The organism is Streptomyces sp. NPDC052043 (assembly GCF_044548235.1).
Classification (GTDB): Bacteria; Actinomycetota; Actinomycetes; order Streptomycetales; family Streptomycetaceae; genus Streptomyces.
The window spans coordinates 109,446-164,061 of the sequence record NZ_JBIUBT010000015.1; the positions used below are offsets into that span (position 1 = coordinate 109,446).

Consider the following 54,616-nt stretch of genomic DNA (forward strand, 5'->3'; position numbering starts at 1 on the left):
GCCCGCAGCAGCCGGCGCAGCGGCTTCGGTTCGGTCTTCACCGCGGCCGCGAGGTCCTCCACGGCCATGGGCGCTTCCCCGAGCGCGTCGGCCACACCGAGCCGGGCGGCCGCGCGGAGGGCGGCGGCGCACGCCGCCCCGAACGCGAGCTCCCTGAGCCGCATGGACGGCGGTGGGGCGGACTGAGCGGTCGTCATGTGCCGCCTTCCTTCCTTCTGGGTCCGGTGGGTTCCACGAGTGGCTACGGCCTCAGCACAGTCCCGCGGGCCTGGAGGCCTCACAGGAGTTCTCTGCGAAGGTGTTGTGGTGCGCGGCGCTCTCCTGGTTGACCAGGTCCGCCGGGGAGTTGCCGTCGAGTACGTTCCGGGTCACCCGGTTCCTCTCGCCGACCGCGCCGACGAAGCTCCTGAACAGGACGATGCCGCCGGAGTAGGGGGACGTGCCCGAGTTGCCGACGACGAGGTTGCGGGACACGTAGGTCCGCTCGGCGCCGGTCAGGACGATGCCCGAGCCCTGGAGGAAGGGCATCCGGGCGGTCGCCGGGCAGAATTTGTTGTTCTCCACGACCCGGTTGTCGCGCACGGTCAGGGCGCCGGCCCGCGGCTCGTTCTCGTCGCCGACGACGAACATCCCCGCGCAGTTGCCGGTGACGTAGTTGTCCGTGACGGTGAGGTCGCGCAGCCGGCGGACGGTGACGCCGATCCGGTTGCCCTCCAGCCGGTTGTGGGCGATCAGCGTTCCGCGGGTGTCGGCGGCGCCCTGCTCGGCGGTGACCGTGTTGGCCAGGAAGAGTCCCGCGTCGCCGTTGTTCCGGGCGATGTTGTTCTGGTACTCGCTGCGTACGGACCGCTCCTCGGCGATGCCCCACATCCCGTTCTTCTCGGCGGTCACCTGCCGTACGGTCAGCCGGTCGGTGCCCACGGCCATCAGGCCGGTGTGCGAGAAGCCGGTCACGGTCAGACGGGACACGGTGACACCTTCGAGGCGCTTGCCCTTGGCCCCCACCACACAGATGCCGTTCCCCCACTTGGCGCAGCCGCCCGAGAGCTTCTTGCCGCCCGGTTCCAGGACGGTGCGGCGGCCCGCGCCGCGCAGCGTCAGACCGGGCGTCGTCACCTTGACGCTCTCGTGGTAGACGCCGGGCAGCACCAGCACGGTGTCCCCCTGGCGCGCGGCGTTCACCGCCCGCTGGATCGACTGGCCCGGGTGCACCAGGTGCGTCCTGGGCATCGGGAGCGGCCGGGCGGCGGCTACGCCCGAGCCGGCCAGCGCGGCGGCGCTCAGGAGCAGAGCGATATACCGTTTCGTCATATTCCGTACGGTATGGCCGGATAGTCGGCTGGAACGCCGGATGAGCCGTCCGGCGGCGTGTCACCGGCGCAGGGCGCGGCCGATCCACAGCTGTGCGCGGGACGGAGGACGGCCGTCCTCCAGATCCCACACGGCGTTCTGCAGCACCCGGCCGAGCGTCCAGGCACGGGCCCGGTCCCGGTCGAGGCCCAGCACCCCGGTCATGGCCTCGAAACGCGGGACGACCTCGCCGGGCTCGAAGCGGTTGAACAGTGCCGGGAGCAGTTCGAAGCCGGGGTCCCCGGCGAGCGGCTTGGGGTCGATGGCCAGCCAGGGCTCGCGGCCGGCACCGAGGACGTTGCCGTAGTGCAGGTCCCAGTGCAGCAGCCGGTCGCCGCTCTCGCCGGCGACCTCGCGCACGGCGGCGGCGCAGTCCGCGAGCAGCCGGCGGTCCTCCCCGTCGGGCAGCCGCCGCAACGCGCCCGGAGTCCGCTCCAGCAGGGCACCCGCGATGTCACCCAGTCGCCGTATCCCCGCCGGGGCCGCCACGGACGTCAGGCGGGCCAGCAGGTCGGCGATCACCAGGACGGCCGCGCGGGCGTCCGGCAGGCCCGTCAGCGGGCGGGCGGAGTCGAGCCGCTCCAGCAGCAGCGTGCCGGTGGGCTCGTCGTGCTCCAGGAGCCGCACGGCCCCCGCACCGGCCCACACGCGCAGCGCCGGCGCCTCTCCCGCGCTCTCCTCGTCGGGCAGTTGGAGCTTCAGGGCGGCGGGCAGGCCGTCGGCGCGGACGACCGGAAGGACCAGCGCGCACACGCCGTGCATCGCCGGCCCGTCGATCCGCAGCCGCCACCGGTCGAGGAAGCCGGCCGCCTGCCGGGGCAGGCCGGCGACGAACGCGCGGCCCGCCGCCCCGTTGAATTTCTCCTGGGAAGCGGCCAGCGCGCCGGGCACCTCGATCACTCTGACGACCATACTTGCGCGTGTGAGCGGGGTCATGCGGATGCGGCGTGGGCTTCGGGCGGCGAGGGCGTACGTCCGCAGCGCTCCGGGCACGTATGTCTGGCTGCTGGTCCTGTTCCTGACCACCGTCGCCCTGCACCACATGTCGCCGCACTTCGAGCAGCACTTCCTGCGCCACCGCTCGACCAACCTGCGCGGGCTGTCGAAGGACCCGGTGCGGGTGCTCTTCTCCAGCGCCATGTGGATCGACAACGGCCACTGGCTGCCGTACGCGGTCCTCTACACGGTCTTCCACGCCCAGGCCGAGCGCTGGCTGGGCACCCTGCGCTGGCTGCTGGTGTGCGTGACCGCGCACGTGCTGGCGACCCTGGTCAGCGAGGGCGCCCTGCTGTGGGCGATCCAGCGGCACATGGTGCCGGAGTCGGCCGTCAACACCCTCGACGTCGGGGTCAGTTACGCCCTGGCCGGGGTGGTGGGGGTGCTGACGTACCGGATCGCGCCACCCTGGCGGTACCTGTACCTGGCCGCCGTCCTCGGCTACTACGCCGGGTCGCTGGTGACCGGGCGGACCTTCACCGATCTCGGGCACTTCACCGCCGTCCTGGTCGGCCTGGGCTGTCGTCCGTCGGCCAGGGGCCGTGGCGAGCCGTGGAACCCGCAGGAGGCGCTGTGCGCGCTGAGGCGGTAGGGCCTGTGGTGAAAGTCCCGTCGTCCGCCCGGCCCCCCGCGGGGCTTCGCGGTCGGAGAGGGGCGTTGTCAGTGGCGGGGTGCAGCATGGGGGCATGGTGAGCGAAGCGAGCGGCAGGGCCCGTGTGAAGGGCGCGCGGCGGCCCGAGGTGCGGTTGCCGGCCCTTCAGGCGTACGGCGGCGGGGGACTGGCGCCGGACGGGGACTACGACGGGCTCGAGTTCCGGGAGGTGGACCTCGCCGGGCAGGACGGGTCGGGCGCCCGCTTCCTGGACTGCGCGCTCGGGGGCTGCGCGCTGGACGACACGTCGCTGCGCCACGCCCGCTTCCTGGACTCGCTCCTCACCGGTGTACGGGGTGTCGGCACCGACCTCGCGGAGGCGACCCTGCGTGACGTGGAGGTGGTCGACGCGCGCCTCGGCGGGGTGCAGTGCCATGGTGCGGTCCTGGAGCGGGTGTGGATCCGCGGCGGAAAGATCGACTACCTGAACCTGCGCAGCGCCCGGCTGCGGGACGTCGTCTTCGAGGGCTGCGTCCTCGTCGAGCCGGACTTCGGGGGCGCCCGGCTGGAGCGGGTGGAGTTCGCGGACTGCGTGCTCAAGGGCGTCGACTTCAGCGCGGCGACGCTCTCGGACGTGGACCTGCGGGGCGCCGCGTCCCTGGAGATCGCCCGCGGTCTCGACCGGCTGGCGGGCGCGGTGATCAGCACCGGCCAGCTTCTGGACCTGGCGCCGGTGCTGGCGGCGGAGCTGGGGATCAGGGTGGAGGGATGACGCGGAGAGGGGATCAGACGAGACGGGGGTAGCGGGCCTGGAGCGTCCAGATCGCCGGGTTCTCCGCCAGGTCCTCGTGGAGGTCGCACAGGTCGGCGACGAGGTCGTGCAGGAAGTCGCGGGCCTCGCGGCGCAGCGCGGTGTGCGAGAAGGTCAGCGGGGGCTCCTCGGCGGGCATCCAGTCGGACTCGATGTCGACCCAGCCGAAGCGGCGCTCGAAGAGCATGCGGTCCGTGGACTCGGTGAAGTCCAGCTCGGCCCGCTGCGGACGGGAGGCGCGGGAGCCGGCCGGGTCACGGTCCAGCCGCTCGACGATGTCGCACAGGGCCCACGCGAAGTCGAGCACGGGCACCCAGCCCCAGGCCGTGGCCAGCTCGCGGTCGGACTCGGTGTCGGCCAGGTAGACGTCGCCGCAGAACAGGTCGTGCCGCAGCGCGCGCACGTCCGCGCGGCGGTAGTCCGTCTGCGGCGGGTCGGGGAAGCGGTTGGAGAGGGCGTAGCCGATGTCGAGCACGTAGGCGATGGTGTCATGTGCGCCGCATAGGATCGCGCGCGTGTATCGATCTGCCCTGCTTGTCCGAACCGCCGCGGTCGGCTGCGCCCTGCTCGTGCTGACGCTGACCGGGTGCGACGGCGGGGTGCGGGGCACCCCCGGCGGGGCCGGCGTGCACGACCCGTACTTCCCCAGGGCGGGCAACGGCGGGTACGACGTCGGCCACTACGGCCTGACTCTCGCCTACGACCCGGACCGGCGTTTTCTCACGGGTACCGCGGTCATCACCGCCCGGGCCACCCAGGACCTGTCCGCCTTCGACCTCGATCTCAGCGGGCTCGACGTCCGCAGCGTGACGGTGGCGGGGAAGGCCGCCCTGTTCAGCCGGGCGGGGCAGGAACTCACCGTGCGCCCGCACGACGACCTGGTGAAGGGCGAGACGTTCACCGCGACGGTGCGTTACTCCGGGCGGCCGGAGGTCGTCGTCGACCCCGACGGGGCGCGGGAGGGGTGGCTGCCCACCGCGGACGGTGCGCTCGCCCTCGGTGAGCCGGTCGGGTCGATGGCGTGGTTCCCGGGGAACAACCACCCGTCCGACAAGGCCGCGTACGACATCTCGGTCACCGTGCCCGAGGGGCTGCAAGTCGTCTCCAACGGCGAGTTGAGGAGCGAGACGACCAGCGGGGGGCGTACGACGTTCAGGTGGCGCACCACCGAGCCGATGGCGAGCTATCTGGCCACCGTCGCGATCGGCCACTTCGAGATCACCCGCTCCACCACGAGGACCGGTCTGCCGGTGTACGTCGCCGTCGAGCCGTCCCAGCTTGCAGGGAGCCGGGCCGTGCTGGCCAGGATCCCCGAGATCGTCGAGTGGGCGGAGCGCCGCTTCGGTCCGTACCCCTTCTCGTCCACCGGCGCGATCGTCGGCCGTCGCGGAGACGCGGGTTACGCCCTGGAGACCCAGAACCGGCCCGTCTTCCCCGGCACCCCCGACCTTCGCACCCTGGTCCACGAACTCGTCCACCAGTGGTACGGGAACTCCGTCACCCCGAAGAGCTGGCGGGACATGTGGCTGAACGAGGGCTTCGCGACGTACGCGCAGTGGCTGTGGGAGGAGGACCACGGCGGCCGGACCGCGCAGCAGGCCTTCGACGCGCTCCAGCGCGGCGACTACTTCACCGACGACGCCGCGAACGAGGCGGTGTGGGCCTTTCCGCCCGCCGGGCCGAGCGGTGCCGAGCACATCTCCGGCCGGCCCGTCTACGAACGCGGCGCGATGGTGCTGCACAGGATCCGGCAGACGGTCGGCGACCACGCCTTCGACGACATCCTGCGGGGCTGGTCCGCCGCCCACCGCCACGGCAACGCGGACACCGCCGACTTCACCGCCTACGTGGAGAGGAAGGCCCCGGGCACGGACTTCGGCGGGATCTGGGCCGACTGGCTGTACGGGGACGGCAAACCGGCGCCTTACTGAACCGCGGCCGGTTCCCTCAGCGGCCGGGCGGTCCGCTCAGTCCAGCCGCTTGCGGAGCACCGCGCACGGACGGCCCAACTGCCGGTCCCGGCGATGCGCGAGGTGCCGGTAGCCGAGGGCGGTCCAGAACGCCAGGCCCCCGGGATTGTTCTCCAGGACGGCCAGGCGCACGGCGGTGCGGCCCTCGGCGCGGAAGCGGTCCTCGACGAGGGACGCCAACCGGCGCCCGAGGCCGTGCCGTTGTGACCCCGCGTCGATCATCAGGAGGCCGATCCACGGGTCCGGGTCGGCCGGATCGGGGTGGTGGGCGAGCGTGATCGCGATCCCGGCGAGCCGTTGCTCGTCGCGCGCGAGCAGCACCTCCGAGTCCGGGTCGGCCAGGTCGTCCGCCAGCGCGGCCGCCACCTGTTCCGGGCGGATGTCGTCCGGGTCGGGGAAGTCACCGCTGAGGGCGTGGAAGTCGCGTTGGGAGCCGTAGAGCGCGGTCAGCTCGGTCAGGAGCCCGCCCGGGATGGCGCGGTCCGGCGGGAGAGTCAGGGGCTCGAGGAACACCCGGGCAACCTACCGTGCGCCGGTGGCCCGGAGCGTCGGTGCCCCGGAGCCTCGGTGGCTCGGGCGCTCCGAGTGCTTCGGGCGGCGGGGGTGGAGGGCGGCCGGGGGAGCCGATCGGGGCAGCGCCCGAGCCCCGCCCGAGCCCCGTCCTCTGGACGGGCCGGGGCTCGGGCGGTGGACCGGGGGTCGTCAGACGTTGACGCCGAAGTCCTGGGCGATGCCGACCAGGCCCGAGGCGTAGCCCTGGCCCACGGCGCGGAACTTCCACTCCGCGCCGTTGCGGTACAGCTCGCCGAAGACCATGGCGGTCTCGGTGGCCGCGTCCTCCGACAGGTCGTAGCGGGCGATCTCGGCACCGCCGGCCTGGTTGACGATGCGGATGTAGGCGTTGCGGACCTGGCCGAAGTTCTGGCCGCGGTTCTCGGCGTCGTAGATGGAGACCGGGAAGACGACCTTGTCGACGTCGGCGGGGAGCCCGGCGAGGTTGACGTTGATCGCCTCGTCGTCGCCGTCGCCCTCGCCGGTGAGGTTGTCGCCGGTGTGGACGATGGTGTTGTCCGGGGTCTGCTTGTTGTTGAAGAAGACGAAGTGCTGGTCCGAGTAGACCTTGCCCTGCGCGTTGACCGCGATCGCGGAGGCGTCCAGGTCGAAGTCGGTGCCAGTGGTGGTGCGGACGTCCCAGCCGAGGCCCACGGTGACGGCGGTCAGGCCCGGTGCCTCCTTGGTGAGCGAGACGTTGCCACCCTTGGACAGGCTTACAGCCATTGTCGGGAGTCCCTTCCCTCGTTGCGTTGCGGACGAAGCTATCGCCACCCATAGGAACGCCGAGGGGGGTCCTCAGGGTTCCGCGTCCCTTTACCTTTTTTACCCACCCCGATCGAACACGCCCGCGGCGAAAACATGATGACGTGACGCGGCCGGGAAGGGGAACATGGACGACATGTCCGGTCCCCATCTCATCCGCGGCTCCGTCGCGCTCCCCGAGGCCGAACTGGCCTGGCGCTTCTCGCGGTCCTCCGGGCCCGGTGGCCAGCATGTCAACACCACTGACTCCCAGGTGGAGTTGCGCTTCGACCTCGCCAACACCGAGGCGCTGCCCGAGGTGTGGAAGCAGCGCGCGCTGGAGCGCCTCGCGGACCGGCTCGTCGACGGCGTCATCAGCGTGCGCGCCTCCGAGCACCGTTCCCAGTGGCGCAACCGCGAGGCCGCCGCCGTGCGCCTCGCCGCGCTCCTCGCCGAGGCGACCGCGCCCCCGCCCAGGCCGCGCAGGCCCACCCGGGTGCCGCGAGGCATCAACGAGCGGCGGCTGCGCGAGAAGAAGCGGCGCTCGGACACCAAGCGAGGGCGCTCCGGGAAGGACTGGGGATAGCGGCCGACGGCGGCCAGTCGGCGGCCGGCCGGCGGGACCCCGGAGCGCCGAGCGGCGGTGTGCCGCGCGGGCGGGGCGTCAGCCCAGGCGGCGGTAGCGGCCGCGGTAGTACATCAGCGGTTCGCCGTGCGTACCGGGCAGGCGGGCCGTCAGCACCCGGCCGATGACCAGGGTGTGGTCGCCGGCCGCCACCCGCTGCTCGGTGCGCAGCTCCAGGGTGGCCAGGGAGTCGGTCAGCAGCGGGGCGCCGGAGACCTCGCCGCGGGTGTGGGGGAGGTCCCGGAACAGCAGGCGGTCGCTGACCCGGCCCTTCATGGCGAAGCGGCCCGCGACGGTGTGCTGGCTGTCGGCGAGGACCGAGACCGCCCACAGCGGTTGCTCGGCGAGCACGTCGTCCATGCGGGAGCCCGCGCGCAGGCTGACCAGGGCCAGCGGCGGGTCCAGGGACACCGACATGAACGCCGTGGCTGTCATGCCCGCGTCCTCGCCGCTCGGCGCCTGCGGGTCGTCCGGGTCGAGCGGCGGCTCCTGCGCGGTCACCAGGACCACACCGGCGGCCAGCCTGGACATCGCGGCACGGAACTCCTCGTTGGTCACCCCCTCAGCATGCCCGGGCGGGGCTCCCCGCTGCCCGAGCGGAGCCGGGAACCCGGCGGAGGCGGAGGCGGTGGGGGCGGGGACGGACGGCACGGCGGATGGGTTCAACACACACGGAACGCTAACCACCGGTTCGCGGCCGCCGCATCGGGCCTCCGCCCGAAGCCGGACCTAGGACCAGCGGACGAGTGTGGGGGATGTGGCGGGGGAGTGCGGGGGGAGTGTGTCGTGCATCATGTCCCTACAGTCGTGACGCCCGCGTTCACCAAACGCACGGGGAAAAGACAGAAACCGCACTCAATTGTTCACGTTCATCTGTGACTTGAGTCACAAGGGCAGTGAATTGTTGACCCTGTGTACCGAGTGGGCTCCGCGCTGTGATTCAGTGGCTGAGAATGCGCAGACGACACGCCGAACAGCACCCTTGATTCGCTGGCGAGGTCTCGGGGGGAGGGCGAGCATGGAGACCGACTCGGAACCGTACGTCCGCCTGGCGTCCCTGCGGCAACTGCACCAGGTCATGGCGGACATGAACACCGCGAGGAGCCTGGCCGACACGCTGCAGACCGTCGCCGACGGCGTCGTGAACGGCCTCGGCTACGAGCTGGCCTGCGTCAACCTCGTGCGCCCCGACGGCGACCTCGTGGTGGCCGCCTTCGCCGGCAACTCCGCCGCGGAGGCGTTCATCACCGGCCGCGTCGGCCCCCGGGACTCCTGGGACCGGCGGCTGGCCATGGGCGAGCAGTGGGGCGGTCTGGTCTTCATCCCCCACACCGAGGGCTGGGTCCTCGACGACGACGACGTCCCGACGTGGTACACCGACGGACCCGCGCCGCGCTTCGAGGACGAGTGGCACCCCTCCGACCGGCTCTTCGCGCCCATGGACGCCCCCGGCGGGTCCGGCGGTTCCTCCGGCGAGCTGCTCGGCGTGATTTCGGTGGACCGCCCGCGCAACGGCCGCCGGCCCGGCGCCTGGGGCCGCGAGGCCCTCCAGATGTACGCCTTCCAGGCGGCCATCGCGATCAGCAACGCCCGGCTGCGCTCCAACATGCAGCGCGCCCTGGTCCGCCTGGAGCGCGAGCAGCAGGCCCTGCGCGCCAGCGAGGAGAGTTTCCGCCAGGCCTTCGAGTACGCGCCCTCCGGCATGGCCATCGCCGAGATGGGCGGCGACCAGCACGGCCGGATCCTGCGCACCAACGACGCCCTGTGCCGGCTGCTCGGCCGCCCCGCCGCCGCCATGCGCCGCTACTCCTTCTCCGACCTCGTCCACCCCGAGGACATAGGCACCCTGCTGCGGACCTCGGCGGAGGGCGGCCGGGCGGAGCTGCGGCTGGGCCGGCGCGACGGCTCGTACGTGTGGGTGTCGCTGCGCAACTCCGTCGTCGCGGACGCCGCCGACGGGCCCCGCTTCCTGCTCACCCACGTCGAGGACATAGAGGAGCGCAAGCGCCGCGAGCTCCAGCTCGCCCACCGCGCCTCCCACGACTCCCTCACCGGCCTGCCGAACTCCGCCGAGCTGCGCGCCCGCCTGTCCGCCCGGCTGTGCCGGCGGCCCCAGGCCGAGCACGCCGGCGACACCGAGTCGCAGGACACGGCCTACGGCCACCCCGGCTACGACCACGGCTTCGACTTCCGGTCCGGCACCCAGGCCTACGACGCCTACGACCACCACGTGCACACCGTCACCCCCGAGGGCGACCACGACGACGGCACCAAGGGGCTCGCGGTCCTCTTCTGCGATCTCGACGGCTTCAAGTCGATCAACGACCGGTTCGGGCACAACGCGGGCGACGCGGTGCTCATCGAGGTGGCCCGGCGGCTGAGCAACGGCGTGCGCGACGGCGACACCGTGGCCCGGCTCGGCGGCGACGAGTTCGTGATCCTCGCCGACGGCCTCGGCCGGGCCGACGCCCAGGACCTCGCCGTACGGCTGCGCAACGAGATCATCCAGCCGATCCGCGCCGAGGGCCGGGCGGTCCGGGTCGGGGCGAGCTTCGGCATCGGGTGGGCACACTGCGGAATGACGGCGGACGAAGTGTTGAAATCAGCCGACGAGCGGATGTACGTCGAGAAACGATCTCGTCCCAAACAACATCGTCGAGCCGGATGATCGCAGGTCGGCCGGCTTGTGCGGCATGAGTCACCCGTTCGGGCCCCGCGGAGCGGGTAGGCTCGCCTATCTCACGACGTACCGCCCCCGCACCTTGTTGAGGAGTACCTAGGGATGACGCCCGGCAACAGCGGCGCGAGCACGCCCGAGGACGACGACCCGTTCGGCTACCTGTACGCCGACGGCCAGGCCAACGGAGCCCAGCCGCCCTCGGGCGGATACGGCTACCCGAACGCGGTCAACCGGGTCCGCACGGTCGGTCAGCGGCAGTACGGCCAGCAGGCGCCGGCATCGCCCCACGGCCAGGTCCCGCAGCAGCAGGGCACGTTCGGCCAGCCGAACGCCCACTACGCCGCCCCGGAGACCCTTCCCGGCGGCGGGCCCACGGGCCGGAAGCAGTCTCAGGGAGGCGGCCGGGGCCCGAACACCAAGGGCCTGCTGATCGGCGCCGTCGCGGTGGTCGCCGCGGTCGTCATCGGCATCTGCGTGGCGATGCTCAGCGACGACTCCGGCAAGAAGGACGACAACCAGGCCGGCGGCGCCACCCCCACGGTCACCCAGAGCGATGAGCCGGCCCCGACGGAGAAGGCCGGCGAGAAGGCCCCGGAGGAACTGCCGAAGATCGACGCCAAGGCGCTGCACCTGGACGGCGGCGCGACCCTGGCGTCGGACGTCCAGGGCGCCGACGCCGACGGCGGTGTCTACGTGGCCGGCTTCAACCAGGTCGGAGCCAAGGTCACCTGGACTGTCAACGGCATCCCAAAGTCCGGCTCCTATCGGCTGTACGTCCGCTACGGCATCCCCGGCGTGGATGCCAACGCGACACTTGTGGTCAACGACCACGTCGCCTCCCAGCCGCTGAACATGAAGAACTTCTCCGGCATGCCTGAAGGCGACTGGGAGAAGGGCTGGCAGACGACCTGGGCGCTCGTGAACCTGAACAAGGGCACCAACACGATCGTGGTCGCCTGCAACGACGGCAACCAGTGCAACGCCAACCTTGACCAGCTAGAGCTCAAGAACAACTGAAACCGGGATCACGCCGCGCTGACCTCCCCGGCCACCGCCACCCGGCCCAGCAGTTCCTCGTAGGCCGCGTGGTCGAACTCGCCGGCCACCGGGGACAGGACCGTCGCCGTGGACAGGGCGACCGCGCGGGCCAGGCGGTCCGGCCAGGGCAGGCGTTCCACGAGGCCGGACAGCAGGCCCGCCACGGCCGAGTCGCCCGCGCCGGTCGGGTTGCCCAGGACGCGGGACGGCGGAGCAGCCCGCCACAGGCCCTCGGAGGTGTGCGCGAGCAGTCCCTCCGCGCCCAGCGAGGCGACCACCGCGCGGGCACCGCGCCGGCGGGCGTCCTGGGTGGCGCGCAGCGGCTCGTGGGAGCCGGTGAGTTCGGCCAGTTCGTCGGCGTTCGGCTTGACGATGTCGGGGCGGGCGGCCACGGCCCGGCGCAGTGGCTCGCCGCTGGTGTCCAGCAGCACGGGCACGTTCGCGGCGCGCGCGGTGCGCACCAGACCGGCGTACGCGCCCACCGGCAGCCCGGGCGGCAGGCTGCCGCACAGCGCCACCGCCGACACCGAGCCGAGCAGGCCCTCGTAGACGTCCTGGAAGGCGGACCACTCGGCCGGGGTGACGACCGGGCCCGGCTCGTTGAGCTGGGTGGTGTCACCGGTGCGCTGGTCCACCACGGCTATCGTGCGCCGGGTCGCGCCGGCCACCGGGACCAGCGCGTCGACCACGCCCGGCGCCTGGGACGCGAGCCGGTCCCGCAGCTCGCGCCCGGTGGCCCCGCCCGCGAAGCCGGTGACCGTCACCTCGTGGCCGAGGGCCGCCAGCACGCGGGCCACGTTGACGCCCTTGCCGCCGGGCCGCTCGGTCACCTCGGACACCCGGTGGGAGGTGTGCGGCCGCAGGGACGGCACCCGGTAGGTGAGATCGAGAGCGGTGTTCAGCGTGACCGTGAGGATCACCTGGGCCGACCTCCCCCGAGTAAGCGCGTGCGCCGCGACGTTTTGGAGACTCGATCATGCCAAACACGCGGCCCACCGCCCACCCCCCGGACCGGTTCCCGCGGCCGGACGGGCGGACGGATCAGCCCAGTTGGGGCTCAACCACCCAGGCGCCCCGCCGCATCACGCCCTTCAGCGCGAAGTCCTCGTCGAGCAGGACGAGGTCGGCGTCCTTGCCGGGTTCCAGCGAGCCCACCCGGTCGTCCAGCCCGAGCAGCCGGGCCGGATTGGCGCACAGCGCGGCCACCACGTCCGTGACCGGCAGCCGGTCGACCGTCACCGCCCGCCGGAACGCCCGGTCCAGGGTCAGGGTCGAGCCCGCGATCGAGCCGCCCTCCACCAGCCGCGCCACTCCGCCGTCGACCTCGACCTGGAGCGGGCCGAGCAGATAGCGGCCGTCGCCGATCCCGGCGGCGTCCATGGCGTCGGTGATGAACGCGACCCGGTCCGCGCCCGCGTGGTGGAACGCCAGCTCCAGGGCGGCGGGGTGCAGGTGCACACCGTCGTTGATCAGCTCGACGGTGACCCGCTCGTCCTCCAGCAGGGCCGCGATCGGGCCGGGGGCGCGGTGGCCCAGCGGCGGCATCGCGTTGAACAGGTGGGTGGCGACGGTGGCTCCGGCGTCGATCGCCTCCACCGTCTGCTCGTACGTCGCGTCCGTGTGCCCGATCGCCGCGATCACGCCGTGTTCGGTGAGCAGCCGTACGGAGTCCAGGCCGCCGGGCAGTTCGGTGGCGAGGGTGACCATCCTGGCCCGGCCGCGGGCGGCGTCGACGAGCTTGCGCACATCCGCGGGGTCCGGGTCGCGCAGTAGTTCTTCGGAGTGGGCTCCCTTGCGGCAGGGCGAGATGAACGGCCCCTCGAAGTGGATGCCCGCGATCTCGCCCTGCTCGGCGAGTTCCGACAGCAGTCCCGCCTGCTTGACGAGGAGGCCCATGTCGTTGGTGACGGTCGAGGCGACCAGGGTGGTGGTGCCGTGCTCCCGGTGGGTGCGGACGGCGGTCAGCACGTCGTCGGCCGTGCCGGAGAAGGAGGCGCCGCCTCCGCCGTGGTTGTGGATGTCGACGAAGCCGGGGACCAGCCAGTGCCCGCGTACGTCGAGGGTCTCGGCGTCCTCCCGGGCGTTGTCGGCGATCCGCGTGCCGTCGACGATCACACGGCCGCCGTCCACGATCCCGGTGGGCAACACCACCCGGGCTCCGGTCAGAACCTTGCTGGGGGCCATCGGATGGCTACCTCCGGAAAGTCGTAGAAGTGTTGAGCAGGTCCCAGGCCAGGAGTCCCGCGCCCAGGCAGCCGGCGGTGTCCCCCAGGGCCGCGGGGACGATCGACGGCAGCTTCTGGAAGGTGACGCGCCGCCGGACCGCCTCGCGCAGCGGCGCGAACAGCGTCTCGCCCGCCTCGGCGAGCCCGCCGCCGATGATCAGCGTGCGCGGGTCCAGCAGGGTGAGCGCGGTGACCAGCCCGTCGGCGAGCGCGTCGACCGCCTCCTGCCAGACCGCCCGGGCCCTCGCGTCCCCGGACTCCACGGCCTTGGCGCAGTCCGCCGCGTCCGCGTCCGGGTCCCCGCACGCCTCGGCCCACGCCTGGCTGACCGCCGAGGCGGAGGCGAACCGCTCCAGGCAGCCGCGCTGCCCGCACGGACAGACCAGGCCCCCGGGGCGTACGACGATGTGGCCGATCTCGCCCGCGAAGCCGTGCGCGCCCGTCTCCACCCGGCCGTCGATGCCGATGGCACCGGCGATCCCGGTGCCCAGCGGCACGAAGAAGAACCGGTCGGCGCCCTTGCCCGCCCCGATCCGGCCTTCGGCGAGCCCGCCGGTGCGCACGTCGTGGCCCAGGGCCACGGGGACGCCGAGCCGCTCGGCGAGCAGATCGCGCAGGGGCACGTCGCGCCAGCCGAGGTTGGCCGCGTAGGCGGCGACGCCTCGCTCCTCGTCGACGATGCCGGGGACGGCGACGCCGGCCGCGGCCGCCTCCTGCCCGAGGTGCCGGGCACCGTGCGCGCGCAACTCGGTGGCGAAGCCGAGGATGTCCTCGACGACGGCCTCCGGTCCACGCTCACGGCCGGTCGCCCGGCGGGCCCGGTGCAGCAGGGAGCCGTCGGCGGCGACCAGGGCGGCCTTCATCCCGGTGCCGCCCACATCGAGGGCGATGACGTGTTTCACGTGGAACAGTGTGGCCTGTCGACCCGGGAGAGGTCTAGTCCACTTACCTGTGTGGTGTGGACCTGTCGACTCACCTGGTGATCGCGAAGCGTGTTCAGTCGGTGGCGTTCGCGGAGTCGGTCGCGATGGCGTCCGTCGTGGCCGGTTCCGAGGGCAGATCCGCAGCACCGGCCCCGACCCTCAGCACATGCCCCTTCGCGACATCCCGGACCGCGGTCGCGTTGACGGCTACCGCGGTCGCCTTCGCGGTGAAGTCCTCCGGTGCGCGAAGCATCGGCGTGTACTTGGTGGTGCCCGTCACTACCTTTGCGACCTGGTGTCGAGTGGGGGATGTCTGGATCTCGACAGTGTCGTCCACCTCCGCGCCGGTCAGTTTGCCCCACACTGTGCGGCACGCGGGGCTGTACCTGATCTCCAGATGCATGGTTGACGCCCATTCCTCGCCCAGGGTCACCGCCCGGTCGCCGCATCCGGTGGTCTTGGGGTCGAGCCCGTCACACGTCTCACCCGAGCAGGTGGGCGGGCGCACGGCCTCGAGCGTCGCTGTGGCCGGGGGGCGCGTGGACTCCGCACCGGATCCACCCCCGCCGCCGCTCCCGCCCCCCTCGCCGAGCAGCGAGGTGAGAGTCACCGTGACGACGGCGCCCACCACCGTGACGATCACGGACCCGATGAGCGTCTGGGGCCCGTGCTCGCGAACCCATTCAGCCGCCCGCCCGAGCAGGCGGCCACCGCCTTGGCCGGCCCCGTCCGGCGTACCGCCGGCCCCGTCGCCTGTCGAGGGCGTGCAGCCGTCGTCCGTCATCTCTCCCCCAATCCGCCCGCTGTGCGGCGCCGACGGCTGACAGGCGGGACCACTTGGCAGCTGTCCGGCATATCGCCCGGAAAGGATGTCTCCCCGGTTCTCGCCTTCCCCAAGCGTCCTTCTCCGCCATCTGCGTCGCGCCCCAACTCGCTTATCCAGCAAGGGATTACGTGCCGTAGGATGGCGGCTCCGCTGGCACACGGACCCGAGGAGGGTGGCTGTGGACCCCGAGCTCCTGGCCCTGGCGTCGACCGCCGGAACGACGGTTGTGACCGCGCTCACCACCGAGCTGTGGGAGCGGGCTCGAGCCTCGGTCGGCGCGCTGTGGCGCAGGGCGTACCCCGATCGGGCGGACACCATCGAGGCCGAGTTGACGGACACCCGGACCCTGCTGCTCGCCGACGGCAACGAAGCGGGCAACGGCACCGATGCCGAGGTCTCCGCGGAGGAATGGGGCCTGCGCTTCCGCAGGCTGCTCGCCACCCGCCCGGACCTTGCTCTCGAGCTTCGCCGCGTACTGGATGAGGAGCTCACCCCCGCGCTTTCGGCGCAGCAGCAAAACCAGACGCCCTCTGCCGTCTTCCACGCCTCAGCAACCGGCCACGCGCGCGTCTACCAGTCTGCTGGGGACATGCACATCAGCGACCGATGACCGGACAGACTCCCCAGCCGCCTCTCCCGGAGCCGCCGTCGGCCGATGCCGGCGACCACCCGGGCAAGCCGTCGCAGTCCTTTGCCGCGACGCCCACGGACCAGGCGCGGACGTACCAGACCGGTCGCGATCAAACCATCCACGAGCACCATCACTACCCGCCCATGCCCGTGGCGCCCGCCCCCGCGTCGGCTCCGGGCTCCGCGAAGGCGGGCCTGACGTGGTCTCTGGTCGGCGCGGTGATCCTGGCACTCGGCGCCCTGGTAGGCGTGGACTTGTGGGAACGGCACAAAGCAGCGGACGCCGGCCTCGTCGGCGAGGTGGCGACGCCTGTGGTCACCGCCTCGGCTGAAGAGAAGCCGTCGTCCAAGGGCCCGTCGCCGAGCCCGTCACGGAGCACGGTGCGTTCGGTGTCCACGGAGCAGGCCCTCTCCGAGTCCACGGAGAAGGCCGCAGAGCCCCCCGCGCCCGCCCAGAGCGCATCGCAGCCCGGCCCGCCGCCCAATCCGGCTCAAGGCTGCGGCCCCTGGAGGACGGCGGATGTGTCCGGTGTGGAGATCCGCTCTTGCGGGCGGGTCGACGGCGACAGGCTCTACATGATCGCCGAGTGGCGCACCACGTCAGGTTTTCAACTGGTGGACGTCTACCTCTGGCTGAAGGATGCCTCCGGCAACGAGGTTGTCTACCCCGATAGCCAGAGTCAGAAAGGGAAAATGTTCCCATCCAAGGAGGCTTGGCCCACGCCCCACACTCACCCGCAGTGGCAGGAATACGAGGTTCGCCAGGACCTGGTGCACCGAGAGAAGTACCAAGTGTGCGTCACGGTGAGGGCGGAGGGCGGACCGGGTCCGAAGATCTACAACCCTGAGACGAAGGGCGTCCAGTACGGAATCACGTACCCCTGACCGCCTATGAGCGGTGAAGCCCTTGGGGACGACCCTCTAAGGTGCCTGGTATGGACGACGACCGGGAACAGCAGCTAGGCCACAGGGAGCGAGGCCTCCTCGCCCTGGAGCGCCGTTCCTTCGCCGGTCCCGGTGCGAAGGAGCGGGCGATACGGGAGGAGCTCGGCCTGTCGCCCGTGCGCTACTACCAGCTCCTCAACGCCCTCCTCGACGACACCCGCGCCCTCGCCCACGACCCGGTCACCGTGAACCGGCTGCGCCGGGTGCGCGAGGCCCGGCGCGCCGAGCGGTGAGACCCGTCCGGAACGGAGGAGTGCCCGCGGCCGGCGAGGGATAGGTTCGCCCCATGGGAAGCCAGGACAGTCACGCCACCGACTCGACCGCCCCCGTCTCCTCCCTGCCGACGCCCCTCACCCGGGCGGGCCGGGACGGGCTCGCCGCGATCCTCGCGCGGCCCCGGCACGCGCTGATCGCGCTCGACTTCGACGGGACGCTCGCCCCGATCGTCCCCGACCCCGACCAGGCCCGCGCCCACCCGGACGCCGTGCCCGCGCTCTCCGCGCTCGCCCCGAAGGTGGCCGCCGTCGCGGTGGTCACCGGCCGCCCGCCCGGCGTCGCGGTGCGCCACGGCGGTTTCGCGGGCGTGCCCGGCCTGGAACACCTGGTCGTCCTCGGCCACTACGGCGCCGAGCGCTGGGACGCCGCCACGGGCACTCTCACCGCCCCGCCCCCGCCCCCCGGCGTCGCCGCGGCCCGCGCCGAACTGCCCGGCCTGCTCGACCGGATCGGCGCCTGGCACGGCACCTGGATCGAGGAGAAGGGCCGCTCGGTCGCCGTCCACACCCGCCGCGCCGACGACCCGCAGGCCGCGTTCGAGGCGCTGCGCGAGCCCCTCGCCGACCTGGCCGCCCGCCACGGGCTGATCGTCGAGCCCGGCCGCATGGTCCTCGAACTGCGCCCCGCGGGCATGGACAAGGGCGTCGCCCTCCTGGACTGCGCCCGCGACCTGGGCGCCACGTCGGTCCTGTACGCCGGCGACGACCTGGGCGACCTCCCCGCCTTCGCCGCGGTCGACGAACTCCGCGCGGACGGAGTCCCGGGCGTCCTGGTCTGCAGCGGCAGCACGGAGGTCATGGCGGTGTCGGAGCGGGCCGACCTGGTGGTGGACGGCCCGGCCGGGGTGGTGGCCCTGCTGAGGAACCTGGCGGACCACCTCGCCTAGCTCGTCGGCTCGTCGGCTCGCCCGCTCGTCCGTCCGCCCGTCCGCGAGTCCGCTCGTCCGCCCGCCTGCCCGTCCGCGAGTCCGCTCGTCCGCCTGTCCGCCCGTCCGCTCGGTCGGCTCAGCCGCCCAGCGCCTTCAGCTGGTCCAGGAACCACTGAGCGGGCGGCAGCGCGGTCGAGGCGGCGGCCAGCCGCCTCGTCCGCTCCGCCCGCTCGGGGCCCGGCATGCTCAGCGCCCGGTGCAGCGCCCCGGCCGTGCCCACCACGTCGTACGGATGGACGACGACCGCGTCCTCGCCCAGCTCCGCGTACGCCCCCGCCTCCCGCGACAGCACCAGGGCGCACCCCGCGTCGGAGACGACCGGCACCTCCTTGGCGACCAGGTTCATCCCGTCCCGGATGGGGTTGACCAGCGCCACGTCGGCGATCCGGTACGCCGCGAGCGACCGCGCGAAGTCGTCCTCCACGTGCAGCAGGACCGGGGTCCAGCCGGGCGTCCCGTACCGCGCGTTGATCTCCTCGGCCACCCGCCGCACCTGCTCCGTGTACTCCCGGTACACCGCGAGGTCCTGCCGCGAGGGGTAGGCGAACGCCACGTGCACCACCCGCTCGCGCCACTGTGGGCGCTCCTCCAGCAGCTGCCGGTACGCGTACAGCCCCCGCACGATGTTCTTGGACAGCTCGGTCCGGTCCACCCGCACGATCGTCCGGCGCGGGCTCCCGTCCGGACCGGCGCCGATCTCCTCGCGCAGCGCCGCCATCCGCCCCTCGACGTCGGCCCGGCGCGACCGCTCCCGCAGGAACTCCCCGTCCGCGCCCAGCCCGTGCACCCCGATCCGAGTGCCCCCGAGCCCGCCGACGAGCGCGTCGCAGCACCCGGTGAACGCGTCCGCCCACCGCTGGGTCAGGAAGCCCAGCCGGTCCGCGCCCAGCATCCCGCGCAGCACCTGCTCGGCGATGTCGTCGGGGAGGATCCGGAAGTAGTCCGTGGGCGCCCACGGCGTGTGCGAGAAGTGCCCGATGCGCACATCCGGCCGGAAGTCGCGCAGCATCCCCGGCACGAGCGCCAGGTGGTAGTCCTGGACCACCACGGCCGCCCCTTCGGCGGCCTCCTGAGCCAGCGCCTCGGCGAAGGCCAGGTTGTAGGCCTCGTAGGACGTCCACCGGCGCCGGAACTCCGCGTCGAAGACCGGCTCCAACGGTGTCTGGTAGAGCATGTGGTGGACGAACCACAGCACCGAGTTGGCGATGCCGTTGTAGGCGTCGGAGAAGACCTTCGCGTCGATGTCGAGCATCCGCACCTGCTGCCCGCCGGTCGCCTCCGACGGCAGCCGGCGCCCGCCCTCGAAGCGGCCCGCCGCCTCCCGGTCGGCGTCGCTCAGCGCCGCGCACACCCACACCGCGCCCGCCTCCGGGCCGATCGCGGAGAGCCCGGACACCAGCCCCCCGCCTCCGCGCCGGGAGTGGAGCGAGCCGTCCTCGCGCACCCTGTACGAAACCGGGCCGCGGTTGGACGCGACCAGTACCTCGGCACCGTGCGTAGAAGCCATACGCCTCAACCTAGCCCGGCCCCGAAACACTCAAACGTACGGTTCCGCTCCGTAGCCGCCGGAATGCGGGCGAGGCCGGTGTTTCACGCCACCCGCCGGGCCGCGTACTCCGCGATCTCGGCCATCGGCGGACGCTCCTCGGTGTCCACGCGGTACGTCCGCGGCTCGAAGCCGTTCTCGCCGCGCTCGAACTGGGTGAGCCGGGGGCGCACGAGGTGGCCCCGGGCCAGGCGCAGCTGGGCGGTGCGGTAGATCGCGGCGGCCATCCGGCCGAGCGCCTGCCCGTCCTGGTGCCGGTGCCTGCGCACCCCGACGTCGACCTGGGCGAGCGCGTCCAGACCCACCAGGTGCAGCGCGTCGACCAGCATGCCCAGTTCGACGCCGTAGCCGACCGGGAAGGGCAGCTGTTCGAGCAGGGAGCGGCGGGCCGCGTACTCGCCGCCGAGCGGCTGCACGAAGCCGGCCAGCTGCGGCCAGTGCATGTTGAGCAGCGGGCGCGCCATCAGCTCGGTGACCCGCCCGCCCTGTCCGGCCGCGGCCGAGGTGGGGGCGTTGCCGCCGGGCACGGTGAAGGGGCGGTCGTACATCGCCTTGACGAGGTCGACGTCGTGTTCGGTGAGCAGCGGGCCGACGATGCCGGTGACGAAGTCGGAGGAGAACTCGCGCAGATCGGCGTCGACGAAGCAGATGACGTCCCCGCGGGTGACGAGCAGGGAGCGCCACAGGACCTCGCCCTTGCCCGGCACGGCCGGCAGGCGGGGCAGGATCTCGTCGCGGTGCACCACCCGGGCGCCCGCGGCGGCGGCCGCCTGGGCGGTGCGGTCGGTGGAGCCCGAGTCGACGACGACGATCTCGTCGACGAGCGGTACCCGCTCCACGAGGTCGCGGCGGATCACCGAGACGATGTCGCCGACCGTCGCCTCCTCGTTCAGCGCGGGCAGCACCACGGAGACCGACTGACCGGTGCGCTGCTTGGCCGCCAGGATCTGGTGGAGCGGCCGGTCGGCCACGGACCAGGAGCGGCTGGCCAGCCAGCGCTCGACTTCTTCCAGCACGGTCGGCGGCTCCTCACTGTCGTCTCACGGTGTCGTCCCACGGTGTCGTCCCGCGGGGTCGTCCCACGGTGTCGTCTCGCGCTTCGGACGAACCTCTCCACCGTTGTGGCCTTCCGTTACAGTCTGAACAACGCGGCCGACCATCCCATGCCGGGGGTCGCCTCCGCGTCACAACCGCATACCGCTCATCCAGAGGGGCAGAGGGACACGGCCCGATGAAGCCCCGGCAACCCTCCAGCCGGTTCTCGTGACGATCGCTGTGCGCGCACAGCAGATCGTCTTCGCGAGGCTCCCGGCTAGGGAAGGTGCCAAATCCGTCTCACGGCGAGATGCGTCGTGAGGAAGATGAGGAGAAAGGGCCTCGCCTCACATGGCTGTGCAGACCGTCGCAAGCAGCACCGACTCCACCGTAGATCTCGGCCCCGCCGCGGCGTTGAGCTGCCGCGAGTGCGGCCACCGCGTCCCGCTGGGCCCGGTCTTCGCCTGCGAGGAGTGTTTCGGCCCGCTGGAGATCGCCTACGACTTCTCGGCCCACGACGCCGAGGAGCTGCGCAAGAGGATCGAAGCGGGCCCCGCGAACATCTGGCGCTACGCGCCGCTCCTGCCCGTCCCCGCGGACGTCGCCGGCAAGCCGAACCTGAACCCGGGCTGGACCAAGCTCGTCCGGGCCGACCGCCTCGCCCGCGAACTGGGGGTGACCGGCGGGCTGTACGTGAAGGACGACTCCGGCAACCCGACGCACTCCTTCAAGGACCGCGTGGTCGCCCAGGCCCTGGAAGCGGCCCGCGCCTTCGGCTACACCACGCTCTCCTGCTCCTCGACCGGCAACCTGGCCGGCGCCGTCGGCGCCGCGGCCGCCCGCGCCGGACTGCGCTCCTGCGTGTTCATCCCGCACGACCTGGAGCAGGGCAAGGTCGTGATGGCCGCGGTCTACGGCGGCGAACTCGTCGGCATCGAGGGCAACTACGACGACGTCAACCGTTTCTGCTCCGAACTGATCGGCGATCCGGCCGGCGAGGGCTGGGGCTTCGTCAACGTCAACCTGCGGCCGTACTACGCCGAGGGCTCCAAGACGCTGGCGTACGAGATCTGCGAGCAGCTCGGCTGGCGGCTGCCGGACCAGATCGTCGTGCCGATCGCGTCCGGCTCCCAGCTCACCAAGATCGACAAGGGTCTGCGGGAGCTGATCGAGCTCGGGCTGGTCGAGGACAGGCCGTACAAGATCTTCGGCGCCCAGGCCGAGGGCTGCTCGCCGGTGTCCACCGCCTTCAAGGCAGGACACGACGTCGTGCGCCCGCAGAAGCCGGACACGATCGCCAAGTCCCTGGCCATCGGCAACCCGGCCGACGGCCCGTACGTCCTGGACATCGCGCGCCGCACCGGCGGCGCGGTGGAGGACGTGACCGACGAGCAGATCGTCGACGCGATCAGGCTGCTGGCGCGGACCGAGGGCATCTTCGCCGAGACCGCGGGCGGGGTGACGGTCGGCGTGACGAAGAAGCTGGTCGAGAACGGCGTCCTCGACCCGACGAAGACCACCGTCGTCCTCAACACCGGCGACGGACTCAAGACACTGGACGCGGTGGCCGGTACCGGCCTGACCGCGACGATCCGTCCGACCCTGGACTCCTTCCGAGAGGCTGGCCTGGCATGAGCGTGACCGTTCGCATCCCCACCATCCTGCGCACCTACACCGGCGGCCGGGCCGAGGTGGACGCCGAGGGCGCGACCCTGGCCGACGTCATCTCGGACCTGGAGAAGAACCACACGGGCATCGCCGCACGGGTCCTGGACGACCAGGGCAAGCTGCGCCGCTTCGTCAACGTCTACGTCAACGACGACGACGTCCGGTTCGAGCAGGGGCTCGAGACGGCCACCCCGGACGGCGCGGGCGTCTCGATCATCCCGGCGGTCGCCGGCGGCTGATCATCACCTTCGGTCATTGCGGTCACGCAGAGTTCACCGAGTTGCCCCTTCCGTGAGAGAAGCGGAGGGGGCAATTCTGTGTGATTGAGCGCGGTAGAGTTGGGGAACGCGCCCTCGAACTCGGAATCCGGGGCCATGGATTCCTGCCGCGGACCCGGTAAGAAGTAGCCAAACTCTGCGAGCTTTTTGCGGCATTTGCCTTGTTTATGAGGCCCGACTTGCCCTGAGTTCACGTGAATTCTTCCCATATTCCGGACCCTGTGCGTCCAGATTTCTCGTCCGATTGACCTGTTGCAGACGGCAGTTGGACAGATACATTCAGCCGCGGTCGACGCGTTCCGGCGCACGCCCCCGATCCACGGGGGGTGAGGTCTGACCCGGGTCCGCGAAGTGTGGATCTGTGCAAGGGCCAGTAATAGGGGAGTTGGGCATGGCTCAGGGCACCGTCAAGTGGTTCAACGCGGAGAAGGGGTACGGCTTCATCGCGGTCGACGGTGGTGCGGACGTTTTCGTCCACTACAGCGCGATCCAGATGGACGGCTACCGCACGCTGGAAGAGGGCCAGCGGGTCGAGTTCGAGATCTCGCAGGGTCAGAAGGGTCCGCAGGCCGACATGGTCCGCCTCTCGGCCTGAATCGCGCGACCACCGCAACGACGTTCTTCTTCGGAAGGGCCCGCACCTCCGCTGCCGGGGTGCGGGCCCTTCGCCGTGCCCGCGCGCCGGACGTCCGCATGGCCACGCGCCCGCACGGCCACGCGTGCGTACGGCCCGCCACGCCCGAGTCCGCGCACCGCGCGCCCCTGCGGCGGCCCGCCATGTCCGTGTTCGCGCCCGGCTGAGTCTCCCCGCCCGACCCCGAAGGCGCTTGCACTCGAAGGGGTCGAGTGCTAATCATTGGCGTTAGCACTCTGAAGGTGAGAGTGACAACGAAGGACCGGGTCGGTGAGGCCCGCAGGCCGGGTGGGGCAAGGAACCACTGGTCGGCGAGCCGTCCGTCGCGGGCGCGGGCGCGGTCCGAAGGAATCACCCCCAGTCCTGGAGGGACCACTTCACATGGCCAAGATCATCGCGTTCGACGAGGAGGCGCGGCGAGGCCTCGAGCGCGGCATGAACCAGCTCGCGGACGCCGTCAAGGTGACCCTCGGCCCCAAGGGCCGCAACGTCGTCCTCGAGAAGAAGTGGGGCGCCCCCACGATCACCAACGACGGTGTCTCCATCGCCAAGGAGATCGAGCTCGAGGACCCGTACGAGAAGATCGGCGCCGAGCTGGTCAAGGAAGTCGCCAAGAAGACGGACGACGTCGCCGGTGACGGTACGACCACCGCGACCGTGCTCGCCCAGGCCCTGGTCAAGGAAGGCCTGCGCAACGTCGCCGCCGGTGCCAACCCGATGGCCCTGAAGCGCGGTATCGAGAAGGCCGTCGAGGCCGTCTCCGCCGCCCTGCTCGACCAGGCCAAGGAGGTCGAGACCAAGGAGCAGATCGCCTCCACCGCCTCCATCTCCGCCGCCGACACCCAGATCGGCGAGCTGATCGCCGAGGCCATGGACAAGGTCGGCAAGGAAGGCGTCATCACCGTCGAGGAGTCGCAGACCTTCGGTCTCGAGCTCGAGCTCACCGAGGGCATGCGCTTCGACAAGGGCTACATCTCCGCCTACTTCGCGACCGACATGGAGCGCATGGAGGCGTCGCTCGAGGACCCGTACATCCTCATCGCCAACTCCAAGATCTCCTCGGTCAAGGACCTGCTCCCGCTCCTGGAGAAGGTCATGCAGTCGGGCAAGCCGCTGCTGATCATCGCCGAGGACGTCGAGGGCGAGGCCCTGTCGACCCTGGTCGTCAACAAGATCCGCGGCACCTTCAAGTCCGTCGCCGTCAAGGCCCCGGGCTTCGGCGACCGCCGCAAGGCCATGCTCGGCGACATCGCCATCCTCACGGGCGGCGAGGTCATCTCCGAGGAGGTCGGCCTCAAGCTGGAGAACGCGTCCCTGGACCTCCTGGGCCGCGCTCGCAAGGTCGTCATCACCAAGGACGAGACCACCATCGTCGACGGTGCCGGCTCCGCCGACCAGGTCGCGGGCCGCGTGAACCAGATCCGCGCCGAGATCGAGAACAGCGACTCCGACTACGACCGCGAGAAGCTCCAGGAGCGCCTGGCCAAGCTCGCCGGCGGCGTCGCGGTCATCAAGGCCGGTGCTGCCACCGAGGTGGAGCTCAAGGAGCGCAAGCACCGCATCGAGGACGCCGTGCGCAACGCCAAGGCAGCCGTCGAGGAGGGCATCGTCGCCGGTGGTGGCGTGGCCCTGCTCCAGACCACCAGCGTCTTCGAGAAGCTGGAGCTCGAGGGTGACGAGGCGACCGGCGCGCAGGCCGTGAAGCTCGCCCTGGAGGCCCCGCTCAAGCAGATCGCCGTCAACGCCGGCCTCGAGGGCGGCGTCGTGGTGGAGAAGGTCCGCAACCTCACCCCGGGCCACGGCCTGAACGCCGCGACCGGTGAGTACGTCGACCTGGTCGCCGAGGGCATCATCGACCCGGCGAAGGTGACCCGTTCCGCGCTGCAGAACGCCGCCTCCATCGCCGCGCTGTTCCTCACCACCGAGGCCGTCATCGCCGACAAGCCGGAGAAGGCCGCCGCGCCGGCCGGCGGCGGCATGCCGGGCGGTGACATGGACTTCTGATCCTCCCCGAGGATCGGACCCGTCCGACACACACCGAGGGCGGCACTCCCTGTTCGACAGGGGGTGCCGCCCTCGGGCGTGCTCGCCTCGGGCCGGGTGTGGGTCAGCCGCGCTTCACGTTCTCCACGAACGCGGACCACGCCTCGGCCCGGAACACGAGCTTCGGGCCGAGCGCGTTCTTGGAGTCCCGGACGGGGACGACGGCGGGGTGGCCGTCGGCGACCTCCAGACAGTCGCCGCCCTGGCCGCCGCTGTACGTCGACTTGCGCCAGCGGGCGACTTCCAGGCAGTCGCCGCCGCTGCCGCCGCTGTAGCTGGACTTGAACCAGGTGGCCGTACTCAGGTCGTACTCACGGGTGGTGTTCATCTCCATGCCCGTAATCCTGCGCCACCGACTCCAGCAGGGCCAGGGAGTCTTGAGGCGAGAGTGCCGCGGCCTGGAGGAGGCTGAACATCAGGGTGTGGCGGGCGACCGTGGCCGGGTCGTCCAGCAGCTTCCCCATGTCCGGTGCGTCCACGAAGGAGAGCGGCGGTGCGTCGTCGAACTCCATGAGTTTCAAAGAGCCCTCCATTGCCGCATGTGCCCCGGCGTCAAACGGCAGCACCTGCGCGATGATCCGGTGTCTGCGGGCCAGATCCGCCACGTGCCGCAGCGCCTCCGCCATCACCGCCTTGCCTCCGACCGCCCGCCGCAGCGCCGCCTCGTCGAGGATCGCCCACAACAACGGCGTTGTTGGATCGTCGAGGAGATGCGCGCGTTCGAGGCGGGTGGTGACCAGCTCGTCGATCTCGGAGTCCGGCGCTGTCGGCCTGTACGCGCGGAACACCGCCTCCGCGTACGCCTTCGTCTGCAACAGTCCCGGGATCAGGAGCTGCGCGTACTGCCTGATCCCCGTCGCGATCGCCTCCGCCTCCGCTGCCTCCGCGAAGTGGTCGGGATACTTCGACTTGGCGAGGGCCGTGCAGTTGCGGGCGAAGAAGCCGTTCGTGCCGAGGATCTCGTCTATCTGGACGGCGTATTCGAGGTGCAGGCGCCGCGTGCCCGCCTCCAGCTGGCCGATGAACGAGCCGCTGACGAAGAGCGGTTCGCCCAGTTCGGCCTGGCTGAGGCCCTTCTTCTCGCGTGCGTGGCGGAGTTCGGCGCCCAGCAGGGCGCGCGGTGAGGAGGACGGGTCGAGGTCCTTCGGTCCTGGCATGGCGACTCCCTGTCACACAGGAGCGGTTGTTTGAACGCCGTCCCTGGCAGGTTAGGACCTTGGTGACCACTCTGTGTGGTGAACGCGAACACTCAGCGTGGAGGGATCGACGTGGACGAGACGACCGAGAACGCAGCGGGCGACCGGCCCGCGCGGACGGCCGAGGAGGCGGTGGAGCGGCTGCGCGCGGCCCTGCACGACGTGGGGATCGTCCTGCCGTCGTTGCGGATCGACCCGGTGACGGGCGCGCACGGCGCCCCGTACGCCCTGGTGGACCTGGGCCGCTGCAACCTGGACGCGGCCTCGCGGCTGGCCGACGCCCTGCGGGCGGGGGCGCGGGTGCGGGGCGGTGACGCGTGAGCGGGGAGACGCCTGCGGTCGGGGCGTACGCGGTCGACGGACGGGACGGGACGGGCGGATCGGTGAGGTCATGGGGTGCGAGGGAGGCTACGTGCAGCTGCGGCCGGTGGGTGGCGGGCGCGAATGGGACTGTCCGGCCGGAGAGCTGGGGGAGGCGGATCCGGCCGAGATCCTGCGGGAGCGCGTGCGGCGGCTGAACCGGGACGCGCGCCACGCACACCTACGGGGGCCGTCCGGACCGCCGTGAGGGCTGGGCGTGTTCCGGATCACAGGCGGGGGCGGCGGTGGAATGCCGTGGTGGGCGGGCCGGTTGAGGCCAGTGCGCTGCGCGGCGCATGCGCGCGTGTGCGCACACCGTCCGGTACCGACCATGACGTCGAGGAGTCCCCCACGTGACCGTCACCGCTTCCGAGTCCGCCGGCGAGTACGCCTCCCGCGCGGCCGAGATCCTCTCCCGTCCCGTCACGCTCAACGGCCTCACCGTCCCCAACCGGATCGCGATGGCGCCGATGACCCGCATGTTCTCGCCGGGCGGGGTCCCGGGGGAGGACGTGCGGTCGTACTACGCCCGCCGTGCCGCCGCCGGTGTCGGCCTGATCGTCACCGAGGGCACGTACGTGGGGCACGACTCGGCCGGGCAGAGCGACCGCGTGCCGCGGTTCCACGGCGAGGAGCAGCTCGCGGGCTGGGCGAAGGTCGCCGACGCCGTGCACGCGGCGGGCGGCACCATCGTGCCGCAGCTGTGGCACATCGGCATGGTCCGCGAGCAGGGGCAGGCGCCGTTCCCGGACGCGCCCGCGGTCGGCCCCTCCGGGCTGCGCCTCGACGGCACCGAGGGCACCGGCAGGGCGATGACCCGGGCCGACCTGGACGATGTCATCGGCGCGTTCGCCGAGGCGGCCGGCGCCGCGGAGCGCATCGGCTTCGACGGCGTGGAGCTGCACGGCGCCCACGGCTACCTGCTCGACCAGTTCCTCTGGGCCGGCACCAACCGCCGCGCCGACGCCTACGGCGGCGATCCGGTGGCCCGTACGAAGTTCGCGGCGGAGATCGTGGCCGCGGTGCGCGCGTCCGTCTCGCCCGAGTTCCCGGTCGTCTTCCGGTACTCCCAGTGGAAGTCGGGGGCCTACGACGCCCGGCTGGCCGAGACGCCGGAGGAGCTGGAGGCGATCCTGTCCCCGCTCGCGGCGGCCGGTGTCGACGTCTTCCACGCCTCCACGCGCCGCTACTGGCTGCCGGAGTTCGAGGGCTCGGACCTCAACCTGGCGGGCTGGACGAAGAAGCTGACCGGCAAGCAGGTCATCAGCGTCGGCTCGGTCGGCCTGGACGGCGACTTCATCAAGGCGTTCCAGGGCGAGGGCGCGGCGGTCGGCAGCCTCGACAACCTGCTGGACCGGCTGGAGCGCGACGAGTTCGACCTGGTCGCCGTGGGCCGCGCGCTGCTCCAGGACCCCGAGTGGGCGGCGAAGGTCCTCGGCGGACGCTTCGACGAGCTGAAGCCGTACGACGCGGAGGCGCTGAAGACGCTGAGCTGAGCCGCTGGGCTGAGCCGGGCCGGGCCCCCAGGGGCTCGGCCCGGCTGCCCGTGCGGTCTTCGCCTGGAGGGGCTCTCTGGCTTGATTTAGTTTGCTTAAGTCAATCAATTTGAATTAAAGTTGCCTGAGTCAAGTACACCCGCTCTCCGACGGAGACCTTCCTTCATGTCCGACGCACTCGCCCGGCCCGCCACGGCCGGGCAATCCGCGCCCCGGCCCAACGCCGTCGTGGCCGTACTCGCCTTCGGCGGCATCGTGGTCTCGCTGATGCAGACCCTGGTGATCCCGATCATTCCCGAGCTGCCCCGGCTCCTGCACGCCTCGGCGTCGGACACCGTCTGGGCCGTCACCGCCACGCTGCTCGCCGCGGCCGTGGCCACTCCGGTCATGGGCCGCCTCGGCGACATGTACGGCAAGCGCCGCATGCTGCTGCTGAGCCTGGCCATGCTGGTGGTCGGCTCAATCACGGCCGCGCTGAGCGACTCCCTGACGCCGATGATCGTCGGCCGCGCCCTCCAGGGCCTCGCCTCCGGTGTCATCCCGCTCGGCATCAGCATCATGCGCGACGAACTGCCCGCCGAGCGGCTCGGTTCGGCGACCGCGATGATCAGCGCCTCGCTCGGCGTCGGCGGCGCCCTCGGGCTGCCCGCCGCCGCCCTGATCGCCGAGAACCTCAACTGGCACATGCTGTTCTGGGTCTCGGCCGGCCTCGGTGTCGTGGCGGCGGCGCTGGTGCTGGGCCTGGTGCCCGAGTCGGCGGTGCGCACCGGTGGCCGCTTCGACCTTCCCGGCGCGATCGGGATGGCGGTGGGCCTGGTCTGCCTGCTGCTGGCGATCTCCAAGGGTGCCGACTGGGGCTGGGCCAGCGGCACGACCCTGGGCCTGTTCGCGGCGGCGGTCGTGGTCCTGGTCGCCTGGGGCCTGTTCGAACTGCGCGTCGAGGCGCCCCTGGTGGACCTGCGCACCACGGCCCGCCGCCAGGTGCTGGTGACCAACCTCGCCTCGGTGGCCATCGGCTTCGCGATGTTCTCGATGTCCCTGGTCATCCCGCAGCTGCTGCAACTGCCCGAGCAGACCGGCTACGGCCTCGGCAGGTCGCTCCTCGCCTCCGGCCTGGTCATGGCACCCTCCGGCCTGGTGATGATGGCCGTCGCGCCGGTGTCGGCGATCGTCTCGCGGAGCAGGGGTCCCAAGGTGACGCTGATGATCGGCGCGCTGATCGTGGCCGCCGGCTACGGCCTCAACATCGTCCTGATGAGCCAGGTCTGGCACTTCGTCCTGACGTCCTGCGTGATCGGCGCCGGCATCGGCTTCACCTACGGCTCGATGCCCGCGCTCATCATGAGCGCCGTCCCCGCGTCCGAGACGGGCGCCGCGAACAGCCTCAACACCCTGATGCGCTCGATCGGCACGTCGGTCGCCAGCGCGGTGGCGGGTGTGGTCCTGGCCCATATGACCACCGCGTTCGGGCCCTACGCGCTGCCCTCCGAGAACGGCTTCCGCACGGTCCTCGCCGTCGGCGGCGGCGCCGCCCTGCTCGGCTTCCTGGTCGCGTCCTTCATCCCGCGCCGCCGCACCGCGGCGCCGGGGGAGCCGGCGGCGGCCGGTGAGCCCGCGCCCGCCGGGGCGAAGGTCCCGTAGGCCCTACGGGTTGCCCGGGGGCGGATTGCCCAGGGGCGGGTTGCCCAGGGGCGGGTTGCCCATGGGCGGGTTGCCCATGGGTTCGATGTCGGTCCGCACGGGATGGCCCCAGATCCGCACCACCTCGTAGTCGGTGAACTCGTGCACGAGCCGGTAGGCGGGCGCGGCGCGCGGTGCCCGGCGCTGGGCTGTGATGAACAGCTCGGCCTCGCGCCGGTCCCGGCGCGGGGTCCCGCACAGCTGCCACTCCCGCCCGTTCCACAGCTCCGGCAGCCAGCGCTGCTGGGGCTGCGGCCGGTCCTCGCGGACGCCGTAGCGGGACGGGGCGGGGGCGGTGGCCTCGGCGGCGCGGCGCGCGTACGACGCGTACGCCCCGTCGACCTCCGAGCGGCGGGCGGCCCGGCGCCGGGTCTCGCACAGCAGACAGAGGTCGGGCGCGCTCTCGTCGACGGGCCCGTTCGGATGCTCGGGGCAGCGGGTGGCGGGCGCGGCCGTCGTGACGGTCTCGTCCAGCAGGTCGAGAGCGCGCCGGAGGTCCGCCTTCACCTCGTGCAGCCTGGCGTCGGGCGTCTGGGTCGAGAGCGCCTCGCCATGCTCGCCGAGCAGACGCAGGGCCCGCCCGAGGGCGGTGAGCTGGGCGTGGTTCATGGTGTCCTCCAGAGTAGGACGCCCCGGCCGGTACGGGAGCCCCCGGCCCGCCCGCACCCGCCCGCCACCGCTCTCCCGCCGCCGCGCTGCCGCCCGTGGGCCTCAGCCCCGGGCATGATCCAGAGCCACGCGCAGGTGGCCGTCGGACTGTTCCAGGAGGTGGGTCGCCGTCGGGCCGTCGACATCGGCGAGGAGGGTGAGGATCGCGGTCTTCACCTCGCCGTCCGCGGCCGTCAGGGCCCGTTCGATCTCGTCGTCCGCCGCGCCCGTGGCCAGGGCGACGATGCGGCGGGAGCGGGCACGGAGCTTGTCGTTGGAGGCCCGTACGTCGACCATCAGGTTTCCGTAGGTCTTGCCCAGCCGGATCATCGTGATCGTCGAGATCATGTTGAGGACCAGTTTCTGCGCCGTGCCGGCCTTCAGGCGGGTGGAGCCGGTGAGCAGCTCGGGGCCGACGACGACCTCGATGCCGTGCTCGGCGGCGGCCGCCAGCGCGCTGTTCGCGTTGCAGGACAGGCCGATGGTCAGGGCGCCCCGGGCGCGGGCGTGCTCCACCGCGCCGATGGCGTAGGGGGTGCGGCCGGAGGCGGAGACGCCCACCACCGTGTCGTCCGGCGTGAGGCCGAGTGCGTCGAGCGCCTCGGCCGCCAGTTCCTTGGAGTCCTCGGCGCCCTCGACGGAGGTCACCATGGCCGGCGGGCCCCCCGCGATCAGCCCGACGACCTGGGAGGGGCGCGTGTTGAAGGTCGGCGGGCACTCGGAGGCGTCCAGGACGCCCAGCCGTCCGGCGGTGCCCGCGCCGGCGTAGACCAGCCGGCCGCCGCGCGCCATCCGCTCCGCCACCGCGTCGATCGCGGCGGCGATCTGCGGCAGCCGCGCGGCCACGGCGGCGGGCACGGTGGTGTCCTCGGCGTTCATCAGCCGGGCGATCTCGAGCGTCGGCAGCCGGTCGATCTCCGCCAGCTCGGGGCGGAACGCCTCGGTCGTCAGGGACTCCAACTCGGCGCGCAGTTCGCGGTAGTGGGGCGTGGAGGTCATGAGGGGGCGGCTCTCTCCGTGCGTTGCGGTACGGCTGACCGTGCGGGTCCGGGCTTGTTCGGGCTTGTGCGGTTCTCGGCTGCGGGTGCTACGAGCGCCGGGTTCCGCCCCGTGGGCTGTGCCGGTGGGCGAGTGCCTCGTAGGACGCGGCGAGCGCGGGCGCCGCCGTCTCGTACGTCCGCTGCGCCACTCCGACGAACAGGCAGTCCACCACGAGCAGTTGGCTGGTCCGGGAGGACATCGCCGCCGGGCGCAGCTCGCTCTCGCGGGCCGTCGAGGTGGTCAGGACGTGGTCGGCGTACTGCGTGACGGGCGCGGTGGGCCGGCCGGTGACGGCGATGGTGGTCGCGCCGCGCTCGAAGGCCACCCGCAGCGGCTCGATCACGTCCCCGGTGGAACCCGAGTGGGTGATGGCGATCGCCACGTCCCCGGCGCGCAGTTGCACCGCGTTGGTGACGGCGAGGTGCGGGTCGCTGTGGGCGTGCGCCACCAGTCCTATGCGCAGCAGCTTCTGCGTGAGGTCCTGGGCGACCAGACCGGAGGCGCCGATGCCGTAGACGTCGGTGCGGCGGGCGGCGGCCAGCGCGGTGACGGCCGCGCCGAGCTGGATGGTGTCGAGACCGGCCGCGGTGTCGGCCAGGGTCTGCTGCTCGTCGTAGGCGAGTTTGGCGACCACGTCGGCGATGGGGTCGTCCACCGCGATGTCGGTCGTGATGGCGGGCGCGCGCCCCGACTGCTGCTGGGCGGCCAGGCCCGCGAGGGCCAGCCGCAGGTCCCGGTAACCCGGATAGCCCAGCAGGCGGGCGGTGCGTACGACGGTCGCCTCGCTGGTGCCGGTGAGTTCGGCGAGGCCGGTGACGGTGAGGGCCGCGCAGCCGGCCGGGTCGCCGGCGACGGCCTCGGCGACCCGCTGCATGGAGCGGGTCATCGAGGGCGCGAGCGTGCGTACCTTGGCCGCGAGGGCGGCGGGTGCGGGGGGCGTGAGGCCCGGAGTGCCCACGCCTGCGAAAATTTCCTTCACGTCCTGGGTCACACTGTGAAAGGTATTTTCCGTACGGTCGCGTGGTCAAGGCCGCGCGCCGAGGCCCCGTGGCCCCGGCGCGGACGTCAGCGCACCTCCTTGCGCGCGCCCCGCAGGATCGCCGCCGCCACGCAGCCGAGCGTGAGCAGCGCGGCGACGGCCAGGGCCCGCTGCGCGTGGTCGGCCGCCGTGTGCCGCAGGAACGCGTCCGGCGCCTTCGTCAGCTCGGTCGGGAGCCAGCGCGACACCCGCGGCAGCGCCCCGAGCAGCGGGAGCGTGAACAGCACGAGCAGCGCGTACCCGACGGTGCCGAGCGTGCTGCGCGCCAGGGTCGCGGCCAGCGCGGTGACCGCCACGGCGAACACCAGGTACACCGAGCCGGCGAGCGCGGTCTCGCCCATGGCCGCCGTACCGGGATTCCCCAGCAGGACGGCCGTCTCGTACCAGGCGGCGAGCAGCCCGGCCAGGTAGCCGCCCACGGCCCCGGCGGCGCTGACCGCGAACCTCGGCACCAGCAGGTCGCCGAAGCGCCGGGCGCGCGTCCGGTAGAAGACCGCCAGCGCGGGCTTGGCGTCGATCGAGCACGCGTACGCCGCCACGACGACCGTCACGATGAGGCCGATCCCGAGCGCGTTGCTCACGTACTGGGACACGCCGTCCGCCGGGACCGGGGGCGGAAAGACGATCTTCACCCGCTGGGCCGAACCTCCGGCGTGGTCCAGCAACTGGCCTGAGTACCGGGCGAGCAGGGGCCCGGCGAAGCCGAAGACCACGAAGACGCTCAGCAGCGCGATCAGCCGCTTGGTGCGCAGCAGCCGGAGCCACTCCACCCGCCACAGTGAGAGTTCGTTCACGCCGCACCCGTCCGATCCGCTTCCCGCTGTCCGTGCTCCCTGTGCTCCCCGTGCTCGCCGGGCTCTGCTTCCTGATCTTCCTGACCGTGCCGTCCGCCGGTCAGTGCCAGGAACGCGGCCTCCAGGTCGGCGTCGACCGGGCGCAGGCTGATCAGCGCGGCGCCCGCCGCGGCGATCGCCTGCGGCAGCCGGCGCTCACCGACCTCCGTGCTCGACGCTTCGACGCGCACGGATCCGTCGGAGCCCACCGCCACCGAGGTGACCCACTCCTGCCGCCGCAGCAGCTCGGCCAGCGGCTGCTCGCCGCCCGCGCGCAGGCGCACCTCCCAGGCCGGCCGGAGGAACCGGTCGATCAGATCGCGGACCGGTCCCTGGAACAGGAGCCTGCCCCGGTCGAGCACGCCCACCGTGTCGGCGACCCGCTGGACGTCCGCCAGGACATGGCTGGAGAAGATCACGGTGCGGGTCCTGCCGAGCCCGGCGACCAGGGACAGCACCTCCGCCCGCCCGGACGGGTCGAGCGCGCTGGACGGTTCGTCGAGGATCAGCAGCTCGGGGTCCAGCGCCAACGCCACCGCGAGGCCCAGCCGTTGCTTCATGCCGCGGGAGAAGCCGCCCGTGCGCCGATCGGCCGCCTCGGTCAAGCCGACCTCGGCGAGTACGGCCGCGACCGGGTCGGGGGCGGTCCCGCCGGTGTCGTGCGCCGTTCCGTCGGTGTCGTGCGCGGTTCCGCCGCGGCGCCGGCGCTCGCCGCGCGCGGCCAGACCGCGGGACTGGCGCACCACCTCCGCCGCGGTGAGCCAGGGTTCGAACTCGGGGGTGTCCGGGCAGACCCCGATCCGTCCCGTGTCGACCGACAGCCGTACCGCGCCCGCGTCGAAGCGGCGCAGACCGGCCACGATCGACAGGAGCGTCGTCTTCCCGGCGCCGTTCGGGCCCACCAGGCCGTAGACACCGCCGCGCGGCACCTCCAGGTCCACGCCGTGCAGCCCCGCCCCGTGCCCGTAGTCGCGCACCAGGCCCTCGGTCACCACGGCCGACCCGCTCATCGGTCCTCGCTCCGCCCCGCCACGAGGTAGGCGATCGGGCCCACGGGGTTCACGAACAGGCATATCAGCACCCAGGCCCAGCGGGGCAGGTGACGGGTGCTTCGGTGCCGCGCCACGTCGACGAGGCAGTAGACGAGCAGGGCGAGCTCGGCGACCAGCAGGGGCGCGACCGCGGCCCAGGGGATGTCCGAGGAGTGGAGGGAGGAAGCAGTCACGGGACGCACTCTCTGAAGGGGGGCCGGAGCGGCCGGGTCACGGTGTCTCGGGCGGGAGGATGAAGAGGCCGCCGACCTTCTCGTCGGTGTCGAAGGCGACCCGGGCCTTCATCTCACCGGCCTCGTAGCGCAGCGGGATGTCGACCACGGTGTGGTCGCCGACGCGCCGGACGAACGGCTCGCCCTCGCCGAAGCCCTCGAAGGCGCCGACGAGGCCGGCGACGGCCGCCAGGGCGTCGCCCCGCACCTCGTCGGTGAAGGCGGCCAGGACCTCGGCGTTGAAGGACGGCCTGGCGTCGTCCATGCGGCCTTCGAGGACGGCCGTGACGATCGCGAGGGCGCGCTCGGCGGCGTCGGGCATGCGCACTGTCTTGTCCATGGGTTCTCCCGTTCGGGGGTCGATGGGCTTGCCGAACCGCTGGAAGGCGGCCTGGCGGGTGACTCCGAGCAGGTCCCCGACCTCCTGCCAGGTGTGGCCCGCGTCCCGGCACTGCTGCACGCAGAGCTTGAGCACCTGTTCGGCCAGGGTGTCGACGTCCCGCGCGTGCCGGACCAGGTCGAGGTAGGCCGGCGGGGCCAACGGGCTGCCCACCGCGGAGGCCAGGGTCGAGGCGTGCTCGGCCAGCCGGGCGCTGAGGGACGTGAGGGGCAGGGAATCGGTCACATGTAAAGGATGCCTTTACGCTCAGGGGCGTGTCAAGAAATCCTTTACAGCGGTGGATTCCTCGGCTCCGGTGGCGGCCTCTGCCCGCCCGCGTGATCCGTCACCGGTGTCCGGTCCGTGACTTCCGGGTGACAATGGGGGACATGGAACCCATCACCCCCCTGGAGCAGGCCCTGCACGCCGCCCGCGCCCTGGTGCTCGCCGACCTGGTCGCCGGCGAGGTCGCCGACGCGGACGTGGTCTCGCTCGTGGAGGACTCCGTCGTCCAGCGCCGCTGGTGGGTGGAGCAGTGGCCGGAAGGCGCGCAGTACGTGGCGGGCCTGGTCGCGCAGGACGTCCAGGACGCGCTCCTGGAGCGGTACGGCCGCTGGCCGCTGTGCCCGGTGTGCGGCTACGGCGACCCGCACGCGCTGGACGTCGAGCCGGAACTCGGGCCGGACCCGCACTGGGTGTGCTCCAAGGCGGGGGTGAAGGTGGCGCCGGTGGGCGCGCTGGCGGAGGCGACCGGCCGGAGCACGACGTCGTGACGGCGCCGCGCCGGGCGGTCGCGCCGTGACCCTCTACATCGACCCGCCGTCCTGGCCGGGCCACGGCCGCATGTGGTCACACCTGGTCAGCGACGTCTCGTACGACGAACTGCACATCTTCGCCGAGGGGTTGGGGGTGCCCCGCCGGGCCTTCGAGCGGGACCACTACGACCTGCCCTCCCACCGGTACGCCGACGCGGTGGCGGCCGGGGCGGTCGAGGTCAGCAGCCGCGAGGTGGTGCGGCTGCTGTACGCGGCCGGGTTGCGGCGCCCCAAGCACCGTGTTCAGGGCCGAAGTTCGTAGGAGATCTCCTCCTGGTCCTCACGCACGGCGACGAAACCGGCGCGGCTGACCACGCGTTGGGAGGGAACGTTGTGCCGGTCCACGGACGCGATCAGCATCCGTGCGTCGCCGCGGGCCAGCGCCCAGGCCGACAGCGCGCGCAGCGCCTCGGTCGCGTAGCCGTGGCCGCGGGCGGACACGGCGAGGTCGTACCCGACCTCCGCGCGCCCCTCCTCGTCGGGCATGCCGTGGAAGCCCATGCCGCCGACCGCGCGGCCGTCCTCCTGCCGCACCAGCACGAACATCCCCCACTCGGGCCGGTTCACCCCGGCCTCGTACGCCTTCACGGTCATCCCGGCGGCGTCCCGCGTGCTCTCGTAGGGCCCGTCCTCGACCCACTGGAACCCGCCGTCACCGCCGGCGTGCAGATCGCGGGCGGCGGCGGGGGTGACACCCTCCAGGGTGAGCCGGTCGGCGGGGACGGCCGGCGGGTTGCTCCAGTGCCACTCGGTGACCGGCGGCCGCCCGGAAAGGTCGCCGCGGCCGGTGGCCCACAGCAGCGTCGGCCAGGGCGCGGAGCCCGGCTGGACGTGCGGGAAGAGCCGGGCCAGCACGTCCTCGCACAGCTCGGCGGGCGGCTCGTACGTCAGGCCCAGACCCTCCGCGATGTCGTGCGTGTGCAGCAGAACCTCGGTGACTCCCATCGCGGCGAAGCCCTCGCGGTTCGCGCTGCGGAAGGGGTACGGGTGGAAGGCCCGGACCCCGGGCGGGGCGGTGCGGACGGCGGCGGCCAGCAGGGCGCCGGTCGTCTCGATCACGTCCAGGACGTCCGCGTTCCCGGTGCCCTCGTCGAGGGTGATCTCGAAGGGGACGTAGGCGCTCTGCGCCCGCCCGGCCAACTGCCCGGCGTAGGCGACGAGATCGCCCGCGACGTGCTCGGCCGTGCGCCGGCAGCTCCAGTCCAGCCGCCCGGCCCCCACCCCGTCCCAGTCCCGGTCCGTCGCCGTCCTCAGCAGCGCCACGGCGCCCGCGACGGCCTGCTCCACCTGTTCCCCGCCCCATGTACGCATACGGCGCAGGGTAGGCGCGGCGGGGTCCTCAGAGCGACAGCATTTCCAGCTCGGAGGTGACGTTGTAGCGGGCCGTCGCCTCCCAGTGCTCCGCCCCGTACGGGGTGCGGAACAGGCGGGGCAGGGCGAGGAGCTGCCGCAGCACGGTGGCACGGCCCTCGCGGAAGGTGTCGCTCGGGACGAAGTGGTACTCCTCGCGGACCCCGGCCGCGTAGGCGGCGTACGCCGAGGGAGACTCGGCGAGGACCGCCAGGTCGGCGTCGCACAGCACCTGGCCGTCGCGGTCGTCGTCGGCCGGGTCGTGGGAGACGGTGAGGCGGACCAGCCGGGCGGCCTCGGCGGTCTTCGCCTGCGGCACCCCGGCCTCGGGGAGCGCCCGCTCGGCCAGCCGGGCCGAGCGCTCCTCGTTCTCGGAGCGTTCGGGCAGGTAGACGGCGTCGTGGAACCAGGCCGCCAGTCGCACCACGTCCGGATCGTCGGCGTACTCCTCGAGCACGTCGACGCGGTCCAGGACCGCGGTCAGATGGGTGAGCGTGTGGTAGTGCCGCTGCGGCTCCTGCCAGCGCGTGAGCAGGTTGTCGGCGTACGGCACGGGATCGGGGCCACCGCCGGGACCCCGGGCACCTTCGAGGGTACGGGTCCAGCGGGAGCGCAGGGCGTCGGGATCGGCCATGCGTTCATTGTCCCCGCGCCGCCGAGGTGTGTCTCACACCACTTCGAAGGTGAGGTCCGTACCCGTAGGCGCTCCCACAGGCGCTCCTGCGAATGTCCATACGAATGCCGAATGGGGTGCCGGATAGGGTGCTGAAGGTGCCGAGTCGGAGCGGAACTCGTGTCTGAGATCCGTCACACGCCGAAACACTCGTGGAAAGGTCCGACGTCCTTCATGCTGACCCGCGTCAAGAACTCCGGTGAGCGTCTGCTGCCACGAAGCAAGCGCGAAGAGCGCGAGCGGGAGCGCCGGGCCGCCGAGGCCGCCGCGGCGGAAAGGAAGCGGGAGGAACGGAAGGCCGCCCGGCGGGCCGCCCTTCTGGAGTCCGACCGGTCCATACGCGAGGTGCTCGTCGACGGGCACACCTACTACGGCCGCCGCGTGGACGACCTCGCCTCCGCCGACGCGTCGGCACGGAACCTGGAACTCGTGGCCGACGCTCTGGCGCACGCCGGAATCGACTACTTCCTCCTGCCGGGGCGCTCCCCCCAGCGGCACGTCGTCGGCGTCCGGTACGCGGACCGCAAGCCGCTGCTGGACGCGCTGCGCGAGCTGTACGGCTCCACCGCTCTGTACGCGACGAAGGCCGGCCCGGATCCGCTTCCGCGGGACGCGGCCCTCTATGCCGAGGGAGCGCTGCCGAAGGAGCTCAAGCGGCAGGGCGTCATCCGCTTCGGGGAGTTGCTGCTCGGCCCCGACGGCCAACTGCTCGCCGATCTGGAGTACGGCTGCGACGTGGAGTTCTGGCGTGACGGCGCCGACGTCGCGGACACCGAGCGGGCCGCCACGCTGCGGACCCAGCCCCCGCCGGACGTCCTGGCCGACGCGCTGGTCGCCCCGCGGCTGAACGCCGTGACGGACGTGCTGCCCCGTGCGGCACGCGTTCCCGCGGTGCGTGCGGTGCGCGGACGCGAGTACCCCACCTACTCCGACCTCTTCAGGGCCCGGGTGGACACCGTCGACTTCCCCGTGGACGTCGTCTACACCTGGGTGGACGGCGACGACCCCGAACTGCGGGCCAGGCGGGACTCGTACCGTACGGGCGCCCAGCGGACCCGCACCCGGGAGGCCGGCGCCTCCCGCTACGCCAGTCACGACGAACTGAAGTACTCGCTCAGGTCGCTGGAGATGTACGCGCCCTTCGTGCGCAAGATCTACGTCGTCACCGACGGCCAGTGCCCGGCCTGGCTGAACCCGCACGCCCCGGGCATCCAGGTGGTGGACCACAAGGAGATCTTCGCCGACCCCGACGCGCTGCCGGTCTTCAACTCGCACGCGATCGGCACGCAGCTGCACCACATACCGGGCATAACCGACCGGTACCTGTACCTCAACGACGACGTCTTCCTGGGGCGACCGGTCACCGCGGGCCACTTCTTCCACGGGAACGGCATCGCGAAGCTGCCGTTCTCGCCCTTCCAGCTGGGTCTCGGAGAGCCCCATCCCGACGAGCCCGCACCCAACTCCGCCGGCAAGAACGTGCGTCGCCTGCTGCTGGAGACGCACGGGCGCTTCACCACCAACAAGTTCATGCACACCCCGCATCCCCAGATACGGGCGGTCATGGAGGAGGTCGAGGAGAGGTTCGCGGAGGAGGTGGCACGGACCAGCCGGTCCCGCTTCCGGGCCGTGACCGACATCGCGATGGGCGCGTCCCTGCACCACCACTACGCGTACCTCACGGGCCGGGGAGTCCCCGACACGTACAAGCTGCGGTACGTCGACGTCGCGGGGCCGGATGCCGCCGAGAAGCTGGAGGAACTCGCTCGGACCCGCCGCTTCGACTTCTTCTGCCTCAACGACGTCAACACCCCGGAGGACCGGCACGAGGAGGTGGCGAGGACGCTCCACGCCTTCCTCGAAAGCTACTTCCCCTTCCCCAGCCGCTACGAGCGCGCCCCCGAGCGCGCCGGTGCGGCGAGCTGAACAGGCCCGGGTGGCCGGTTCCCGGTCGCTGGTCACCCGACCGGCGTACCCTGATATTGGACTAGACCTGTCTAGACCTGTCCGCTTCAGGGAAACCGAGGGAAGGGCTCCTATGAGCATGCGTGCAGTCCTGGAGGTGATCGCCCTCGACGTCGAGGACGCGGTCGCCGCTCAGGCCGGAGGCGCGGACCGCCTCGAGCTGGTCACCGACATGGCGGCCGACGGGCTCACCCCGCCGGCCCGTACCGTCGCCGGGATCCGCGCCGCCGTGGACATTCCGCTGCGCGTGATGCTGCGGCTCGCGGACGGGTTCGGCGCGGGGGGTGCCCAGGGGCTGGACCGGCTGGTGGGGGTCGCGGGCGAGCTGCGGGCGGCCGGCGCCGAGGAGTTCGTGCTCGGGTTCCTCGATGCGCGGGGCGGGGTCGACCTGGCCGCCGTGGAGCGGGTCGTCGGCGAGCTGGACGGCTGCCGCTGGACCTTCCACCGGGCGATCGACCGGGCCGGCGACCGGGACACGCTGCGCCGTCGGCTGGACGGGCTGCCGGGGCTCGACACGTATCTGACGGCGGGTGCCGCCTCGGGCGTGGACGACGGGCTGCCCACGCTGGTCGCGGAGGCCGCGCGCGGCGGCGAGCCGGGCTACGAGCAGCAGATCATGGTCGGCGGCGGTCTGCGGCTGGACCACGTGCCCGCGCTGCTCGCCGCCCGGATCGACGCCTTCCACATCGGCGGTGCGGCCCGCCCCGGCGGCTGGGACGGTCCGGTCTCCGTCGAGGCGGTCGCCCAGTGGCGCGCGGTGCTGGACGGGGCGGCGGTCCGACAGCCCACGGGCTGAGACCGCGCACGGTGCCCGATCGGGGTGGAGTGGGTCCGCGGCCGGGTAATTCGTACGCCTGGCCCATTCCGTCCGGGCACGATGTCGTTCATGACAGCAACGTCTCCCGCCCCCAGCGGGCTTCCCTATCACCGCATGGCCCGGTACTCGCCTCACTACCGCTGGTGGCGGCCGCTGCTCGGCACGCTGCTGCTGTTCTTCGGGTGGCTCCTGAGCGGCATCTTCCTGTACGTCCTCACCGACATTCTCGGAAGGGTCGCCGGCTACCGGGAACTGCCGGACGGCGACCTGGACTTCGGTCCGGTCCTCGGAACGGCGCTGGATCTGACGGCCATAGCCCTGACCTTGCCGCTGGTCCTGCTGGCCGTGCGCTGGGTGGGACGGCGGCCGGCCGGAACGGTCGCCTCCGTCACCGGCCGGCCGCGTTGGCGATGGCTGGCCCGGTGCCTGCTGGCGGCCGTACCGCCCCTGCTGCTGTTGCCGGTCGTCGCGATCTTCCTGCCGGACGACCAGGGCGACGGTGCCGGAGGGGCCGACGTGTGGGTGGGGTGGCAGACGTTCCTCGTCTCCCTGGCCATGCTGGTCCTCCTCGTGCCGTTGCAGTCGGCGGCGGAGGAGTACCTGTTCCGAGGCTGGCTGTTCCAGGCGGCCGGGGCCTACCTGCGTTCCCCGTGGCTCGCGGTGCTGCCGCAGGCGGTGCTCTTCGCGGCCGCGCACGGCTGGGGCACGCCCTGGGGCTTCGCCGATCTTCTGGTCTTCGGCCTGACGGCGGGGTGGCTGACCGTCCGAACGGGCGGCCTGGAGGCGTCCGTCGCCCTGCACGCGCTGAACAACCTGCTGGCCTTCGGTCTGTCCGCCGCGGTCGTGGACGGACTGGCGTCCGACGAGACGGCGGCGGACGCCCCTTGGCACCTGGCCGTCGCCGACATGTTCTCGGTGCTGCTCTTCGCCGCGCTCGTGCTGTGGCTGGCACGGCGCCGCCGTCCGCAGTACCTGTCCGGCCCGGTCCCCGAGCCGGTCCCGCCCCGCCTCCTGCCGTACACACCGCCCCAGGGCGCGTACTGGCCGTACCCGCAGGCGCCGGGTGCGTACGCGGCGTACCCGCAGGCGCCGGGTGCGTACGGGGCGTACCCGCAGGCCCCGGGTGGGTATGGGACGTACCCGCAGCCGTCCGGCGCGTATGGGCCGTACGCGCCGCCGCCGGGCGCGCATGGGCCGTACGCGTCACCGCCGGGCCCGAACGGGCCGTACCCGCAGGTGCTGGGAGCACACGGACCGTACGTGCCGCCGCCCCCGAACCCTGCCGAGCCCGGTCCCGCCGCGCCCGGCCCCGGTGGGCCCGGCCCTGTCGAGCCCAGTCCTGCCGTCCCCGGCCCCGCGGAGCCCGGTCCCGCCGCGCCCGGCCCCGTCGCCCCCGCCCCCGGCGACTCGGCGTCGCATCAAGGGGGTGTGGGTCAGGACAGTTGAGGTGGGAGGGGGGCGGTGTGGGTGACGAGCAGGCCTGACACCGCTCGGGTCAGGGCCACGTACAGGCGGCGCAGGCCGGTGCGTTCGTCGGGTTCGCCGTCGACGACGGCCTGCGGCTCGTCGAGGACGACGTAGTCGTACTCCAGGCCCTTGGCCAGCGAGGCCGGGACCAGAGCGAGGCGGGTCTCGGCCGTCGTCTCCTCGCCGGGGGCCAGGTACGGCAGACCGGCCGCCGCCAGCGCCTCGGCCAGGGCCGGGACGCGGGCGTCGGCGGCGATCAGGCCGACCGAGCCCTCGTTGCGCAGCGACTCCTCGCAGGCGGTGACCACGTCGGCGTCCCCGGCGGCGGGGCGGATCTTGAAGAGGCCGGGATTCTCACGCACCGACGCGACGGGGGCGAGCCCGGGGGCGATGTGCGGCAGCAGCCGGGAGGCGTACGTGATCACGTCCGTCGGGACGCGGAAACCCGCCGTCAGCTCCTCGATCAGGCCGTCGGACTTGCCGAGGTGGGCCAGGGCCTCCTCCCAGGTGCGGGTGGCCCACGGCGTGGTGCCCTGGGCCAGGTCGCCGAGGACGGTCGCGGAGCCGGTGGTGCAGCGCCGGCCGACCGCCCGGTACTGCATGGGGGAGAGGTCCTGCGCCTCGTCCAGGACGACGTGCCCGAGGGAGTGGGTGCGCTCCACCAGGTCGGCGGTCTCGTCGATCAGCACGGCGTCGGCGGCGGACCACCGGGCCGACTTCACCGACCGTACGGGCCTGGCCCACAGCAGCGTCTTGCGCTCCTCCTCGGTGAGGATCCCGTCCGCGTGCTCCGCGAGGAAGTCCGCGTCCGTCAGCAGTCGCAGCACCAGTTTCGCCGGGTCGACCGCGGGCCAGACCGCCTTGACCGCCGCCTTGACCGCCGTGTTGCGGGCCACCGCGTCCTGCACGCGGTCGTCGGGGGCCTCGCCCGCCCGCTCCATCTGCACCAGCACGGCGTGCGCGATCCGCTGCGGCAGGGCCTCGCGGGCGGCGCCGTAGCGGATGCCGCGGTCCAGCAACTCGCGGACGATGTCCTCCAGTTCGTATGCGGGAACGCGCCAGCGCCGCGAGCCGCGCACCACCACGACCGGTTCGGTGGGCATCGTGACATGGGAGTACAGGGCCCTGCGGAGCACCTCGGCCATGCGGGCGTCGCCCTTGACGATCGCGGTCGCCGCGTCGTCCGCGCCCCGCACCTCCACATGCGCCACGAGATCGTCGACGGTGGCCTGCTCGACGGTCAACTCGCCGAGTGCGGGCAGCACTTGCTCGATGTAGTGCAGGAAGGACCGGTTCGGTCCGATCACCAGGGTGCCGGTGCGGGCCAGCCGCTCGCGGTGGGCGTAGAGGAGGTAGGCGACCCGGTGCAGACCCACCGCGGTCTTTCCGGTGCCGGGGCCGCCCTGGACGCAGACGCTGCCGGACAGTCCGGACCGCACGATCTCGTCCTGCTCGGGCTGGATGGTCGCCACGATGTCGCGCATCGGGCCCACGCGCGGGCGTTCGATCTCCTGCTGGAGCAGCTTGCTGGTGGTGGCTGCCCCCGACGGCTCAGCCGGGTCGGACAGGTGCTCGTCCTCGTACGCCGTGAGGTCGCCGCCGGTGTAGCCGAAGCGGCGGCGCAGCGCGACGTCCATCGGGTCCTTCTTGGCGGCCCGGTAGAACGGCTGCGAGACCGGTGCGCGCCAGTCGATGACCATGGGGTCGCCCTCGGCGTCGTGCACGTGCCGCCGCCCGATGTAGAAGCGCTCGCCCTCGGCGCCCTCCGCCCGGTCCGCGCCCGGGGTGTGCAGGTAGTCGAGCCGGCCGAAGAACAGCGGGGTGTGGGTGAGGTCGGCCAGCGCCTTGATGCGCTCGTCGATCTGGTGGGCGAGGACCTCGGCGTTGACCCAGTTCGCGGTGACGTCCCGGATGTCGAGCGACTCCACGTCCTCACGCATGGCGCGCAGCGCGGCGCGGGAGGCGGACAGGTGGGCGCGCTCGCGGGCGAGGGGGTCGTCGGCGGGGCGGTCGGGGCCGGCGGGCGTGGATGAGGGCGACAAGGGGGTGCCTCCGGAAGGCCTATGGGGCAGGCGGGTGCCGTGGTGGTCGGGCCGTGTGGCCGCGCCGTGCGACGGCGGGATCTGCCGACCGGTTTCCGTCCGGACGGCGGCGCTCCGTGGGGGAGGCGGGCAAGGGAGAAGATTTTAGACGAGGACCGGCGACGGGTTCGGAGATTTTTACCCGCGCGTCCACGCACCGTGCTCGTGGTAATCGTGCGTATGCCGAATATGCGTGCACAACCGCTTGCCAAGCGGGCGGGTGTGCCCCAGGATGAGGCATCTCTTTTGAGTCGAAACGATCGCCCTCCTCCGGCAGGTGAACCAGAGTGCCCAGACGGACGGCTCCCGTCGCCCGTACCGTGCGAGACGCGTCCGACGCAGCAGCTCCGGTCCCCGCCGTCGCGGGCAACGGAGCAGGTTCTCCGGCCGTCTCCGTGCCGCCAGGTGAACGTACGACTGAAGCGTCGTGATCCGGCGTTCACGGGCTCCTGGGTCATCCCCGCGGCCGCACATGATCCGGAGCCTCGCGCCCACCGGGACCCGGTACGGGCGTGGCTCCACGTCGCGCTGGTGCGGGCCGCACCAGTACACCCGTCGAATCGAACGAGGACCTACCGCATGGCATTCCTGAGGCAGAGAAGGAGACCGGCTCCCCGTCTGGCTCCCCAGCTCGACGACGAGGAACTCGGCCGCATGCTCGATCTCCTGTCCTCCTCCCGCAGTCTGGGCCCGCAGGACATCGCCATCTCCCAGGTAGAACAGTTGCTGCATCGGACCGGCGACGCATGGGACCGGCGGAGCCACCGCGTCGTCACTCTCGCCGGGGCCTTTCCGGCGCTGGCGCGCAAATGGCGTATGAAACAACCCCGGAGCACCGATGCGCTGGTCCTGCACGCATGGGCCGACGTGTTGCTGGGCCGACACGCGGGCGGACTCGACGACGTCGACGCCACCCTCGAGACCTGCCGCCGCGCGGCCGACGCCTCACCCGCGGATCCGACCCCCTGGGTCGCCATGCTCGCGGCCCTGCGCGTCGAACGCCGCGAAACCGCCGAAGTGGCCGCGGTGTGGGAGGAGATCAGGCGTCGGGATCCCTGGAACCGTGAAGCCCACATGCAGATCCTGGGCTACCTCTCGCCCGAGGAACGCGGCAGTCACGCGACGCTGCGGGAGTTCATCGACGACGTCGTCGCGATCATGCCCCCGCAGATGCCGCCCGCGTGCCTCCCGCTGGCGGCGGCCGTCCGGCAGTACCACCGGAATCTCGACCAGGGCGGAGTGCAGGCGCTCGTCGCACCCCACTACTGGAGCCAGCCTCACGCCGCGCGCGCCCTCGGCCAGGCGGCGGGTCAGTGGCTCCAGCCGGGGTTCCTGCAACACGCGGCCCGCACAGCCGACCTCAACCTCCTCGCGTACGCCCTCGCGCGAGCCGGCCGCACCGTCGAGGCCGGTCAGGCCTTCCGGGCCGTGTTCGGCCAGGTGGTGCCGTGGCCGTGGGAGCACGACGGCGACCCGGTGGAGCGTTTTGTCCACTGGTCCGGCAGATGCGAGTGACCGCAGCGCGGGATCCGCGGGGGAGCTCGGCGGGCGTGCGGTAGCGCCGCATCCCTTGCCGGCGCCTCTCCTGCCTCTCCTGCCAGTGCCTCTCCTGCCGGCGACCGCATGCCGGCAGGAGGGGTGCCCTGGGCGCGGGCACACGGGCGGCCTCGAAGACCGGTGCCGCTCCTGTGCCCGCGGATCCACCATGGAGACATGAGCGCAGCAACCATCCACCCCGCTTACGCCGCTCGCCCGGCCGGCGCCACGGCCGTCCTGGACAGTCCCCGTCGTCACCTGCTGGGCGACGCCCTGCACGCCGTCAAGGTGTTCGCGGGCGCCTTCTTCGACGTGGTCGTCCTCGGCGAGTACGGCGAGGAGGCGGGCGTACGCCACAAGTGAGCGACTAGGGTCGGTTCGTGACAGCACGGAAGGTGACCCTCCGGTCACCCGCAGCGCCCGCCCTGGCCCTCCTCGTCGTCTCCTTCGCCGCTCTCGCGGTGCTGTTCGCGGTGGAGCGGGTGCAGATGCCCGACGCGGTGGTCTACCAGGCCGAGGGCGCGGCGGTGGTCCACGGCCGCGATCTCTACGGCTTCACGGTCACGCAGGGACGGCTGCCGGCCACGTACCCGCCGTTCGCGGCCCTGCTGTTCGTACCGGTGGTGTGGCTTCCCGCCGCGGCCCTGAAGGCGGCGTTCTTCGCGGGCAACGCGCTTCTGCTCGCCTGGCTCGTCCACCTCTCCGCGCGGCTCGCCGGCCACCGGGCCGGACTTCCGCTCCTGTGCGCCGCGACGGCGCTCGCCGTCTGGCTCGAACCCGTCTTCCAGACCTTCGTGTACGGGCAGATCAACCTCGCGATCGTCTGCCTGGTCCTGTGGGACCTGACCCGGCCGCCCGGTGCCCGCGGCAAGGGCGTCCTGATCGGCGTCGCGACCGGCATCAAGCTCACCCCGGGCCTCTTCATCGTGTACCTGCTGCTGCGGGGGCGGCGCCGCGAGGCGGCCGCGGCGGTGGCCGGGTTCGCGGGGACGGTCGCCGTCGGGGCACTCGTCCTGCCCGCGGCCGGCGTCGACTACTGGACGCGCCGCCTGTTCGAGACCCACCGGGTCGGCAAACCGTGGATCATCGCCAACCAGTCGCTTCAGGGACTGGTCGCGCGGCTGCTGGGGGAGCCGTCGCCCGGCCTCGCCTGGCTCCTGCCCGCCGTAGCGGTCGCCGCCGCCGGACTGTGGCTCGCGGGCCGGATGCGGCAGGAGCGGTGGGGCGTGCTGCTGACCGGTCTGACCGCACTGCTCGTCTCACCGATCAGCTGGTCCCACCACTGGGTGTGGTGCGTCCCGTTGATCGCCGTGCTCCTGGCCGAGGGCCGCCGCGCCTGGGCGGCGGCCACCGCGGTCCTGTTCACCGCCCGCACCCTGTGGATGGTCCCCAACAAGGGCCAGGAGCTGCACCTGTCCTGGTGGCAGCAGCCGCCGGCCTCGCCCTACCCCCTGCTGGGGCTGACGGTGCTCGCGGCGGTGGCGCTGCGGCAGTGGTCCGGCCGGACCCGGGCGGGTCAGGCCTCCTCCGCCAGCAGTTCGTCGGCGTCCATGATCCGGTAGGCGTAGCCCTGTTCGGCCAGGAAGCGCTGGCGGTGGGCGGCGAAGTCCTGGTCGATGGTGTCGCGGGCGACCACGGAGTAGAAGTGGGCCTGGTGGCCGTCGGCCTTCGGGCGCAGCACCCGCCCGAGGCGCTGGGCCTCCTCCTGGCGGGAGCCGAAGGTGCCCGAGACCTGGATGGCGACAGTGGCCTCCGGCAGGTCGATGGAGAAGTTCGCGACCTTCGACACCACCAGCACGCTGATCTCGCCCTCGCGGAAGGCGTCGAAGAGCTTCTCGCGCTGCGCGTTGGACGTCTCGCCCTTGATCACCGGCGCGTCCAGGTGCTCGCCCAGCTCGTCGAGCTGGTCGATGTACTGGCCGATGACCAGGATCTGCTGCCCGGCGAAGCGGCGGACGATCGCCTCGGTGACCTTCCGCTTGGTCGCGGTGGTCGCGCAGAAGCGGTACTTCTCCTCCGTCTCGGCCGTCGCGTACGCCAGCCGTTCGGACTCGGTCAGGTTCACCCGGACCTCGACGCAGTCCGCGGGCGCGATGTGGCCCTGCGCCTCGATCTCCTTCCAGGGCGCGTCGAACCGCTTGGGGCCGATCAGGGAGAACACGTCCGACTCGCGGCCGTCCTCGCGCACCAGGGTCGCGGTCAGCCCCAGCCGCCGCCGGGCCTGGAGGTCCGCGGTGAACTTGAAGACCGGCGCGGGCAGCAGGTGCACCTCGTCGTAGACGATCAGACCCCAGTCGCGGGAGTCGAACAGCTCCAGGTGCGGGTAGATCCCCTTCCGCCGGGTCGTCAGCACCTGGTAGGTGGCGATGGTGACCGGGCGGACCTCCTTCCTGGTCCCGCTGTACTCCCCGATCTCGTCCTCGGTCAGCGAGGTCCGCTTCACCAGCTCGTGCTTCCACTGCCGGGCCGAGACGGTGTTCGTGACGAGGATCAGCGTCGTGGACTTCGCCTGCGCCATCGAGCCCGCGCCGACCAGCGTCTTGCCGGCCCCGCAGGGCAGGACGACGACCCCGCTCCCGCCGTGCCAGAAGTTCTCCACGGCCTGCTTCTGGTAGGGCCGCAGCGCCCAGCCGTCCTCGCGCAGCTCGATCGGGTGCGCCTCGCCGTCGACGTACCCGGCGAGGTCCTCGGCGGGCCAGCCCAGCTTCAGCAGGGTCTGCTTGATCTGCCCGCGCTCGGAGGGGTGCACGGCCACGGTGTCCGGGTCGATGCGGGCGCCGACCAGCGGGGCGATCCGCTTGGACTTCAGCACCTCCTCCAGGACCGGCCGGTCGGTGGTGGTCAGGACCAGGCCGTGCGCCGGGTGCTTGGAGAGGGTCAGCCGGCCGTAGCGGTCCATCGTCTCGGCGATGTCGACGAGCAGCGCGTGCGGCACGGGATAGCGGCTGTACTGCACGAGGGCGTCGACGACCTGCTCGGCGTCGTGCCCGGCGGCGCGCGCGTTCCACAGGCCGAGCGGGGTGACCCGGTAGGTGTGGATGTGCTCGGGTGCCCGCTCCAGCTCGGCGAACGGCGCGATGGCCCGACGGCAGTCGTCGGCCTGCTCGTGGTCGACTTCGAGAAGCAGGGTCTTGTCCGACTGGACGATCAGGGGACCATTCACGCGCAGCGCCCTTTCCGTGTGGTCAAACGTCCAGTGTGCCCTATCCGGGGCAGATCACGACGGGTCGTCCGCGAGTTCGGCGACCCCGGTGACCCGGTGCAGCGGGTAGGTGCGGACCTCGTCCGCGGTGTGGTCGTACGCGGTGACGAAGCCGCCCTCGACCCGGATCGGCGCGATGACGCGCTGGCTGGCGGTGCCCTCGGCGTTGACGTAGCCGATCCACAGGGCCTCGCCGGTGAGGACGGCGGCCTGCATGGTGGCGAGGGTCTCGGCGGAGCCGGTGCGGGGCAGTTCGCCGTCCTCCCGCGTGGCCGCGGTCGGCTTGCGCGGGGCGGTGGTGGCCAGGTCGCCGGCGCGGATCGCGCGGATCGCGGCGGACAGCAGCGTGGTGTCCGGGGCGGGCGGGCCGTCCGGGACCGGGTCGGGGGCGGTGCGCGGCGGGGTGCGGTGGGAGTGGGCGCGGGTGACGAGGACGTCGCCCGCCGCGGATTCGGCGGCTGGTGCGTAGCCCATCGCGCGCAGGCCCTCCAGGAGGGCGGCCGGGTCGGCCTGCGCGGCCAGCACGGTCGGCGCGAGGCGGCGCAGGCGCAGCCCGGCGGACCGCTTGTCGGCGAGGATCTCGTTCAGCAGCGCGTCGTCGTCGCAGCGCACGTACGCCGAGGCCGCGCCGACCCGCAGATGGCCGTGCCGGCGGGCCACGTCGTCGATCAGGTACGCCAGCGGCTGCGGCACCGGCGTACGGGAGTGCGCGGTGAGGAAGGCGTGCAGGTCGGTGGCGGTGTGGCCGGCGTCCAGGGCGCGGCGTACGGAGGCGGGCGTGAACCGGTAGACGGTCGCGCCGCCCTTGGACTCGACGTCCGCGAGCACGCCCAGCGTCTCGGCGAGCGGACGCCGCAGGGGCCCGGGCGCGACCGCGGTCAGGTCCGCCTGGAGCAGGACGTGGTCCAGGGGCTCGGGCAGGAGCGGGGCGAGGAGGCGGGCCGCGGCGGCCTGTTCGGCGGCGGAGGCGGGGGCGGGGGGAACGATGGGGGAGAGCGGCGTGGTCGGGGACGGGGGTGCGGGGGTGCCGGGCGTTCCGTCCGGCCGGTGGTGCTTGTGGACGGGCAGCTTGTCCCCGGGGCTCGCGGGTGTGGTCCCGCCCGTGTCCGTGGCCGCCTTTCCGGGTGCGGCGGGCCTGTGCCCGCTCTCCCCCGCGGGGCTCCTCCCGGGCGCGGACTCCGTCTCCGAGGGAGCCGAAGGAGCCGCGGGAGCCGGTGCGGACGCGCCGAGCAGCGCACGCCCGTGCGCGGACAGCGCGCCCCGGCCCGTGACGCCGAGGAGTTCCGCCTCGGACAGCGTCCACCGGGCGAGGCGGTCACGCAGGTCGTCCTCCTGCCGCGGTGTGCGCGGCGGGTGCTCCCAGCGCAGCCGGGCCAGCACCGACTCGGCGTCCGGTGCGGCTCCTTGCGGCAGCCCGGCGAGCAGGGCGAGCACCCGGTGGCGCACCTCCGGCGCCGCCGAGCGGTCGAGGCCGGGGCCGAGCGCCGACAGCGTCCGGTCCTTGGCGTCCCGCCCGCCGGCCAGTCCCGCGGTCCGCGTGGCCGCCAGCCAGGTCGACGCGAGGCGGGCCCAGCGTTCGGCCGCGGGCCGCTCCAGCCACTCGTCGTAGGCCGGGGTCGCCGCGTACCGCTCGTCCGCCTCGCCGTCGGACGCGATCAGCCCGGCCGCGTAGGCGAGTTCGACCCAGAAGGCGGCCACCGGCTCGGGCACGTCGAGGGCGACGGCGGTGCGCTTGAGGTCGCGCACGCTCAGTCCGCCCGCGCGCAGCACGGCCGGGCCGCCCTCGTCCCAGTCCCGCAGCAGTTCCTCGACGGTGGCCAGGGCGGTGTACGCCTGTCCGGCGGCCGTCGCGTCCACCATCTGAGGACGGTGGGTCGCGGCCGCCTCCACGGCCGGCGGCACCGGCTCGGGCGCGCGGTGGGCGCGGCCCGCGCGCAGGTGCAGGGCCGCCTCGCGGGGGAGGACGACGGTTCCGGGCGCCGTGGGCAGCAGCAGCCCGCGGTCGAGGAGCCGGCGCAGACGCGGCGCCGGGTCGGCGGTGACCTGGCCGTAGGGCGGTCCCCACACCAGGCGCTCCAGCACCTCGAGGGAGTCGGCGGGCAACCCGGCGAGCAGTTCCGACATCCGCTCGCGGTCGGTGAACAGGCCGGTGAGCGCGGCGACGGCGGAGACGGAGTCGTGGGTCGAGGGCAGCCCGGCCGTCGCCACGATCTCCTGGATGCGCCCCGGTGACATGCCCGCCGTGGCCTCCCGCACGGTCGGTCCGAGCCCGGTCGGGGACGGGTGCTGAGGCGACGGCGCGAGCAGCTCGCGGGCCGTGCGCACCAGGCGCAGCCGGTCGTCGGCGCCCCAGACGAGGGCCTGCTCGCGCAGGGTGCCCAGGGCGCGGGGCAGCGCGGCGGCGACGACGGGATCCCGGGCGTCGGAGGCCATCAGGCCGAGCAGTTCGTCGTACGTGGCCGGGTCGCCGGCCACCGCGAGGGCCTGGGCCGTCTGCTGGGCGAAGCGGTCCAGCCGCTCCAGGGCGCGGACCACGGAGGCGCGGGTCCCGGCGCGGGTGGCGAGCTGGGTGAGGTCGGTAGGGACCGGGGTGATGAGGTCGGGGCGGCTGCGCAGCAGCGCGGCCAGGGAGGCGTCGTCGCGCGCGCGGAGCGCTTCCGCGAGCGAACGCGGGGCCGCCTGTTTCTCATCGCTGCTCATCCGATTCACGGTACCGGGTGTGTGTCGCGACAGGCCCCGTACCACGGCACGGGGCACCGCGCGGGAGACGGTACCTTCGTCCAACGGGGTCATCGGCCAGCCACCCCGGAGGGGCGTCGTGGGGATCGAGAGCGAGCAGGTCGTCTACGAGTATCTGAGCCGCGTCGGCGACGTCGCTCAGCAACGCCAGCTGTCCTCGGCCACACGGATGCGCCTGGTCGCGGAGTTGCGTAACGAGATTGACCGGCGCCGCGCCACGACCACCGCCGACACTCCCGCCGCGGTCCGCCGCATCCTCGACGGGCTCGGCAGCCCCGACGACGTCGTCGCGGCCGCGGGCGGCACCAGCACGGGCGGGGGCGGATCGTGGGCGGCGGCCCCGGCCGTGCCCGCGCAGCGTGAACCGGAGGCGGAGCAGCCGCGCCCGAAGGGGCTGCTCCACAAGGTCGTACCGCGGCCGCGGCCGCGTCCGACGCAGTCGCAGGCGGGCTTCGTGCCGTCCGACGGTCCGTCCCCGCCGCACCTGGCGAGCGCCGACGAGCTCGGCGGCCCGGGGGGCGGCTCCGAGTGGTGGCGCGTGGAGCAGGGCCCGTTGAGGATCGGCGACGACGTGCCCGGGTTCCTGGGCGGGGTGGAGATCCCGGAGCTGCTCAAGCCCCCGCCGGCGAAGGAGCCGGCGAAGGCGGAGCCCGCGCCCGGGGCGGCCGGTGCCGCGGAGGCGGTGGAGGCGGCCGGGCCGGACGCGCCCGCCGGGCGCCGGCGTCTCGCGCTGCCCTCGTTGCTGACGGGCCGGAGCAATCCGCTGCTGCTGCTCGCGGCCGGGCTGCTGGTCGTCGGCGCGGTCCTGGGCATCTGGTACGCGCTGCTGATCGGCTGGGTCATCGCCTACGCCTCCCGCCGGCTGACCCCGACGGAGTCCAAGTGGGCCGTCGTGGGCATGCCCGGCCTGGCGCTCGCCGCGGGAGCGGTCTGGCTGTGGGGCCGTAGCGAGCGCCACTGGGGCACCCGCATCGCCGAGGGCCACATGAACGACGCGGTCGCCCAGACCTGGCCGTGGGTGGTGCGGGCCGCGGCCGTGCTGTCGGCGCTGTTCCTGGTGTGGCGCTCGCAGCGGCGGAAGTAGGAGCGCCCGCGGCGGCGGAGGCGGTCGCGCCCGAGCGGTCGCGTGCGCGGCGCCGGAGGTGCCGGAGGCGGTCGTACGTCACACGGGCCGGAGGTCTCGTGGTCGGGGCCCCTGGGCAGAATGGCCCGTATGACCTCTCGCCCGCTGACCGTCGGCTTCGACCTCGACATGACCCTGATCGACTCGCGCCCCGGCATCCGCGCCTGCTACCTGGAGCTCTCCGAGCGGACGGGGACGTACATCGACGCCGACCTGGCCGTCACACGGCTCGGTCCGCCCCTCGCGGAGGAGCTGGTCAACTGGTTCCCGGCCGAGCGGGTGGAGGCGGTGGGGGACCTGTACCGGGAGCTGTACCCGGCGATCGCCGTCTCCGCCACGCCCGCGCTGACCGGCGCCCGCGAGGCGATCGAGGCCGTGCGGCGGGACGGCGGGCGGGCGATCGTCGTCACCGCCAAGTACGAGCCGAACGCCAAGCTGCACCTGGAGCACCTGGGCATCGAGCCGGACGCGGTGATCGGCGACCTGTGGGCCGAGCAGAAGGCCGAGGCGCTGCGCGAGTACGGCGCCCGGGCGTACGTCGGCGATCACGTCGGGGACGTGCGGGGCGCCCGTGCGGCCGGCGCGCTGTCGGTGGCGGTGGCCACCGGACCGTGCGACGAGGGGGAACTGCGGGCGGCGGGCGCGGATGCCGTGCTCGCGGATCTGACCGCGTTCCCGGACTGGCTCTCGGCCAACCGCGCGCTCCTCGGCCGCTAGCGGGAGTCGCCGCGCGCCTGGCGGCGGCCCGCCGCGACCGACCGGAGCACGCCCGCGGCGGCGATCAGGAAGCCGACGCCCATCAGCATGCTCAGTCCGAACATGTAGGTCGGGAAGGGCTTCGCGCCGAGGAACAGCGGTGCCACCGTCACCGCGGTGGCCAGCGCGCCGATGAAGAAGACGATGGCGCCCGCACGGACCAGCCGGTCACCGGCCGTGGCGGAATTCGTTCGGGTGTTGTCACGCACCCCACCAAGGATAGTTCCCGGTGAGCGGGTGCCGAGCGACCCGGACGGCCGCGGGGCGGGGCACTGTCCCGATGTCGTCACTCTCCGCGAATACGGGTTGCCGGAGCCGCCCCCTCATGTGCTGAGATATCCCCTGTCTCCCTCACCCCCGAGCGAGCGCACCCACGCCGATCGGCCAGGTTCGGCCGACTGGAGTGGGCGGGCTTGACGGGGGGTAAAGAGCTGGGGAGGCTTCGGGACAACGGCAGGCACGAGCGAGCGCTAGATAGCCTGACCTGCGGCAACTGTGGTTCGGCTGACCGGTGAGATGGGGTGCGTGCTTTGCCTACCGGCAAGGTCAAATGGTTCAACGCTGAGAAGGGCTTCGGCTTCCTCTCCCGCGACGACGGCGGCGACGTCTTCGTCCACTCCTCGGTGCTCCCCGCCGGAGTGGACACGCTCAAGCCGGGGCAGCGGGTGGAGTTCGGGGTGGTCGCGGGCCAGCGCGGTGACCAGGCCCTCTCCGTGACGCTCCTGGAGCCGACCCCGTCGGTCGCCGCCGCCCAGCGCAAGAAGCCGGACGAGCTGGCGTCCATCGTGCAGGACCTGACCACCCTTCTGGAGGGCGTCGCGCAGACCCTGGAGCGCGGCCG

General features: G+C 72.7%; 56 protein-coding genes and 1 riboswitch (2 of these 57 only partly in view). Of the genes, 28 read left to right on the forward strand and 28 right to left on the reverse strand.

The genetic code is table 11. The features are described from left to right. The 3 genes in view from ACIHCX_RS31345 to ACIHCX_RS31355 are tightly spaced (at most 60 nt apart) and all read right to left on the reverse strand, a layout consistent with a single transcriptional unit that may run on beyond the window. Nucleotides 1-197, reverse strand: the 5' portion of a protein-coding gene (locus ACIHCX_RS31345) for a methyltransferase (RefSeq protein WP_400035451.1). 832 nt of this gene lie to the left of the window's left edge; only the first 197 of its 1,029 coding nucleotides appear in the window; its start codon is at nucleotides 195-197; its stop codon lies off the left edge, out of view. Between the two features lie 52 nt (nucleotides 198-249). Then, nucleotides 250-1,311, reverse strand: a complete 1,062-nt coding sequence (locus ACIHCX_RS31350) for a nitrous oxide reductase family maturation protein NosD (protein ID WP_400035453.1) — start codon at nucleotides 1,309-1,311, stop codon at nucleotides 250-252. A 60-nt stretch (nucleotides 1,312-1,371) separates the two neighbouring features. Continuing rightward, entirely contained in the window at nucleotides 1,372-2,262 is an 891-nt protein-coding gene (locus ACIHCX_RS31355; RefSeq protein WP_400035455.1) for an aminoglycoside phosphotransferase family protein, read from the reverse strand. A gap of 22 nt (nucleotides 2,263-2,284) precedes the next feature. On the opposite strand from ACIHCX_RS31355, the gene ACIHCX_RS31360 reads away from it, so the two are divergent. Further along, a complete protein-coding gene (locus ACIHCX_RS31360; RefSeq protein WP_400035588.1) occupies nucleotides 2,285-2,938 on the forward strand; it encodes a rhomboid-like protein in 654 nt (217 codons plus the stop codon). A 94-nt stretch (nucleotides 2,939-3,032) separates the two neighbouring features. After that, nucleotides 3,033-3,710 (forward strand): pentapeptide repeat-containing protein, encoded by a 678-nt coding sequence (locus tag ACIHCX_RS31365; protein ID WP_400035457.1) that lies wholly within the window; start codon nucleotides 3,033-3,035, stop codon nucleotides 3,708-3,710. 13 nt (nucleotides 3,711-3,723) lie between these two features. Here the strand turns inward: ACIHCX_RS31365 and ACIHCX_RS31370 are convergent, their stop codons facing one another. Next, nucleotides 3,724-4,224, reverse strand: coding sequence for a hypothetical protein (locus ACIHCX_RS31370; protein ID WP_400035459.1), 501 nt, complete (start codon nucleotides 4,222-4,224; stop codon nucleotides 3,724-3,726). A gap of 40 nt (nucleotides 4,225-4,264) precedes the next feature. On the opposite strand from ACIHCX_RS31370, the gene ACIHCX_RS31375 reads away from it, so the two are divergent. Next, a complete protein-coding gene (locus tag ACIHCX_RS31375; protein ID WP_400035461.1) occupies nucleotides 4,265-5,680 on the forward strand; it encodes a M1 family metallopeptidase in 1,416 nt (471 codons plus the stop codon). A gap of 36 nt (nucleotides 5,681-5,716) precedes the next feature. Here the strand turns inward: ACIHCX_RS31375 and ACIHCX_RS31380 are convergent, their stop codons facing one another. Then, complete coding sequence (locus ACIHCX_RS31380) at nucleotides 5,717-6,232, reverse strand: GNAT family N-acetyltransferase (RefSeq protein ID WP_400035463.1); 516 nt, start codon at nucleotides 6,230-6,232, stop codon at nucleotides 5,717-5,719. A 189-nt stretch (nucleotides 6,233-6,421) separates the two neighbouring features. After that, a complete protein-coding gene (locus ACIHCX_RS31385; RefSeq protein ID WP_400035465.1) occupies nucleotides 6,422-6,997 on the reverse strand; it encodes a TerD family protein in 576 nt (191 codons plus the stop codon). A 166-nt stretch (nucleotides 6,998-7,163) separates the two neighbouring features. Between ACIHCX_RS31385 and arfB the strand changes: the two genes are divergently transcribed. Next, entirely contained in the window at nucleotides 7,164-7,601 is a 438-nt protein-coding gene (gene arfB, locus ACIHCX_RS31390) for an alternative ribosome rescue aminoacyl-tRNA hydrolase ArfB (protein WP_400035467.1), read from the forward strand. Nucleotides 7,602-7,679: 78 nt separating this feature from the next. On the opposite strand, the gene ACIHCX_RS31395 is transcribed toward arfB, so the two are convergent. Next, a complete protein-coding gene (locus ACIHCX_RS31395) occupies nucleotides 7,680-8,198 on the reverse strand; it encodes a flavin reductase family protein (protein ID WP_400035591.1) in 519 nt (172 codons plus the stop codon). A 460-nt stretch (nucleotides 8,199-8,658) separates the two neighbouring features. Between ACIHCX_RS31395 and cdgB the strand changes: the two genes are divergently transcribed. Next, complete coding sequence (gene cdgB / locus ACIHCX_RS31400; protein WP_400035469.1) at nucleotides 8,659-10,308, forward strand: diguanylate cyclase CdgB; 1,650 nt, start codon at nucleotides 8,659-8,661, stop codon at nucleotides 10,306-10,308. A gap of 114 nt (nucleotides 10,309-10,422) precedes the next feature. Then, complete coding sequence (locus ACIHCX_RS31405; protein ID WP_400035471.1) at nucleotides 10,423-11,337, forward strand: carbohydrate-binding protein; 915 nt, start codon at nucleotides 10,423-10,425, stop codon at nucleotides 11,335-11,337. 8 nt (nucleotides 11,338-11,345) lie between these two features. Here the strand turns inward: ACIHCX_RS31405 and ACIHCX_RS31410 are convergent, their stop codons facing one another. The 4 genes from ACIHCX_RS31410 to ACIHCX_RS31425 form a co-directional block, all read right to left on the reverse strand. Beyond that, nucleotides 11,346-12,278: a 1-phosphofructokinase family hexose kinase gene (locus tag ACIHCX_RS31410; protein WP_400035473.1), complete on the reverse strand. Its 933-nt coding sequence runs from the start codon at nucleotides 12,276-12,278 to the stop codon at nucleotides 11,346-11,348. A 121-nt stretch (nucleotides 12,279-12,399) separates the two neighbouring features. Next, complete coding sequence (nagA, locus tag ACIHCX_RS31415) at nucleotides 12,400-13,542, reverse strand: N-acetylglucosamine-6-phosphate deacetylase (protein WP_400035475.1); 1,143 nt, start codon at nucleotides 13,540-13,542, stop codon at nucleotides 12,400-12,402. Nucleotides 13,543-13,549: 7 nt separating this feature from the next. Next, on the reverse strand, nucleotides 13,550-14,485 hold the full coding sequence (locus ACIHCX_RS31420; RefSeq protein WP_400035477.1) for an ROK family protein: 936 nt from the start codon (nucleotides 14,483-14,485) through the stop codon (nucleotides 13,550-13,552). A 94-nt stretch (nucleotides 14,486-14,579) separates the two neighbouring features. Next, complete coding sequence (locus tag ACIHCX_RS31425; protein ID WP_400035479.1) at nucleotides 14,580-15,290, reverse strand: DUF2690 domain-containing protein; 711 nt, start codon at nucleotides 15,288-15,290, stop codon at nucleotides 14,580-14,582. Nucleotides 15,291-15,510: 220 nt separating this feature from the next. On the opposite strand from ACIHCX_RS31425, the gene ACIHCX_RS31430 reads away from it, so the two are divergent. From ACIHCX_RS31430 to otsB, 4 genes are read left to right on the forward strand one after another with little or no spacing between them, the layout of a single operon-like run. Continuing rightward, a complete protein-coding gene (locus tag ACIHCX_RS31430; RefSeq protein WP_400035481.1) occupies nucleotides 15,511-15,942 on the forward strand; it encodes a hypothetical protein in 432 nt (143 codons plus the stop codon). After that, entirely contained in the window at nucleotides 15,939-16,847 is a 909-nt protein-coding gene (locus tag ACIHCX_RS31435; RefSeq protein WP_400035483.1) for a hypothetical protein, read from the forward strand. The genes ACIHCX_RS31430 and ACIHCX_RS31435 overlap by 4 nt, the downstream gene beginning before the upstream one ends. Before the next feature lie 50 nt (nucleotides 16,848-16,897). Next, entirely contained in the window at nucleotides 16,898-17,140 is a 243-nt protein-coding gene (locus ACIHCX_RS31440) for a DUF3263 domain-containing protein (protein ID WP_400035485.1), read from the forward strand. 53 nt (nucleotides 17,141-17,193) lie between these two features. Next, complete coding sequence (gene otsB / locus ACIHCX_RS31445; protein WP_400035487.1) at nucleotides 17,194-18,069, forward strand: trehalose-phosphatase; 876 nt, start codon at nucleotides 17,194-17,196, stop codon at nucleotides 18,067-18,069. A gap of 118 nt (nucleotides 18,070-18,187) precedes the next feature. Here the strand turns inward: otsB and ACIHCX_RS31450 are convergent, their stop codons facing one another. Together ACIHCX_RS31450 and ACIHCX_RS31455 are read right to left on the reverse strand one after the other, a co-directional pair. Next, nucleotides 18,188-19,618: a trehalose-6-phosphate synthase gene (locus ACIHCX_RS31450; protein ID WP_400035489.1), complete on the reverse strand. Its 1,431-nt coding sequence runs from the start codon at nucleotides 19,616-19,618 to the stop codon at nucleotides 18,188-18,190. Nucleotides 19,619-19,701: 83 nt separating this feature from the next. Next, nucleotides 19,702-20,673 carry a glucosyl-3-phosphoglycerate synthase gene (locus ACIHCX_RS31455; protein ID WP_400035491.1) on the reverse strand — a complete coding sequence of 324 codons (972 nt, stop codon included), beginning with the start codon at nucleotides 20,671-20,673 and terminating at the stop codon, nucleotides 19,702-19,704. A 182-nt stretch (nucleotides 20,674-20,855) separates the two neighbouring features. Then, a riboswitch (SAM riboswitch) is annotated at nucleotides 20,856-21,025 on the forward strand. Nucleotides 21,026-21,043: 18 nt separating this feature from the next. Between ACIHCX_RS31455 and thrC the strand changes: the two genes are divergently transcribed. The 4 genes from thrC (at nucleotide 21,044) to groL (ending at nucleotide 25,276) form a co-directional block, all read left to right on the forward strand. Then, entirely contained in the window at nucleotides 21,044-22,327 is a 1,284-nt protein-coding gene (gene thrC, locus ACIHCX_RS31460; protein WP_400035493.1) for a threonine synthase, read from the forward strand. Then, nucleotides 22,324-22,599, forward strand: a complete 276-nt coding sequence (locus tag ACIHCX_RS31465; RefSeq protein WP_400035495.1) for a MoaD/ThiS family protein — start codon at nucleotides 22,324-22,326, stop codon at nucleotides 22,597-22,599. Before thrC ends, ACIHCX_RS31465 begins: the two co-directional genes overlap by 4 nt. Before the next feature lie 430 nt (nucleotides 22,600-23,029). Further along, nucleotides 23,030-23,233 carry a cold-shock protein gene (locus ACIHCX_RS31470; RefSeq protein WP_004929928.1) on the forward strand — a complete coding sequence of 68 codons (204 nt, stop codon included), beginning with the start codon at nucleotides 23,030-23,032 and terminating at the stop codon, nucleotides 23,231-23,233. A 420-nt stretch (nucleotides 23,234-23,653) separates the two neighbouring features. After that, nucleotides 23,654-25,276: a chaperonin GroEL gene (gene groL, locus ACIHCX_RS31475; RefSeq protein WP_400035497.1), complete on the forward strand. Its 1,623-nt coding sequence runs from the start codon at nucleotides 23,654-23,656 to the stop codon at nucleotides 25,274-25,276. 103 nt (nucleotides 25,277-25,379) lie between these two features. Here groL and ACIHCX_RS31480 read toward each other — a convergent pair whose 3' ends face one another. Together ACIHCX_RS31480 and ACIHCX_RS31485 are read right to left on the reverse strand one after the other, a co-directional pair. Continuing rightward, complete coding sequence (locus ACIHCX_RS31480) at nucleotides 25,380-25,643, reverse strand: DUF397 domain-containing protein (protein ID WP_400035593.1); 264 nt, start codon at nucleotides 25,641-25,643, stop codon at nucleotides 25,380-25,382. Next, nucleotides 25,627-26,472 (reverse strand): Scr1 family TA system antitoxin-like transcriptional regulator, encoded by an 846-nt coding sequence (locus ACIHCX_RS31485; protein ID WP_400035499.1) that lies wholly within the window; start codon nucleotides 26,470-26,472, stop codon nucleotides 25,627-25,629. The genes ACIHCX_RS31480 and ACIHCX_RS31485 overlap by 17 nt, the downstream gene beginning before the upstream one ends. Nucleotides 26,473-26,583: 111 nt before the next feature. On the opposite strand from ACIHCX_RS31485, the gene ACIHCX_RS31490 reads away from it, so the two are divergent. The 3 genes from ACIHCX_RS31490 (at nucleotide 26,584) to ACIHCX_RS31500 (ending at nucleotide 30,008) form a co-directional block, all read left to right on the forward strand. Further along, the gene (locus ACIHCX_RS31490; RefSeq protein ID WP_400035501.1) at nucleotides 26,584-26,832 is read left to right on the forward strand and encodes a hypothetical protein; all 249 of its coding nucleotides are present in this window, start codon (nucleotides 26,584-26,586) and stop codon (nucleotides 26,830-26,832) included. 392 nt (nucleotides 26,833-27,224) lie between these two features. Continuing rightward, nucleotides 27,225-28,367 carry an NADH:flavin oxidoreductase gene (locus ACIHCX_RS31495; protein WP_400035504.1) on the forward strand — a complete coding sequence of 381 codons (1,143 nt, stop codon included), beginning with the start codon at nucleotides 27,225-27,227 and terminating at the stop codon, nucleotides 28,365-28,367. 165 nt (nucleotides 28,368-28,532) lie between these two features. Beyond that, nucleotides 28,533-30,008, forward strand: coding sequence for an MFS transporter (locus tag ACIHCX_RS31500; protein WP_400035506.1), 1,476 nt, complete (start codon nucleotides 28,533-28,535; stop codon nucleotides 30,006-30,008). 3 nt (nucleotides 30,009-30,011) lie between these two features. On the opposite strand, the gene ACIHCX_RS31505 is transcribed toward ACIHCX_RS31500, so the two are convergent. The 7 genes from ACIHCX_RS31505 to ACIHCX_RS31535 form a co-directional block, all read right to left on the reverse strand. Further along, nucleotides 30,012-30,656, reverse strand: a complete 645-nt coding sequence (locus tag ACIHCX_RS31505) for a hypothetical protein (RefSeq protein ID WP_400035508.1) — start codon at nucleotides 30,654-30,656, stop codon at nucleotides 30,012-30,014. A 102-nt stretch (nucleotides 30,657-30,758) separates the two neighbouring features. Continuing rightward, complete coding sequence (murQ, locus tag ACIHCX_RS31510; protein ID WP_400035510.1) at nucleotides 30,759-31,694, reverse strand: N-acetylmuramic acid 6-phosphate etherase; 936 nt, start codon at nucleotides 31,692-31,694, stop codon at nucleotides 30,759-30,761. Nucleotides 31,695-31,782: 88 nt separating this feature from the next. Next, nucleotides 31,783-32,727, reverse strand: a complete 945-nt coding sequence (locus tag ACIHCX_RS31515) for a MurR/RpiR family transcriptional regulator (protein ID WP_400035512.1) — start codon at nucleotides 32,725-32,727, stop codon at nucleotides 31,783-31,785. 74 nt (nucleotides 32,728-32,801) lie between these two features. Further along, nucleotides 32,802-33,569: a hypothetical protein gene (locus tag ACIHCX_RS31520; protein ID WP_400035514.1), complete on the reverse strand. Its 768-nt coding sequence runs from the start codon at nucleotides 33,567-33,569 to the stop codon at nucleotides 32,802-32,804. Then, nucleotides 33,566-34,618, reverse strand: coding sequence for an ABC transporter ATP-binding protein (locus ACIHCX_RS31525; protein ID WP_400035516.1), 1,053 nt, complete (start codon nucleotides 34,616-34,618; stop codon nucleotides 33,566-33,568). Before ACIHCX_RS31525 ends, ACIHCX_RS31520 begins: the two co-directional genes overlap by 4 nt. Continuing rightward, entirely contained in the window at nucleotides 34,615-34,833 is a 219-nt protein-coding gene (locus ACIHCX_RS31530; RefSeq protein WP_400035518.1) for a PLD nuclease N-terminal domain-containing protein, read from the reverse strand. Before ACIHCX_RS31530 ends, ACIHCX_RS31525 begins: the two co-directional genes overlap by 4 nt. A gap of 37 nt (nucleotides 34,834-34,870) precedes the next feature. Then, complete coding sequence (locus tag ACIHCX_RS31535; RefSeq protein WP_400035520.1) at nucleotides 34,871-35,497, reverse strand: DUF3887 domain-containing protein; 627 nt, start codon at nucleotides 35,495-35,497, stop codon at nucleotides 34,871-34,873. A gap of 143 nt (nucleotides 35,498-35,640) precedes the next feature. On the opposite strand from ACIHCX_RS31535, the gene ACIHCX_RS31540 reads away from it, so the two are divergent. After that, nucleotides 35,641-36,024, forward strand: a complete 384-nt coding sequence (locus ACIHCX_RS31540) for a hypothetical protein (protein ID WP_400035522.1) — start codon at nucleotides 35,641-35,643, stop codon at nucleotides 36,022-36,024. Nucleotides 36,025-36,049: 25 nt separating this feature from the next. Next, on the forward strand, nucleotides 36,050-36,328 hold the full coding sequence (locus ACIHCX_RS31545; RefSeq protein ID WP_400035524.1) for a DUF4031 domain-containing protein: 279 nt from the start codon (nucleotides 36,050-36,052) through the stop codon (nucleotides 36,326-36,328). Here ACIHCX_RS31545 and ACIHCX_RS31550 read toward each other — a convergent pair. Both ACIHCX_RS31550 and ACIHCX_RS31555 read right to left on the reverse strand, forming a co-directional pair. After that, nucleotides 36,310-37,377, reverse strand: a complete 1,068-nt coding sequence (locus ACIHCX_RS31550; protein ID WP_400035526.1) for a GNAT family N-acetyltransferase — start codon at nucleotides 37,375-37,377, stop codon at nucleotides 36,310-36,312. The genes ACIHCX_RS31545 and ACIHCX_RS31550 overlap by 19 nt on opposite strands. 28 nt (nucleotides 37,378-37,405) lie before the next feature. Continuing rightward, complete coding sequence (locus tag ACIHCX_RS31555) at nucleotides 37,406-38,050, reverse strand: hypothetical protein (protein WP_400035528.1); 645 nt, start codon at nucleotides 38,048-38,050, stop codon at nucleotides 37,406-37,408. Between the two features lie 213 nt (nucleotides 38,051-38,263). Between ACIHCX_RS31555 and ACIHCX_RS31560 the strand changes: the two genes are divergently transcribed. The 3 genes from ACIHCX_RS31560 to ACIHCX_RS31570 all read left to right on the forward strand — a co-directional run bounded on the left by ACIHCX_RS31560 (nucleotide 38,264) and on the right by ACIHCX_RS31570 (nucleotide 42,317). Next, entirely contained in the window at nucleotides 38,264-40,015 is a 1,752-nt protein-coding gene (locus ACIHCX_RS31560; protein WP_400035530.1) for a stealth family protein, read from the forward strand. Between the two features lie 112 nt (nucleotides 40,016-40,127). Beyond that, nucleotides 40,128-40,850: a copper homeostasis protein CutC gene (locus ACIHCX_RS31565; RefSeq protein WP_400035532.1), complete on the forward strand. Its 723-nt coding sequence runs from the start codon at nucleotides 40,128-40,130 to the stop codon at nucleotides 40,848-40,850. Nucleotides 40,851-40,940: 90 nt separating this feature from the next. Further along, complete coding sequence (locus tag ACIHCX_RS31570) at nucleotides 40,941-42,317, forward strand: type II CAAX prenyl endopeptidase Rce1 family protein (protein WP_400035534.1); 1,377 nt, start codon at nucleotides 40,941-40,943, stop codon at nucleotides 42,315-42,317. Here ACIHCX_RS31570 and ACIHCX_RS31575 read toward each other — a convergent pair. Further along, nucleotides 42,305-44,278: a HelD family protein gene (locus ACIHCX_RS31575; protein WP_400035595.1), complete on the reverse strand. Its 1,974-nt coding sequence runs from the start codon at nucleotides 44,276-44,278 to the stop codon at nucleotides 42,305-42,307. The genes ACIHCX_RS31570 and ACIHCX_RS31575 overlap by 13 nt on opposite strands. Nucleotides 44,279-44,998: 720 nt before the next feature. Between ACIHCX_RS31575 and ACIHCX_RS31580 the strand changes: the two genes are divergently transcribed. The 3 genes from ACIHCX_RS31580 to ACIHCX_RS31590 all read left to right on the forward strand — a co-directional run bounded on the left by ACIHCX_RS31580 (nucleotide 44,999) and on the right by ACIHCX_RS31590 (nucleotide 47,517). Further along, on the forward strand, nucleotides 44,999-45,934 hold the full coding sequence (locus ACIHCX_RS31580) for a hypothetical protein (protein WP_400035536.1): 936 nt from the start codon (nucleotides 44,999-45,001) through the stop codon (nucleotides 45,932-45,934). Nucleotides 45,935-46,132: 198 nt separating this feature from the next. Continuing rightward, complete coding sequence (locus ACIHCX_RS31585; RefSeq protein WP_400035538.1) at nucleotides 46,133-46,318, forward strand: hypothetical protein; 186 nt, start codon at nucleotides 46,133-46,135, stop codon at nucleotides 46,316-46,318. A 17-nt stretch (nucleotides 46,319-46,335) separates the two neighbouring features. Further along, complete coding sequence (locus ACIHCX_RS31590; protein WP_400035541.1) at nucleotides 46,336-47,517, forward strand: glycosyltransferase 87 family protein; 1,182 nt, start codon at nucleotides 46,336-46,338, stop codon at nucleotides 47,515-47,517. Here the strand turns inward: ACIHCX_RS31590 and ACIHCX_RS31595 are convergent. Both ACIHCX_RS31595 and ACIHCX_RS31600 read right to left on the reverse strand, forming a co-directional pair. Further along, entirely contained in the window at nucleotides 47,472-49,118 is a 1,647-nt protein-coding gene (locus tag ACIHCX_RS31595) for a DNA repair helicase XPB (RefSeq protein ID WP_400035543.1), read from the reverse strand. The two genes, ACIHCX_RS31590 and ACIHCX_RS31595, sit on opposite strands and share 46 nt — an antisense overlap. Before the next feature lie 54 nt (nucleotides 49,119-49,172). After that, on the reverse strand, nucleotides 49,173-51,857 hold the full coding sequence (locus ACIHCX_RS31600; RefSeq protein WP_400035546.1) for a helicase-associated domain-containing protein: 2,685 nt from the start codon (nucleotides 51,855-51,857) through the stop codon (nucleotides 49,173-49,175). Nucleotides 51,858-51,975: 118 nt separating this feature from the next. On the opposite strand from ACIHCX_RS31600, the gene ACIHCX_RS31605 reads away from it, so the two are divergent. Further along, a complete protein-coding gene (locus tag ACIHCX_RS31605; RefSeq protein WP_400035548.1) occupies nucleotides 51,976-52,980 on the forward strand; it encodes a hypothetical protein in 1,005 nt (334 codons plus the stop codon). 129 nt (nucleotides 52,981-53,109) lie between these two features. Continuing rightward, on the forward strand, nucleotides 53,110-53,736 hold the full coding sequence (locus ACIHCX_RS31610; RefSeq protein WP_400035550.1) for an HAD family hydrolase: 627 nt from the start codon (nucleotides 53,110-53,112) through the stop codon (nucleotides 53,734-53,736). On the opposite strand, the gene ACIHCX_RS31615 is transcribed toward ACIHCX_RS31610, so the two are convergent. Then, the gene (locus tag ACIHCX_RS31615; RefSeq protein WP_400035552.1) at nucleotides 53,733-53,984 is read right to left on the reverse strand and encodes a hypothetical protein; all 252 of its coding nucleotides are present in this window, start codon (nucleotides 53,982-53,984) and stop codon (nucleotides 53,733-53,735) included. The genes ACIHCX_RS31610 and ACIHCX_RS31615 overlap by 4 nt on opposite strands. 321 nt (nucleotides 53,985-54,305) lie before the next feature. Between ACIHCX_RS31615 and ACIHCX_RS31620 the strand changes: the two genes are divergently transcribed. Beyond that, a protein-coding gene (locus ACIHCX_RS31620; RefSeq protein ID WP_384177662.1) for a cold-shock protein crosses the window boundary here: on the forward strand, nucleotides 54,306-54,616 show its 5' portion. It continues 73 nt past the right edge of the window; only the first 311 of its 384 coding nucleotides appear in the window; its start codon is at nucleotides 54,306-54,308; its stop codon lies beyond the right edge, outside the window.

Excerpts from the sequence above, each read along its gene's own strand:
- ACIHCX_RS31350 (WP_400035453.1), bottom strand. The coding sequence starts at position 1,311 with ATGACGAAACGGTATATCGCTCTGCTCCTGAGCGCCGCCGCGCTGGCC.
- ACIHCX_RS31355 (WP_400035455.1), bottom strand. The coding sequence starts at position 2,262 with ATGGTCGTCAGAGTGATCGAGGTGCCCGGCGCGCTGGCCGCTTCCCAG.
- ACIHCX_RS31360 (WP_400035588.1), top strand. The coding sequence starts at position 2,285 with ATGCGGATGCGGCGTGGGCTTCGGGCGGCGAGGGCGTACGTCCGCAGC.
- ACIHCX_RS31365 (WP_400035457.1), top strand. The coding sequence starts at position 3,033 with ATGGTGAGCGAAGCGAGCGGCAGGGCCCGTGTGAAGGGCGCGCGGCGG.
- ACIHCX_RS31385 (WP_400035465.1), bottom strand. The coding sequence starts at position 6,997 with ATGGCTGTAAGCCTGTCCAAGGGTGGCAACGTCTCGCTCACCAAGGAG.
- arfB (WP_400035467.1), top strand. The coding sequence starts at position 7,164 with ATGGACGACATGTCCGGTCCCCATCTCATCCGCGGCTCCGTCGCGCTC.
- cdgB (WP_400035469.1), top strand. The coding sequence starts at position 8,659 with ATGGAGACCGACTCGGAACCGTACGTCCGCCTGGCGTCCCTGCGGCAA.
- ACIHCX_RS31405 (WP_400035471.1), top strand. The coding sequence starts at position 10,423 with ATGACGCCCGGCAACAGCGGCGCGAGCACGCCCGAGGACGACGACCCG.
- nagA (WP_400035475.1), bottom strand. The coding sequence starts at position 13,542 with ATGGCCCCCAGCAAGGTTCTGACCGGAGCCCGGGTGGTGTTGCCCACC.
- ACIHCX_RS31425 (WP_400035479.1), bottom strand. The coding sequence starts at position 15,290 with ATGACGGACGACGGCTGCACGCCCTCGACAGGCGACGGGGCCGGCGGT.
- ACIHCX_RS31435 (WP_400035483.1), top strand. The coding sequence starts at position 15,939 with ATGACCGGACAGACTCCCCAGCCGCCTCTCCCGGAGCCGCCGTCGGCC.
- ACIHCX_RS31440 (WP_400035485.1), top strand. The coding sequence starts at position 16,898 with ATGGACGACGACCGGGAACAGCAGCTAGGCCACAGGGAGCGAGGCCTC.
- otsB (WP_400035487.1), top strand. The coding sequence starts at position 17,194 with ATGGGAAGCCAGGACAGTCACGCCACCGACTCGACCGCCCCCGTCTCC.
- ACIHCX_RS31450 (WP_400035489.1), bottom strand. The coding sequence starts at position 19,618 with ATGGCTTCTACGCACGGTGCCGAGGTACTGGTCGCGTCCAACCGCGGC.
- thrC (WP_400035493.1), top strand. The coding sequence starts at position 21,044 with ATGGCTGTGCAGACCGTCGCAAGCAGCACCGACTCCACCGTAGATCTC.
- ACIHCX_RS31465 (WP_400035495.1), top strand. The coding sequence starts at position 22,324 with ATGAGCGTGACCGTTCGCATCCCCACCATCCTGCGCACCTACACCGGC.
- ACIHCX_RS31470 (WP_004929928.1), top strand. The coding sequence starts at position 23,030 with ATGGCTCAGGGCACCGTCAAGTGGTTCAACGCGGAGAAGGGGTACGGC.
- groL (WP_400035497.1), top strand. The coding sequence starts at position 23,654 with ATGGCCAAGATCATCGCGTTCGACGAGGAGGCGCGGCGAGGCCTCGAG.
- ACIHCX_RS31480 (WP_400035593.1), bottom strand. The coding sequence starts at position 25,643 with ATGAACACCACCCGTGAGTACGACCTGAGTACGGCCACCTGGTTCAAG.
- ACIHCX_RS31485 (WP_400035499.1), bottom strand. The coding sequence starts at position 26,472 with ATGCCAGGACCGAAGGACCTCGACCCGTCCTCCTCACCGCGCGCCCTG.
- ACIHCX_RS31500 (WP_400035506.1), top strand. The coding sequence starts at position 28,533 with ATGTCCGACGCACTCGCCCGGCCCGCCACGGCCGGGCAATCCGCGCCC.
- ACIHCX_RS31505 (WP_400035508.1), bottom strand. The coding sequence starts at position 30,656 with ATGAACCACGCCCAGCTCACCGCCCTCGGGCGGGCCCTGCGTCTGCTC.
- murQ (WP_400035510.1), bottom strand. The coding sequence starts at position 31,694 with ATGACCTCCACGCCCCACTACCGCGAACTGCGCGCCGAGTTGGAGTCC.
- ACIHCX_RS31525 (WP_400035516.1), bottom strand. The coding sequence starts at position 34,618 with ATGAGCGGGTCGGCCGTGGTGACCGAGGGCCTGGTGCGCGACTACGGG.
- ACIHCX_RS31540 (WP_400035522.1), top strand. The coding sequence starts at position 35,641 with ATGGAACCCATCACCCCCCTGGAGCAGGCCCTGCACGCCGCCCGCGCC.
- ACIHCX_RS31550 (WP_400035526.1), bottom strand. The coding sequence starts at position 37,377 with ATGCGTACATGGGGCGGGGAACAGGTGGAGCAGGCCGTCGCGGGCGCC.
- ACIHCX_RS31555 (WP_400035528.1), bottom strand. The coding sequence starts at position 38,050 with ATGGCCGATCCCGACGCCCTGCGCTCCCGCTGGACCCGTACCCTCGAA.
- ACIHCX_RS31560 (WP_400035530.1), top strand. The coding sequence starts at position 38,264 with ATGCTGACCCGCGTCAAGAACTCCGGTGAGCGTCTGCTGCCACGAAGC.
- ACIHCX_RS31565 (WP_400035532.1), top strand. The coding sequence starts at position 40,128 with ATGAGCATGCGTGCAGTCCTGGAGGTGATCGCCCTCGACGTCGAGGAC.
- ACIHCX_RS31570 (WP_400035534.1), top strand. The coding sequence starts at position 40,941 with ATGACAGCAACGTCTCCCGCCCCCAGCGGGCTTCCCTATCACCGCATG.
- ACIHCX_RS31575 (WP_400035595.1), bottom strand. The coding sequence starts at position 44,278 with ATGCGTGAGGACGTGGAGTCGCTCGACATCCGGGACGTCACCGCGAAC.
- ACIHCX_RS31580 (WP_400035536.1), top strand. The coding sequence starts at position 44,999 with ATGGCATTCCTGAGGCAGAGAAGGAGACCGGCTCCCCGTCTGGCTCCC.
- ACIHCX_RS31585 (WP_400035538.1), top strand. The coding sequence starts at position 46,133 with ATGAGCGCAGCAACCATCCACCCCGCTTACGCCGCTCGCCCGGCCGGC.
- ACIHCX_RS31600 (WP_400035546.1), bottom strand. The coding sequence starts at position 51,857 with ATGAGCAGCGATGAGAAACAGGCGGCCCCGCGTTCGCTCGCGGAAGCG.
- ACIHCX_RS31610 (WP_400035550.1), top strand. The coding sequence starts at position 53,110 with ATGACCTCTCGCCCGCTGACCGTCGGCTTCGACCTCGACATGACCCTG.